At 59.9% G+C, this 44,523-nt stretch carries 45 protein-coding genes and 5 tRNA genes; 22 read left to right on the top strand and 28 right to left on the bottom strand.

Annotation, left to right across the window (positions count from 1 at the left end; translation table 11 throughout):
* Positions 1-31: 31 nt before the first annotated feature.
* The 14 genes from lpxB to CO670_RS27975 all read right to left on the bottom strand — a co-directional run bounded on the left by lpxB (position 32) and on the right by CO670_RS27975 (position 14,390).
* Entirely contained in the window at positions 32-1,201 is a 1,170-nt protein-coding gene (gene lpxB, locus CO670_RS28040) for a lipid-A-disaccharide synthase (RefSeq protein ID WP_097593234.1), read from the bottom strand.
* Positions 1,198-2,079 carry an LpxI family protein gene (locus CO670_RS28035; protein ID WP_097593233.1) on the bottom strand — a complete coding sequence of 294 codons (882 nt, stop codon included), beginning with the start codon at positions 2,077-2,079 and terminating at the stop codon, positions 1,198-1,200. Before CO670_RS28035 ends, lpxB begins: the two co-directional genes overlap by 4 nt.
* Positions 2,080-2,082: 3 nt before the next feature.
* On the bottom strand, positions 2,083-2,901 hold the full coding sequence (gene lpxA, locus CO670_RS28030; RefSeq protein WP_097593231.1) for an acyl-ACP--UDP-N-acetylglucosamine O-acyltransferase: 819 nt from the start codon (positions 2,899-2,901) through the stop codon (positions 2,083-2,085).
* Positions 2,898-3,365, bottom strand: coding sequence for a 3-hydroxyacyl-ACP dehydratase FabZ (gene fabZ / locus CO670_RS28025; protein ID WP_097593230.1), 468 nt, complete (start codon positions 3,363-3,365; stop codon positions 2,898-2,900). Before fabZ ends, lpxA begins: the two co-directional genes overlap by 4 nt.
* Positions 3,358-4,422, bottom strand: coding sequence for a UDP-3-O-(3-hydroxymyristoyl)glucosamine N-acyltransferase (gene lpxD / locus CO670_RS28020; RefSeq protein WP_097593229.1), 1,065 nt, complete (start codon positions 4,420-4,422; stop codon positions 3,358-3,360). The genes fabZ and lpxD overlap by 8 nt, the downstream gene beginning before the upstream one ends.
* 50 nt (positions 4,423-4,472) lie before the next feature.
* Positions 4,473-6,806, bottom strand: coding sequence for an outer membrane protein assembly factor BamA (bamA, locus tag CO670_RS28015; RefSeq protein ID WP_097593228.1), 2,334 nt, complete (start codon positions 6,804-6,806; stop codon positions 4,473-4,475).
* Between the two features lie 196 nt (positions 6,807-7,002).
* Complete coding sequence (gene rseP, locus CO670_RS28010; RefSeq protein ID WP_097593227.1) at positions 7,003-8,136, bottom strand: RIP metalloprotease RseP; 1,134 nt, start codon at positions 8,134-8,136, stop codon at positions 7,003-7,005.
* A gap of 28 nt (positions 8,137-8,164) precedes the next feature.
* Positions 8,165-8,995: a phosphatidate cytidylyltransferase gene (locus CO670_RS28005; protein ID WP_097593225.1), complete on the bottom strand. Its 831-nt coding sequence runs from the start codon at positions 8,993-8,995 to the stop codon at positions 8,165-8,167.
* Entirely contained in the window at positions 8,995-9,738 is a 744-nt protein-coding gene (locus CO670_RS28000; RefSeq protein ID WP_097593224.1) for an isoprenyl transferase, read from the bottom strand. The genes CO670_RS28005 and CO670_RS28000 overlap by 1 nt, the downstream gene beginning before the upstream one ends.
* Before the next feature lie 37 nt (positions 9,739-9,775).
* Complete coding sequence (frr, locus tag CO670_RS27995) at positions 9,776-10,336, bottom strand: ribosome recycling factor (RefSeq protein WP_039619546.1); 561 nt, start codon at positions 10,334-10,336, stop codon at positions 9,776-9,778.
* A 161-nt stretch (positions 10,337-10,497) separates the two neighbouring features.
* A complete protein-coding gene (pyrH, locus tag CO670_RS27990; protein WP_088674143.1) occupies positions 10,498-11,220 on the bottom strand; it encodes a UMP kinase in 723 nt (240 codons plus the stop codon).
* A 95-nt stretch (positions 11,221-11,315) separates the two neighbouring features.
* Positions 11,316-12,242, bottom strand: a complete 927-nt coding sequence (gene tsf, locus CO670_RS27985; protein ID WP_097593223.1) for a translation elongation factor Ts — start codon at positions 12,240-12,242, stop codon at positions 11,316-11,318.
* Between the two features lie 240 nt (positions 12,243-12,482).
* Positions 12,483-13,250, bottom strand: coding sequence for a 30S ribosomal protein S2 (rpsB, locus tag CO670_RS27980; protein ID WP_008526906.1), 768 nt, complete (start codon positions 13,248-13,250; stop codon positions 12,483-12,485).
* A gap of 303 nt (positions 13,251-13,553) precedes the next feature.
* Positions 13,554-14,390 carry a cell envelope integrity EipB family protein gene (locus CO670_RS27975; protein ID WP_088674146.1) on the bottom strand — a complete coding sequence of 279 codons (837 nt, stop codon included), beginning with the start codon at positions 14,388-14,390 and terminating at the stop codon, positions 13,554-13,556.
* A gap of 136 nt (positions 14,391-14,526) precedes the next feature.
* On the opposite strand from CO670_RS27975, the gene CO670_RS27970 reads away from it, so the two are divergent.
* The 5 genes from CO670_RS27970 to aac(6') all read left to right on the top strand — a co-directional run bounded on the left by CO670_RS27970 (position 14,527) and on the right by aac(6') (position 17,995).
* A complete protein-coding gene (locus tag CO670_RS27970) occupies positions 14,527-14,997 on the top strand; it encodes a RidA family protein (RefSeq protein ID WP_097593222.1) in 471 nt (156 codons plus the stop codon).
* Positions 14,994-15,713 (top strand): glycerophosphodiester phosphodiesterase, encoded by a 720-nt coding sequence (locus CO670_RS27965; RefSeq protein WP_097593221.1) that lies wholly within the window; start codon positions 14,994-14,996, stop codon positions 15,711-15,713. Before CO670_RS27970 ends, CO670_RS27965 begins: the two co-directional genes overlap by 4 nt.
* A gap of 77 nt (positions 15,714-15,790) precedes the next feature.
* The gene (locus CO670_RS27960) at positions 15,791-16,981 is read left to right on the top strand and encodes a GNAT family N-acetyltransferase (RefSeq protein ID WP_097593219.1); all 1,191 of its coding nucleotides are present in this window, start codon (positions 15,791-15,793) and stop codon (positions 16,979-16,981) included.
* Between the two features lie 54 nt (positions 16,982-17,035).
* On the top strand, positions 17,036-17,467 hold the full coding sequence (locus CO670_RS27955) for an HIT family protein (protein ID WP_097593218.1): 432 nt from the start codon (positions 17,036-17,038) through the stop codon (positions 17,465-17,467).
* 75 nt (positions 17,468-17,542) lie between these two features.
* A complete protein-coding gene (aac(6'), locus tag CO670_RS27950) occupies positions 17,543-17,995 on the top strand; it encodes an aminoglycoside 6'-N-acetyltransferase (protein WP_097593217.1) in 453 nt (150 codons plus the stop codon).
* A gap of 79 nt (positions 17,996-18,074) precedes the next feature.
* On the opposite strand, the gene clpA is transcribed toward aac(6'), so the two are convergent.
* From clpA to CO670_RS27920, 6 genes are all read right to left on the bottom strand, one after another.
* Positions 18,075-20,564, bottom strand: a complete 2,490-nt coding sequence (clpA, locus tag CO670_RS27945; protein WP_097593215.1) for an ATP-dependent Clp protease ATP-binding subunit ClpA — start codon at positions 20,562-20,564, stop codon at positions 18,075-18,077.
* 10 nt (positions 20,565-20,574) lie between these two features.
* A complete protein-coding gene (gene clpS, locus CO670_RS27940) occupies positions 20,575-20,928 on the bottom strand; it encodes an ATP-dependent Clp protease adapter ClpS (protein ID WP_008526939.1) in 354 nt (117 codons plus the stop codon).
* A 277-nt stretch (positions 20,929-21,205) separates the two neighbouring features.
* Positions 21,206-21,583, bottom strand: a complete 378-nt coding sequence (locus tag CO670_RS27935) for a phasin family protein (RefSeq protein ID WP_097593214.1) — start codon at positions 21,581-21,583, stop codon at positions 21,206-21,208.
* A gap of 274 nt (positions 21,584-21,857) precedes the next feature.
* A complete protein-coding gene (locus CO670_RS27930) occupies positions 21,858-22,061 on the bottom strand; it encodes a DUF3126 family protein (protein WP_008526943.1) in 204 nt (67 codons plus the stop codon).
* Between the two features lie 136 nt (positions 22,062-22,197).
* On the bottom strand, positions 22,198-23,031 hold the full coding sequence (gene cysE, locus CO670_RS27925) for a serine O-acetyltransferase (protein WP_097593213.1): 834 nt from the start codon (positions 23,029-23,031) through the stop codon (positions 22,198-22,200).
* 140 nt (positions 23,032-23,171) lie between these two features.
* Positions 23,172-23,957, bottom strand: coding sequence for an alpha/beta hydrolase (locus CO670_RS27920; RefSeq protein ID WP_097593212.1), 786 nt, complete (start codon positions 23,955-23,957; stop codon positions 23,172-23,174).
* A gap of 158 nt (positions 23,958-24,115) precedes the next feature.
* On the opposite strand from CO670_RS27920, the gene CO670_RS27915 reads away from it, so the two are divergent.
* Positions 24,116-24,361: a zinc-finger domain-containing protein gene (locus tag CO670_RS27915; protein WP_008526950.1), complete on the top strand. Its 246-nt coding sequence runs from the start codon at positions 24,116-24,118 to the stop codon at positions 24,359-24,361.
* A 28-nt stretch (positions 24,362-24,389) separates the two neighbouring features.
* Positions 24,390-25,544 carry an FAD-dependent monooxygenase gene (locus tag CO670_RS27910; protein ID WP_097593211.1) on the top strand — a complete coding sequence of 385 codons (1,155 nt, stop codon included), beginning with the start codon at positions 24,390-24,392 and terminating at the stop codon, positions 25,542-25,544.
* 10 nt (positions 25,545-25,554) lie between these two features.
* Here the strand turns inward: CO670_RS27910 and CO670_RS27905 are convergent, their stop codons facing one another.
* Positions 25,555-26,745 (bottom strand): cystathionine beta-lyase, encoded by a 1,191-nt coding sequence (locus CO670_RS27905; protein WP_097593209.1) that lies wholly within the window; start codon positions 26,743-26,745, stop codon positions 25,555-25,557.
* A 361-nt stretch (positions 26,746-27,106) separates the two neighbouring features.
* Between CO670_RS27905 and CO670_RS27900 the strand changes: the two genes are divergently transcribed.
* From CO670_RS27900 to CO670_RS27885, 4 genes are all read left to right on the top strand, one after another.
* The gene (locus CO670_RS27900; RefSeq protein WP_097593208.1) at positions 27,107-28,132 is read left to right on the top strand and encodes an amino acid ABC transporter substrate-binding protein; all 1,026 of its coding nucleotides are present in this window, start codon (positions 27,107-27,109) and stop codon (positions 28,130-28,132) included.
* A 100-nt stretch (positions 28,133-28,232) separates the two neighbouring features.
* Entirely contained in the window at positions 28,233-29,435 is a 1,203-nt protein-coding gene (locus CO670_RS27895) for an amino acid ABC transporter permease (protein ID WP_097593207.1), read from the top strand.
* A 1-nt stretch (position 29,436) separates the two neighbouring features.
* Entirely contained in the window at positions 29,437-30,582 is a 1,146-nt protein-coding gene (locus CO670_RS27890; protein WP_097593206.1) for an amino acid ABC transporter permease, read from the top strand.
* Between the two features lie 18 nt (positions 30,583-30,600).
* Positions 30,601-31,374: an amino acid ABC transporter ATP-binding protein gene (locus CO670_RS27885; protein ID WP_064691464.1), complete on the top strand. Its 774-nt coding sequence runs from the start codon at positions 30,601-30,603 to the stop codon at positions 31,372-31,374.
* A 61-nt stretch (positions 31,375-31,435) separates the two neighbouring features.
* Here the strand turns inward: CO670_RS27885 and CO670_RS27880 are convergent, their stop codons facing one another.
* Positions 31,436-32,083 (bottom strand): hypothetical protein, encoded by a 648-nt coding sequence (locus CO670_RS27880; protein ID WP_176539037.1) that lies wholly within the window; start codon positions 32,081-32,083, stop codon positions 31,436-31,438.
* A gap of 461 nt (positions 32,084-32,544) precedes the next feature.
* On the opposite strand from CO670_RS27880, the gene CO670_RS27875 reads away from it, so the two are divergent.
* From CO670_RS27875 to CO670_RS27860, 3 genes are all read left to right on the top strand, one after another.
* The gene (locus CO670_RS27875; RefSeq protein WP_097593205.1) at positions 32,545-32,985 is read left to right on the top strand and encodes a DUF3597 domain-containing protein; all 441 of its coding nucleotides are present in this window, start codon (positions 32,545-32,547) and stop codon (positions 32,983-32,985) included.
* Positions 32,986-33,188: 203 nt separating this feature from the next.
* Positions 33,189-33,503: a hypothetical protein gene (locus CO670_RS27870; protein ID WP_088674162.1), complete on the top strand. Its 315-nt coding sequence runs from the start codon at positions 33,189-33,191 to the stop codon at positions 33,501-33,503.
* Positions 33,504-34,116: 613 nt separating this feature from the next.
* Entirely contained in the window at positions 34,117-35,286 is a 1,170-nt protein-coding gene (locus CO670_RS27860) for a hypothetical protein (protein WP_245426034.1), read from the top strand.
* 94 nt (positions 35,287-35,380) lie between these two features.
* Here CO670_RS27860 and CO670_RS27855 read toward each other — a convergent pair.
* Together CO670_RS27855 and CO670_RS27850 are read right to left on the bottom strand one after the other, a co-directional pair.
* Positions 35,381-35,457, bottom strand: a tRNA-Arg gene (locus tag CO670_RS27855).
* 57 nt (positions 35,458-35,514) lie between these two features.
* Entirely contained in the window at positions 35,515-35,820 is a 306-nt protein-coding gene (locus CO670_RS27850; protein WP_088674164.1) for an ETC complex I subunit, read from the bottom strand.
* A 636-nt stretch (positions 35,821-36,456) separates the two neighbouring features.
* On the opposite strand from CO670_RS27850, the gene CO670_RS27845 reads away from it, so the two are divergent.
* Positions 36,457-36,533: transfer RNA gene (locus CO670_RS27845), tRNA-Pro, on the top strand.
* Between the two features lie 69 nt (positions 36,534-36,602).
* Here the strand turns inward: CO670_RS27845 and CO670_RS27840 are convergent.
* Positions 36,603-37,091, bottom strand: coding sequence for a DUF192 domain-containing protein (locus CO670_RS27840; protein ID WP_097593202.1), 489 nt, complete (start codon positions 37,089-37,091; stop codon positions 36,603-36,605).
* 1 nt (position 37,092) lies between these two features.
* The gene (locus tag CO670_RS27835; protein ID WP_097593201.1) at positions 37,093-37,671 is read right to left on the bottom strand and encodes a cold-shock protein; all 579 of its coding nucleotides are present in this window, start codon (positions 37,669-37,671) and stop codon (positions 37,093-37,095) included.
* Positions 37,672-37,866: 195 nt separating this feature from the next.
* Between CO670_RS27835 and gloA the strand changes: the two genes are divergently transcribed.
* The 6 genes from gloA (at position 37,867) to CO670_RS27805 (ending at position 41,213) form a co-directional block, all read left to right on the top strand.
* Positions 37,867-38,307 carry a lactoylglutathione lyase gene (gloA, locus tag CO670_RS27830; RefSeq protein ID WP_097593200.1) on the top strand — a complete coding sequence of 147 codons (441 nt, stop codon included), beginning with the start codon at positions 37,867-37,869 and terminating at the stop codon, positions 38,305-38,307.
* Positions 38,308-38,471: 164 nt separating this feature from the next.
* Positions 38,472-39,557 carry a D-Ala-D-Ala carboxypeptidase family metallohydrolase gene (locus CO670_RS27825; RefSeq protein WP_097593198.1) on the top strand — a complete coding sequence of 362 codons (1,086 nt, stop codon included), beginning with the start codon at positions 38,472-38,474 and terminating at the stop codon, positions 39,555-39,557.
* A gap of 198 nt (positions 39,558-39,755) precedes the next feature.
* Positions 39,756-39,830 (top strand) — tRNA-Glu (locus CO670_RS27820).
* Positions 39,831-39,905: 75 nt separating this feature from the next.
* A tRNA-Glu gene (locus CO670_RS27815) sits at positions 39,906-39,980 on the top strand.
* Between the two features lie 176 nt (positions 39,981-40,156).
* Positions 40,157-40,966 carry a hypothetical protein gene (locus CO670_RS27810; protein ID WP_141502420.1) on the top strand — a complete coding sequence of 270 codons (810 nt, stop codon included), beginning with the start codon at positions 40,157-40,159 and terminating at the stop codon, positions 40,964-40,966.
* Between the two features lie 172 nt (positions 40,967-41,138).
* Positions 41,139-41,213: transfer RNA gene (locus tag CO670_RS27805), tRNA-Glu, on the top strand.
* 45 nt (positions 41,214-41,258) lie between these two features.
* Here CO670_RS27805 and recJ read toward each other — a convergent pair.
* Together recJ and CO670_RS27795 are read right to left on the bottom strand one after the other, a co-directional pair.
* Positions 41,259-43,061: a single-stranded-DNA-specific exonuclease RecJ gene (gene recJ / locus CO670_RS27800; protein WP_097593235.1), complete on the bottom strand. Its 1,803-nt coding sequence runs from the start codon at positions 43,059-43,061 to the stop codon at positions 41,259-41,261.
* Between the two features lie 80 nt (positions 43,062-43,141).
* Positions 43,142-43,375 (bottom strand): hypothetical protein, encoded by a 234-nt coding sequence (locus tag CO670_RS27795; protein WP_097593196.1) that lies wholly within the window; start codon positions 43,373-43,375, stop codon positions 43,142-43,144.
* A 541-nt stretch (positions 43,376-43,916) separates the two neighbouring features.
* Here CO670_RS27795 and CO670_RS27790 point away from each other — a divergent pair.
* Positions 43,917-44,523, top strand: a 607-nt coding sequence (locus CO670_RS27790; RefSeq protein ID WP_141502418.1) for an NAD-dependent epimerase/dehydratase family protein, incomplete at its 3' end; no start/stop codon positions are given.

Here is a 44,523-nt window from a genome sequence, read left to right as displayed (position 1 = left end):
CCAATAAACCGTCCAACTTTACGGGGTCAGTTCAGAGATGGCCGGGTTTTTTATTGGCGAGAACATCGAGCAATATCTGCGCCGCGTGCTCTCCCGGCGGTCTTTCCGTCTGCATCCGCTGCCAGATGAACTCGTAGCCGTCCTTCATCGCCTTGAGCTGATAGGTGTCGGCCGAGAGCCTTTCCATCCAGCGTGCAAGGCTTGCGCCGCGAACGATATCGTTCAGATATTCCGGTACCACCGCATAATCGGCAATCAGATTCGGCAGCGCGCCGGTCCAGGTTTTGATACTCGATGTCAGCATGCGCATGATCCAATCGACCTTATAGGCGGAAACGACAGGAACATCGGCAAGCGCCAGTTCGAGTATGACAGTTCCGGACGCCGCCATGGCCGCATCGGCTTCAGCAAAGGCCTTCCATTTCGCTTCCGCGCCGACGACAATCTCCGGCTTTACAGCCCATCCGGCCGTCATTTCCCGGACAAGCGCTTGCTTGTGCGTCACCGTCGGCAGAATGAAGCGCATCGGCCCGTTGCGGGCAGCAAGCTCGTTTGCGGCAGCCTCGAAATAGGGCAGAAGCTTCTTTATTTCGGAGGAACGCGAGCCCGGTAGAAGCAGGATCGTGCCGTTGCCGGGCTGCCTGCCGGCGCGCAGGCGCCTGGTTTCCAGCAGCGCAGGATCGGCAGTCAGGCGGTGCCCGACATAGGTCGTTGCCGGTCCGCCGAGCGCGCGCATGACCGCCGGCTCAAAGGGCAATATGGCGAGCACGTGGTCGACATAGCCGAGCATGCGCGTCGCGCGATATTCCTTCCAGGCCCAGACGCTCGGACAGACATAATTGACGACAGGCAGATCCGGCAGCGCGGTGCGGACGCGCTTGGCGACGCGATGGCTGAAATCCGGGCTGTCGATGATGAGCAGAATATCCGGCTTCGCGGCGACGATTGCCGCTGTGGTTTGCCGGATCAGGGTAAACAGCCTTGGCAGCCGGCTCAGCACCTGGGTGATGCCCATGATCGACAGCTCGGAGAAATCGAACAGGGATTTCAAGCCCTCGGCCTGCAGCCCCTCGCCGCCGACGCCGACGAGTTCCACCGGTCCGCCATGAATACGCTTCAGGGCGGCGATGAGATCGGCGCCGAGCAGGTCCCCGGAGACTTCGCCGGCAATGACGGCGACCTTGAGCGGCGTCCCGGTCATCCAAGCCCCCCTGCCGGCAAGCCGCGGTCGATGCCGCAGACGAACAACCCGGCTTCATCGGCGGCCTTGATGACGGCAGCGCGATCGAGCACCAGAGAGCGGCCGGCCTCTACGGCGATGCCGCCAAGGCCGGCTTTTTTTGCGTTGAGAATCGTGGAGATCCCGATCGCCGGCAGGTCGGCGCGGATATCCTGCTGCGGCTTGCAGAGCTTGACGAGCGCACCGCGGCGGCGCGGCGAGATGCGGCCGGCGGCTCTAAGATCGGCGACCCGTTCCAGCATCCCGTCCGTGCCCTCGAGGCCCTCCAATGCGACGATGCGGCCGCCGATGCTTATAGCGCCCTGCCCGACATCGAGCCTTCCGAGCATCTCGGCGGCTTCGGCCGCGCGGGCGATATCGCGCCGGTCCTCCTCGGACGGTGTCACCGCACCAAGCGGGCCGACGGAGGCAAGCAGATCCGGGGCGATCTCATGGGCGCCGACGACGCGCCGGCCGTTTCCCTCGATCAGTCGGATTACCATCTGAAGAACGGTATCGTCACCGCCGGAGAGCAGCGTGCGGATGGTGGCCGGCACCTTCATCAGGATGCGCAGCGTGGGGCGCACCTCGCGCCATTCCGGCCGGCGGCGAACGCTGCCGGACATGACGACGCGGCCGACGCCGTAGCGATTGAAGAGACTGTCGAGGGCCGCGAAATCGCCGATGCCGATGACGGCGTGATCATAGCCTTCCCAGCGGCGGTCGCTTTCATCCTTCAGCGCCACGATGACGGGATTTTCGCCGGCCGCACGGGCGGCTTCGGCGACATAGGAAGGCAGAAGGCCGCCGCCGGCGATGATCGCCAGCCGGCCCGCCGCGGTGTCGCCGGATAAAGCCACGCGCTAGCCCTTCTGTCCCCGGGTCGGCGAGGACAGGGCGCGATCGCTATCGGCAGCGATGAAATCGAGGATCTGCATCACCTGCTCGCAATCGGCATATTCCTCGCGGATAGCGGCGGCATTTTCACGGACGGAGGCCGTTCCTTCGAAGATCGCCTTATAGGCGCGGCGCACCCTGTGGATGACGGCGCGGTCGATGCCAGCGCGCGTCATGCCGACGACGTTGAGACCGCTCAGCAGGCCGGGATTGCCGTTCAGCATACCATAGGGGATGACATCGTAGCTCACCGCCGACAGGCCGCCGACGAAGGCCTGCCGGCCGACGCGGGTGAACTGGTGAACCGCCGAGCCGCCGCCCAGGATGACGCGATCCTCGATGACGACATGGCCGGCGAGCATGACGTTGTTCGACATGATCACGTTGTTGCCGACATGGCAGTCATGCGCAACGTGGGAGTTGGCGAGGAAAAGATTGTTGTCGCCAACGGTCGTCTTGCCGCCAAAATCGGCCGTGCCGGTGTTCATCGTCACGCCTTCACGGATCGTGCAATTGGCGCCGACCGTCAGCGTCGTCTCCTCGCCGCCATGATGCACGCTCTGCGGATCGCCGCCGACGACGGCCATCGGGAAGATGCGCGTACCCTTGCCGATCACGGTGCGGCCGGTGACGACCGCATGCGCCAGAAGCTCGACATTCGCATGCAGGACGACATGCGGCCCGACATGGCAGAAAGGACCGATTTTGACGCCCTCACCGATGACAGCCCCGTCTTCGACGACGGCCATCGGATGAATACGGGCGCTTTCGGCGATATTGCTCATGCCTGATCCTTACGAACGATCATCGCGCCGATATCGGCTTCGGCGACAAGCGCGCCGTCGACCTTGGCGTCGCAATGGAATTTCCAGATATTGCCGCGCTGCTTGTGCTTCTTGACGTGGAACTCGACGCGGTCGCCGGGCACGACGGGCTTACGGAAGCGCGCATTTTCAATGGTCATGAAGTAGACGAGATTGCCGGTCTGACCTTCCTTCTTGGCGCAGATGGCGCCTGCCGTCTGAGCCATGCCCTCGATCAGCAGAACCCCAGGCATGATCGGCGCTTCCGGAAAATGGCCGGTGAAATGCGGTTCGTTCACCGTGACGTTCTTGATGCCGATCGCCGTGTTGTCGCCGTCGATCTCGATGATCTTGTCGACCATGAGAAACGGGTAACGATGCGGCAGCAGCTTCATGATCTCGGTGATATCAGCCGAAGAAAGCGTCGTCGTGGCTTCCTCAGTCATCTTGCTTGCCTCCAGGGTTCTTTCCACGCAACTTGGACTTCGACACCTGTTGCGCGGCCTCTCTCAGATAGTCTTTTAGCGGACGTGCCGGTACACCGCCATATTGCCCGCCGGCGGCAAGGTCAGTCATGATACCGCTTTTGGCAGCGATCTGCACGCCGTCCCCGATGGTCACATGCCCCTTGATGCCGGCCTGGCCGCCGATCTGCACGCCATTGCCGATCTTGGTGCTGCCGGCGATGCCGACCTGCGCGACGATGGCGCAATGGCGGCCCATCTGGACGTTGTGGCCGATCTGCACCTGATTGTCGATCTTGGTGCCCTCGCCGATCACCGTGTCGTCCATGGCGCCGCGGTCGATGGTGGTATTGGCGCCGATCTCGACATTATCCTGGATGATCACCCGGCCGATCTGGACGATCTTGATCATGCCGCGCGGGCCCGGCGCATAACCGAAACCATCCTGGCCGATGCGGACGCCGTTGTGGATGATGACGCCGTTGCCGATCAGCGCACAGAGAACGCTCGCACCGGCCGCGATCGAACAATCCCGGCCGATCTTGACGTTCGGGCCGATGACGCTGTTGGCGCCGATGCGCGTTCCTTCGCCGATTTCGGCATGTGCGCCGATCACGGCCAAAGGCTCGACGATCACGCCCTTTTCAAGCTTGGCGCTCGGATCGATCACCGCGCTCGGCGCGATCTCGCTTTCACCCGGAATGGCGACCGGACGCAATGCGGCGGGATAGAACAGACCGCCCGCCATCGCGAAGGCCGCATGCGGATTGGACGACAGGATAATCGGAAGGTGCGGGGGAACGAGATCGGCGAGCGCCTTGTCGCAGATCACCGCCGAGGCCTCGCATGTCGCAAATTCCTCGCGGCTGCGGCGCGACAGAATATAGCAAACATCGCCCGCCCGCGCCCTGCTGATCGGGGCCACGGACCTGACGATGACGTCTGCATGATCGGAATTGGCAAGTTCCGCCCCAAGAAACTCTGCAAGCTCAGCGAGCCTCAGACCTTCATGGGGCAGAAAAAAAACGTTTTGCTCCATCGGCAATGCTCCAGAACGGAATTGAGTCTTACAGTTCCGGACTGCCGATATCAGAATTGGTTGTTGATGCCAAACTTGAAGTTCTGCGTCTTGTCGAAGTCTTCCTTGAGGACCGGGATTGCGTAATCCAGACGCAATGCACCGAAGGGAGACTGCCAGACGACGCCGACACCGACGGAAGCGCGCAGCGACGCGCTGGTGCCTTCAGCCTGGTCGGCACCAAGAAGATCTACGTCATTGCCGAACAGCGTACCGGCATCGGCGAAGACTGCACCGCGCAGGTTGAAGTCACGCGGGAAGCCCGGCATCGGGAAAGTCGCTTCCGCAGACGCCGTGAAATAGGTCGTGCCGCCGAGCGGATCATCGTGCGTGCCGGTGATCCGCGGACCGATACCCTTGTTTTCAAAGCCGCGAATATCGGCATTGGTCAGGGTGAACTGGTCGAAGACGTTCAGGTTATCGCCGAAGCCGACGACATAGCCCGCCGAAGCGGAGAGCGAGCCGATGATATCGGCATCGTCTGCGAGCAGGTGGTAATAACGCGCCTTGCCGTAAATCTTGTAGAACTGGGAGTCGCCGCCGAGGCCGGCAATTTCCTGGGTCGCCGTCGCGTAAATGCCTTCACGCGGCAGGACGGTGTCGTCAAGCGTGTTGTAGGTCAGCGTCTGCGAGACGGAAGAACGCGTCCACGGGCTCTCGTCAACCAGATTGGCGTACGTGGCCGAAAGATCGGCGGTATCGCCATCGTACTTCATCTGCTTGTAGTTATAGCGGAAGGTCGTCGCCAGATCCTCGGTGATCGGCGCGGTTACGCGCAGGACGACACTGGTTTCCTCGTAGTCGTAGTCATCGTTGCTCGACGTTTCGCTGTGGTTGACGTCGAAGCCGGCCGCCAGACGGTAGCCGAGGAAATAGGGTTCGGTGAAGCTGACACCGTAGGCGCGCGAGCCTTCCTGGCCGCCACCGGCCGAGATGCGGATGTACTGGCCACGGCCGAGGAAGTTCTTTTCCTCGATCGATGCTTCGAGCAGGAGACCATCACCACCGGCGGCATAACCTGCACCGACGCCGAACGAACCGGTCGACTGATCCTGCACATCAACGACGACCACGACGCGATCCGGCGAGCTGCCAGGCTGCGTGGAGATGTTGACGGAGGAGAAGTAACCGAGCGCTTCGAGGCGACGCTTGGCCTTGGTGATCATCTGCTGATTGAAGGCATCGCCTTCGCTCATGTCGAATTCGCGGCGGATGACGTAATCGCGGGTGCGGCTGTTGCCGCGGATTTCGATGCGCTCGACATAGGCGCGCTCACCCTGGTCGACCAGGTACTCGACGCCGATCGTGTTGTTGTTCAGGTCGCGGTTGCCGCGCGGCGTGACGCGCGCAAAGGGATAACCGGCAGAGGCCACCTGATCGGAGATGGCTTCGATCGACTTCTGCACTTCCTTGGCGCTGTAGAGCTGGCCTTCCTTCGTGCGCACGAGCGGCTGCAGCTGATCGGAGCCGACGCCTTCGACGGTCGACTGGACGGTCACCGGTCCGAAATCGTAGCGCTGGCCTTCCTCGATGTTGAAGGTCAGGGTGTATTTGTTGGTCGCTTCGTCGAAGGTGGCATCGGAAGAGACGATGCGCATATCGGCGTAGCCGCGGTTGAAATAGAACTGACGCAGCGCTTCTTCGTCGGCGTGGAGCTTGTCTTCGTTGTAGACGTCCTTGCGGGTCAGGAACGAAAGGAAGTTCGAACGCTTGGTCTGGATGACGGCAGCCAGGCGGCCGGCGCTGTAGGCATTGTTGCCGACGAAATTGATCGCATCGATCTTGGTGCGGTCACCTTCGTTGATGACGAAGGCAAGATTGACGCGGCCCTCGCCGAGCGGCACCACCTGCGTCGTCACTTCGACTTCGCTGCGGCCGGTGGCCGCGTAGGCATCCTTGATCGACTGGATGTCGGACTGGATCTGGGTGTCGCTGTAGGGGCCGGCGGCATGCGTCTGGACGATCGTCGCGAGCTTGTCGTCCTTGATCTTGCGGTTGCCGTTGAAGACGACCTGATTGACGAGCTGGGCTTCCTGGACGTTGACGACGAGCGTGCTTCCGGAAACCGAGATCTTGACGTCGGAGAAGTAGCCGGTGCCATAGAGCTGCTTGACCGAGTCATCGATATCGGTGTTCGAGAAACTCTTGCCGGGAGCGATGGTGAGGTTCGAGCGGACGGCTTCCGCGCCGACGCGGCTTGCACCGCGCACATCGATGCGCTGGATAACCGCGGCCTCAGCGGCCGTAGCAGAAACGAACGTCACAGCACCTGCGCCCGAAGCAACAACACCAGCAGACAGCGCAACCGCCGATACTGCGTTCAAAAACTTTGAACCAGCCTTCATTTCACCTATTACCTTTTTTCCCTCGTCCCCGTCCACGGGAAACCCCGATTCCGGTCACGTGTGTCGTTTTACCCGCTTTTGACATACAAGCAAGGGAGGTCGTTAATTTCTGTTTACTTCATTTCCAAGCGTGACCCATTCGCCACTACAGCCTTGAAACATCGTAAATAAATAGTAATTCCCTCGCCTTGCGCGTTTATCCTATCAGCGCGCTAATGTCGTTCCAGGTCGCAAAAACCATCAATGTCAGTACCATCGCCAAACCGATGCGAAATGCAATTTCCTGAGCACCGGAGCCCAGGGGTTTCCCCCTCACCGCTTCCACCGCATAGAACATCAGGTGGCCGCCATCAAGTACCGGAACCGGCATCAGGTTAAGCAATCCTATCGAAACAGAAAGCACGGCAGCAAGCTGCAACACTGCGCCTATACCAAGCGTGGCCATCTGGCCCGAAGCTTGTGCGACGCGGATCGGCCCGCCCAGTTGGTCGGCCCGCATCGATCCGGTCAACAGATTGCCGATATATTTGAAGGTGCCGGTGACGATATCCCGGGTCTGGATCACGCCCTCGCGCAGCGCCTGAAGCGGCGTATAAGTCTGCAGGCGGAAATGGCCGACTTCCTGGTTGGTGACGATGCCGATCAGGCCCACTTCGATCTTGTTGCCGAACTGGTCGGTCATATCGGTCCGTTGCGGCACCATCGGCAGATCGAGTGTCTGGCCGCCGCGATCGATCGTCACGACGATCTTCTGGTTCGGGCGGATGCTGACGTAGCGGCGCACGTCGTCGAAGGTCTCGACCTTGCCGCCGTCAATGGCAACCAGCAGATCGCCGGGGAGGATGCCCGCTGATGCGGCGGCGCTGTCCGGCTTGACCTCGGCCACGACAGGATCAGCGACCGTTCGGCCATAGACCGCGAAAAGAACGGTAAAGATGGCAATCGCCAGCAGAAAATTGGCGATCGGGCCGGCCGCGACGGTTGCCGCACGTTTCCACAGCTTTGCGCCGGCGAAGGAACGTGCCCTATCCTCCTCGGACATGGCGGCGAGCTTGTCGGTATCGGGCTTGCTCGAGGCATCCTCATCGCCGAAGAATCGGACATAACCGCCGAGAGGAATCACCGAAATCTTCCAGCGTGTTCCGTGCCGATCGGTAAAGCCGAATATCTCGGGGCCGAAGCCGACCGAAAAGGCGAGGATGCGGATACCGCTCCAGCGCCCGACGAGATAGTGGCCCATCTCATGCACGAAGACGAGCAGCGAGAGCACGAGGATGAAAGGGACGATATAACCCGTCAAAAATCCGAATATGCCGGTCACCGCTTCCATGAGTTCCTTCCGTCAGGCTGCCGCTTCATCACAGGCCGAACAACGCCGCACCAAGCGACGTCATCCCATTCCCCTTTATCAGGGAAAATAGCCCAGCAAGCAAGAACGCCGAAAAACAGGCAAAAATCAGCCCGTCGACCCGGTCCATGACGCCGCCGTGGCCTGGAATGAGACGGCTGGAATCCTTGACGCCGAATTTTCGCTTGATGAAGGATTCGAAAAGGTCGCCCGACTGGCTGCAGACCGACAGAACCAGCGCCACGCCGGCAGCGATGATTTCAGCGCCGGGAACAAGAAAATGGACGAGAAGAACGCCGGCCGCGACCGCTGAAACGGCGCCGCCGATGGCGCCAGACCATGTCTTTCCAGGCGAGATCGAGGGGGCAAGCTTCGGTCCGCGAAGCGCCCTGCCGACGAAATAGGCAAGGATATCGGTGGCCCAGACGACGGCGAAGACGAAGAGCATGGCGTAGAGCCCCGGCTGATCGTCGCTCCTGATCGCGGCGAGCGCCACGCCGGTCGCCCCGGCATAAAACAGGCCTACCGGAAACCAGCGGCTCGTGCCGTGCAGGATGATGAGGGCGATACCGACGGCGGTGACGCCGACCAGCATGCCGGTGGCGAATTCGAAATTGCCGACGAGCACGAGAAAGGCGATTGCCGCCTCGCCGATCCAGCCGACGGCATTGGCGACCCAGTCACGCGCGATGCCGGTTATTTTCGTCCATTCATAATAGATCAGCAGGCCGATCACGGCCGCCAGGATGCGGAAGGCAAGACCACCGTACCAGGTGGCGGCAAGAACGACGGCCGCGAGAATCAGTCCTGAAACGATGCGGAGTTTCAGTTCCTGCTGCATCAGGTGCCGACCGCAGCTGCTTGCGACGACACGCCGCCGAAACGCCTGTCGCGGGAGGCGAATTTCTCGAGCGCCGAGCGGAAAATCTCAGGGCTGAAGTCCGGCCAATATTCCGGAAGGAAGACGAATTCCGAATAGGCGGCCTGCCAGAGCAGGAAATTGGACAGCCTCTCCTCGCCGCTCGTGCGGATGATGAGATCGGGATCAGGAATACCCGCCGTGTCCAGACGGGCATTGATCAGAGCGGGGGTAATGTCCTGCGCCCTCAGCCGGCCGGCCTCGACATCCTTGGCAAGACCAACCACGGCGCGGGAAATCTCATCCCGGGAGCCATAGTTGAAGGCGATGACCAGCGTCAGCGCCGTATTCTCCTTGGTCGTCTCCTCCGCCTCCAGCAGCAGGCCGAGAATGTCGCTGCGCAGGCTGTGACGGTCACCGATTACCTTGACCCGCACATTCTGGCGATGAAGTTCGGCGAGGTCGCGGCGGATGAAGGCTTTGAGCAGGCCGAGCAGATCCGAGACCTCAGCCTCGGGCCGGCGCCAGTTCTCCGAAGAGAAGGCGAAGAGAGTCAGATATTTTATGCCGGCGGCACCGGCGGCGCGCACCGTCTCGCGCACCGCTTCAACACCCTTTCGATGGCCCATCGTGCGCGGCAGGCCGCGCTGCTTGGCCCAACGACCATTGCCGTCCATGATGATGGCAACATGCTCTGGCACAGTCACAAATACAGATTCCGACATTTCCCGTCCGGTCTTTCCAGGCAAAGGCACAGATCCCTTAGACCTGCATGATTTCCTTTTCCTTCTCGCCAAGCAAGCGGTCGATCTCGGAAATCGTCTCGTCCGTCATCTTCTGTACGCGTTCGGACTGCGCCCTGCTCTCGTCCTGACCGATTGCGCCGTCCTTCTCGGCCTTTTTAAGGCCGTCCATGCCATCGCGGCGGACATGGCGAATCGCCACCTTGCTCTTTTCGGCGTAATCGTGAGCCACCTTGACGAGCGACTTGCGGCGCTCCTCGTTGAGTTCCGGCAGCGGGATGCGCAGGCTTTGACCGTCGACGATCGGGTTGAGGCCGAGATTGGACTCGCGGATTCCGCGCTCGACGGCGCTGACCATCGACTTGTCCCACACGGAAACCGTGAGCATGCGCGGTTCGGGCACGGTGATGTTTGCGACCTGGTTCAGCGGCACGCGCGAACCATAGGCCTCGATCGTCACCGGATCGAGGATGTTGGCCGAAGCGCGGCCGGTGCGCAACGATGCGATGTCGCTTTTGAATGCGGAAACCGCGCCATCCATGCGGCGCTTCAGTTCCTTGATGTCGATACCTTCACTCATGTCGATGCTCCCGTCCAGAGCATGATGCCGAAAGGTGTCCGCGGCTTTCGGACGGCATCATGCTCTAACTATCAAATGTAGAACATGAATCACATTTTAGACCAACCGGCCTGAAACCATCATGCTCTAGCGAGACTGCGCCGAACACGGCGCAACTTATATCAGTTGTCGGAGACGATGGTCTTGAGACCACCGCCCGTCAATATTTCAGCAAAACCGCCTTTCTCGTGGATCGAGAAGACGATGATCGGAATGGAATTCTCTCTGGCGAGCGCCACGGCGGCAACGTCCATCACCGCGAGCCCCTTGTCCAGCACTTCCTGATGCGTCAGGCGGTCGAAGCGGGTGGCGTCGGGATATTTCTTCGGATCGGCGGTGTAGATGCCGTCCACCTGCGTGCCCTTGAAGATCGCTTGCGCACCCATTTCGGCGGCGCGTAGCGCAGCGGCGGAATCGGTGGTGAAGAACGGGTTGCCGGTGCCGCCGGCAAAAATCACCACGCGTCCCATCGACAGATGATAGAGGGTCGCGCGCTGCGAAAAGCTCTCGCAGATCTCCGGCATGGAGATGGCCGAAAGCACCACCGTATCGATGTTCAGCTTGCGCAGCGACGTCGCGAGCGCCAGTGCATTGATGATGGTGCCGAGCATGCCCATATGGTCGCCGGTGACCCGGTCGCCGCCCTTGGACGCCACCGCAACACCGCGGAAGATATTGCCGCCACCGACGACGACGCCGACTTCCACGCCCATATGCCTTGCCTCGGCGATATCAGATGCGATGCGGTCCGCCACCGCGACATCGATCCCGAAACCCTGGCTACCCATGAGCGCTTCGCCGGAAGCCTTGAGCAGAACGCGTTTATAGACAGGCTCTAAAGACATCTTGGCTCCTCGTAAATTGCCGTGAATGCCCGATACACGAAGGGCACCGCGTTGTCACGCGATGCCCTGGCGTTTTCCCAATAATGGCTGGAAGATCAGCCCTTGACGGCAGCCGCGACTTCGGCTGCGAAATCGGTCTCTTCCTTCTCGACGCCTTCGCCGAGGAGAAGACGGGCCATGCCGGCGACTTCGATCGGTGCGCCGACGGCCTTTTCAGCTTCCTTGATGGCGGCTGCGACGGTCAGGTCGGGGTTGATGACGAAAGACTGCGAGAGAAGAGCAACTTCCTCGAAGAACTTGCGCATGCGGCCTTCGACCATCTTCTCGATGATGTTGTCCGGCTTGCCGGAAGCGCGCGACTGCTCGATGAAGACGTTGCGCTCGCGCTCGGCGACGGCGGCATCGACTTCCTCCGGACGGATCGCCAGCGGCGCGGTCGCGGCGATGTGCATGGCGACCTGGCGGCCAATAGCGTTCAGGGCTTCCTTGTCGCCGGTCGACTTCAGGGCGACGAGTACGCCGAGCTTGCCGAGGCCGTCGGAAACGGCATTGTGGATATAGGTGGCGACGACGCCGTCCTCGACGGAAAGCGCGGCCGAGCGGCGCAGATTCATGTTTTCGCCGATCGTTGCAACCGCATCCTTGATCGTGTCGGAAACGGACTTGCCGGATGCCGGATAGGTCGCGGCAGCGATGGCGTCGACGGTGCCGTCAGTCGCAACGGCGACCTTGGCGACGCCGCGGACGAGATCCTGGAAGGCGTCGTTGCGGGCGACGAAGTCGGTTTCGGAGTTGACTTCGACGACGACGGCCTTGGTGCCGGCGCTCGAAACGCCGATGAGGCCTTCTGCGGCGGTGCGGCCGGACTTCTTGTCGGCCTTGGCGATGCCCTTGGCGCGCAGCCAGTCGATCGCCGCTTCCATGTCGCCATTGGTTTCAGCAAGAGCTTTCTTGCAGTCCATCATGCCTGCGCCGGTCTTCTCGCGCAGTTCCTTCACCATTGCAGCCGTAATCTCGCTCATTAGCTTCCTCTTGTCGGTTCACACGGTGGGCCGCTAAGCGCGGCGCGGCACCGGATTGACGCACGAAATGTACCTGTATGTATGACAGCGTGATGAAGACGCGTCATAACGAAACTTATCGGGCAAAGCGCCTGGAGCCCTCGCCCTGAAACAGGCAAGGCCGCCGAACTTCGATGAGTCGCGAGCGGCCTTCCCCAATCCCTAAAAGCTTTGGCGGAACTTTCGCTCCGCCTACTTTGATCAGCCTTCGGCTGCTTCTTCGAGAGCCGGCTCGACCGGAACTTCGGAGGAGGCGCCGAGATCGCGGCCGGACGAGCTCTGCTGACGCGCGATGCCGTCGATGGCGGCGCGGGAGATCAGCTCGCAGTAAAGAGCGATCGCACGCGATGCGTCGTCGTTGCCCGGGATCGGATAGTCGATCAGGTCAGGATCGCAGTTCGAATCGATGATAGCGACAACCGGGATGCCGAGGCGCTTGGCTTCGTCGATTGCGATCTTTTCCTTGTTGGTGTCGATGATGAACATCAGGTCGGGGGTGCCGCCCATGTCGCGGATACCGCCGAGAGCCTTGTCGAGCTTTTCACGCTCGCGCTCGAGGTTCAGACGTTCCTTCTTGGTGAAGCCCTGGGCTTCGCCGCCGAGGATCTCATCGAGCTTGCGCAGGCGCTGGATCGAGTTGGAGATCGTCTTCCAGTTCGTCATCATGCCGCCGAGCCAGCGCGAGTTGACGTAGTACTGGGCCGAACGCTTGGCGCTGTCGGCGATGATCTCCGACGCCTGGCGCTTGGTGCCGACGAAGAGAACGCGGCCGCCGCGAGCAACGGTGTCGCTGACGACCTGAAGGGCGCGCGACAGCATCGGAACGGTCTGGGCCAGGTCGATGATGTGAATGTTGTTACGGTCGCCGAAGATGTACGGCTTCATCTTCGGGTTCCAGCGGTGCGTCTGGTGGCCGAAGTGAACGCCTGCTTCAAGAAGCTGGCGCATAGAAAAATCAGGCAATGCCATGCCTTTATACTCCTTTTCCGGTTGAACCTCCGCAAGGCGAACAGCATCCTCTTCGAGGACGCCACCGGCGGAACAGCCCGGATTTCTCCCGGACGATCCCATGCCTTACGTGTGGAATGCCGGTGCCCATACATTCCGTTCGGCATAAATGCAAGCAAAACATTCCGTTTGGAATATTATACTAGGAAAGCGCCCCGCATTCGCCCACGCGCCCGTCACGCAAAATGGGAATATGACGAATGCAGGAAAGATCCGGCGCCGCGAATGCCGCTGCGAGATGGATCTATGACAGCCGCAGACGGCTCAGTTGCAGGCTTCGGCCTTGCGGTCGAGCAGCTCGAGCTTGGCGAGCTTTCCCGTCAGGACGAAATCGCCGTAATCCATGGTCAGATCGCGGGTAATGCCGTTCTCATAAAGCTTGAAGGACATGCGGTAGACCGGCACCGCATCGGTTTTGGCATTTTCGTTGAAATAGGCGATCGTCACCGGCCAGAAGGCGGCCTTCGAGAAGGCGCCGGCATTGCCGGCATCGGCCTCGTCGGTCACCGGTGTTTCCTGCTTGCCGACGATCGTCGTCGTCACCAGCGACTTATCGCCGTCATCGGAGCCATCGAAGACGCGGGCTTCGAAGAAGCGTTTACCGTCCTTGGCATTCTGGATCACATCCAGCATATGTTCCGTGGGAAAGCGGCTTTCGGCCAGCTGCAGCTCGCGGCTCGCCGGCTGCTTCAGATCGACCTTGACTCCATCCGGCCGATCTTCGGCCGCGCCGTTGACCTCCTTGTCGAGCTGCTGGTCGGTGAAGGACTTGGTGTCGAAGGTGAATTTGCCGTCCTTCAGGTTCTCGAAGGTCTTCGTCTGCTGGTCGCTGACACGCACGCTGTCGCCCGTATCGATCTGCGTCACGAAGCGGAAATTGGTGGTAAAGCCCTGGCAATAGTTGCCGTCGAATTCATAGACCATCCGGCCGTACATGGCAGCGATGCCCGAGCGGTCCGAGGCGTCCTTCAGTTCCAGATCATAGACGGCGCGATGGGCGACGAGGCCGGTCGCAATCGCCGCGCTCGCCGCAGGCGCGCCCGCCCATGCATTGGCGGAAACGCTGGCGAGAAGCAGAGCGGCAAGCGACGATCGGAACATTCATTCACTCCTATTGGACTCGGCCGCAATGTTATATGTACTCTTTCGGCCAAATCGAGGCTCGAAGCTGCCATATTAAAGATTCTAGTCTTGATGCATAATTTTTGAAACATTGACAACAAAAGCGGAGACGAAAATGTCCGATGAAATTGCAGCGCGCCTGAGTGAGATGGGGATAACCCTGCCCGAAGCCGCAGCCCCTGCCGCAAACTACGTTCCCTATGTCATCAGCGGCAATCTTCTCTACATCTCCGGACAGCTGCCGCTCGAAGGCGGCAAGGTCGCCGTATCCGGCCATCTCGGCAAGACGGTCGACGTTGCGAGCGGCCAGCGCGCCGCCGAACTCTGCGCCATCAACATCCTTGCCCAGGCGAAGGCCGCGCTCGGCGGCGATCTCGGCCGCATCCGGCGCGTCATCAAGCTGAACGGCTTCGTCGCCTCGGCGCCTGATTTCGTCGAGCAGCATCTCGTCATCAACGGCGCTTCGAACCTGATTGCCGGCGTACTCGGCGAGGCCGGCAAACATGCGCGCGCCGCCGTCGGCATGGCGGCCCTGCCGCTGAACGCCGCCGTCGAGATCGATGCTATCATGGAAATCGTAGAATGACGAATGCAGACTGGATCAAGGACGTGCCGGTCGCCCATCGCGGCTATCACGACCTCAATAAGCTCGTCTGGGAAAATACGCTTTCGGCCTTCTCGCGTGCCGTCGACGCCGGCTTTGCGATCGAATGCGACCTGCACTACGCCTCAGACGGCGTGCCGATCATTTTCCACGACGAGGATCTGAAGCGCCTTTGCAATCTCAACGGCGACATTCGCGAGCGCACCTCCAGGGAACTCGGGCTGATCGCCATCGGCGGCACGGCAGACAAGGTGCCGACGCTCAGCCAGCTTCTCGATCTCGTCCAGGGGAAAGTGCCGCTGGTGCTGGAACTCAAGGGCCGCGAGGCCGATGACGAGGGATTTGCCGAATCCGTGCTCGAAGTGCTTCAGAACTACGAGGGCAAGGTCGCGCTGATGAGCTTCGATCACTGGCTGCTGCGCGATCTGAAGGCGCTCGAGGCACCCTACCCGCTCGGACTGACGGCCAACGGCAATACGCCGGAGGAGATCAAGACGCATGCCGCGGCAATGGAGATCGGTCTCGATTTCATCTCCTTCTACTATGGCGACCTGCCGAACGCCTTCATCACAGGCGAACGCGGGAAGGGCATTCCCGTGATCACCTGGACGGTGCGCGACGAAGAGGCACGCCGGCGCACCTTCGCAAGCGCCGATCAGATGACGTTCGAGGGCTTCGACCCGCGTGTGGCGGTTTGACGCTCGCTTTTTGGCCAAGATCATGCGCAGACTGAGGCAGAGCCGAACCATCTCCCCACAGGCTTCGCATTTGCCCCATGACCGATGAACTATCCATTCGTGTAGAACGCTCCTTCACCGCGATTTCCCCGGAGAGCTGGTCCAGGCTTTCCGGGGCGTCGAAGGCTCGCAGCACGCCTGGCTACAACCCCTTCGTTTCTCACGCCTTTTTGTCGTCGCTGGAAGAATCCGGTTCGGCCACTGCCGAAACCGGCTGGCTCGGCCACCATCTGCTGCTCGAGACCGATCGCGGCGAACTGATCGGCGCCCTGCCCGGCTACCTCAAGAGCCACAGCCAGGGCGAATATGTCTTCGACCATGGCTGGGCCGACGCCTTCGAGCGGGCCGGCGGGCGGTATTATCCCAAGCTTCAGTGCTCGATCCCGTTCACGCCGGCGACCGGGCCTCGCCTTCTCGTCGCCGAGGGGCTGCAGCGGCTGCCGATCCAGAGCGCGATCGCCGAAAGCCTGAAAGAGGTCGTGCGCCGGCTCGGCGTCTCCTCCGCCCATGTCACCTTCGTGCCTGATGACGAGATCGGCGTCTTCGAGATGGACGGCTATCTGCACCGCACCGATCAGCAGTTCCATTTCATCAATGACGGCTATGCCAATCACGAGGAATTTCTCGAAACGCTTGCCTCGCGCAAACGCAAGGCCTTGCGCAAGGAGCGCCGCGCCGCGCTCGAAAACGGCATCAGCATCGACTGGCTGACCGGGAAAGACCTGACGGAAGGCATCTGGGACCAGTTCTTCAAATTCTACATGGATACCGGCGGCCGCAAATGGGGCCGGCCCTACCTCACCCGCAAGTTCTATTCGCTGATCGGCGAGCGCATGGCCGACGACATCCTGCTCGTCATGGCCAAGCGCGACGGGCGTTACATCGCCGGCGCGATCAACTTCATCGGCGGCGAGACGCTCTACGGCCGCCACTGGGGCTGCATCGAGGATCATCCCTTCCTGCATTTCGAGGTCTGCTACCACCAGGCGATCGACTTCGCCCTTTCGAAAGGGCTGAAGCGGGTCGAGGCCGGCGCGCAGGGCGAACACAAGCTCGCCCGTGGTTACCTGCCGGTGACGACGCATTCCGCCCATTATGTCGCCCATGCCGGCCTTCGCCGGGCGATTGGCGACTATCTCGCGCGCGAGCGGGCCGATGTCGAACATATGGGCGATGTGCTGAGCGAGCACAGCCCCTTCCGCAAGGGCGAGCGCCTGCAGGAGGATTGACGCGGCCCCGCCGGCCGCGCTACCCGATCAACCAGAAAACGAGGAGATTTCGCGATGACCAGATCGGCCGCCTATGACGACAACAACATCTTCGCCAAGATCCTGCGCGGAGAGATCCCCTCGCACCGTATCTATGAAGATGAGCATACGGTCGCTTTCATGGATGTGATGCCGCAGGCGCCGGGCCATGTGCTCGTCGTTCCGAAGGCGCCTTCCCGCAATATCCTCGACGCCGATCCCGCCACCCTCGCCCATGCTATCACCGTCGTCCAAAAGGTCGCCAATGCGGTCCAGGAGGTCTTTGACGCCGACGGCGTGTTTATCGCCCAGTTCAACGAGCCGGCCGCCGGGCAGACGGTGTTCCACCTGCATTTCCACGTCATCCCTCGCCATGAGGGCGTGGCGCTCAAGCCGCATTCCGGCAAGATGGAGGACGGCGCCATGCTCGCCGCCAATGCCGAAAAGATCAGGGCGGCGCTGGCGTAAGGCCGATTGTCGCCTCACAAAAAGCATTCTGCGCATCCGCCTTTCACGATTTTTGCGGCAAGAAGGAACCGCAATATGGGATCGGTTATCGAGATTGGGACTATAAAAGATGTCGAGCCATGGGCGCAGCTTCGCGTTGCTCTATGGCCGCATCACTCGCTTGAAGATCATCGGGCCGAGTTGAGCCAGGCGTTTCTTTCAGAAAATGAAGAAGCCATCGCGTTCATCGCTCGCAATGCCGCGAATGAAGCTGTCGGGTTTGCCGAGGCCACTTTGCGACATGATTATGTGAATGGATGCAGCAGCTCGCCCGTTCTATTCCTCGAAGGGATTTATGTCCGGCCCATCGACAGGCGAAAGGGCATCGCACGATTGCTTTGCAATGCCGTTGCCGATTGGGGGAAGTCGCTTGGGTGTGTTGAGTTTGGCTCAGACGCGCTGCTTGAGAATTCCGCCAGCCGTGCGATGCATGCCGCTTTAGGATTTGAGGAGACACAGCGCGTCGTGTTCTTCCGAAAACGACTATAGGCCGGTGTTGCCCTTCCGCGAAACTCACGGGCAGTTAAGGGCCGGGGAAACCCGGCCCTTTCCAATTCGGTGACGTATCTCACTTCTTGCGCGGAACCTTCGGAACCGCGCTTCCTTTTTTCGGAGCGTCGCGAACCTCCGGCTCGGCCCGCGGGACGGTCTTGGCGCGCGTCTTGCGAGCCGTCTTCGTCTTCAGCTCGCCGTCGTCCTCATCGTCGGCTTCGGGATGCACGACTTCGGCCTCCGGCTTCGGCTTGATCGGGGCCGTATCCGGTATGGCCTCCAGCACGATGCCGGGCTTGCCGTCTTCCTTCGGACCGACGGTGACGTTGACGACGCCACCCTTCTTCAGCTTGCCGAAGAGGATTTCGTTGGCAAGCGGCTTCTTGATGGTGTCCTGGATGACGCGGGCAAGCGGGCGGGCGCCCATCTTCTCGTCGTAACCTTTGTCGGACAGCCAGGCGATCGCATCCTCGTGCAGGTCGAAGGTAACGTTCCTTTCGGAAAGCTGGGCCTCCAGCTGCATGATGAACTTCTGCACGACCTTGTGAATGACAGCCGTCGGCAGCGCCGCGAAGGGAATGATCGCGTCGAGACGGTTGCGGAACTCCGGCGTGAAGAGGCGGGTCAGCGCTTCCTCGTCCTCGCCGGTGCGCTTGGACGAACCGAAGCCGATCGCGGCCTTGGCCATTTCGGACGCGCCCGCGTTCGTCGTCATGATCAGGATGACGTTGCGGAAGTCGATCTTCTTGCCGTTATGGTCGGTCAGCGTGCCGTGGTCCATGACCTGCAGCAGGATGTTGTAGATGTCGGGATGCGCCTTCTCGATTTCGTCGAGCAGGACCACGCAATGCGGATGCTGATCGACGCCATCTGTGAGAAGACCCCCCTGGTCGAAGCCGACATAGCCGGGAGGTGCGCCGAGCAGACGGGAAACCGTGTGCCGCTCCATATATTCCGACATGTCGAAGCGCAGGAGCTCGACGCCGAGCGACGAAGCCAGCTGCTTTGCCACCTCAGTCTTGCCCACACCGGTCGGGCCGGAGAAGACATAGGCGCCGATCGGCTTGTTCGGCTCGCGCAGACCGGCACGCGCCAGCTTGATCGAGGTCGAAAGGGCTTCGATCGCGATATCCTGGCCGTAGACGACCGAGCGCAGTTCCTGCTCGAGATTGGCAAGCACCGCTTCGTCGTCCTTGGAGACGGTCTTCGGCGGGATGCGCGCCATCGTCGCGATCGTCGCCTCGATCTCCTTTTCGGTAATCAGCTTGCGGCGCTTGGAGGGCGGCAGCAGCATCTGGGCCGCACCCGTTTCGTCGATCACGTCGATCGCCTTGTCGGGCAGCTTGCGGTCGGAGATATAACGAGCCGACAACTCGACGGCCGACTTGATGGCATCGTTCGAGTAGCGCAGATGGTGATATTCTTCGAAATAGGGCTTCAGACCCTTCATGATCTCGATCGCATCATTGATCGACGGTTCGCTGACGTCGATCTTCTGGAAGCGACGGACCAGCGCCCGGTCCTTCTCGAAGAACTGACGGTATTCCTTGTAGGTGGTCGAACCGATGCAGCGGATCGCACCCGACGACAGGGCCGGCTTCAAGAGGTTCGATGCATCCATCGCACCGCCTGAGGTGGCGCCGGCGCCGATTACCGTATGGATTTCGTCGATGAAGAGCACGGCGCCCGGATATTCTTCCAGTTCCTTGACAACCTGCTTCAGGCGCTCTTCGAAATCGCCGCGGTAGCGCGTGCCGGCAAGCAGCGTGCCCATGTCTAGCGAGAAGATCGTCGCATCGGCGAGCGCTTCGGGAACCTTGCCTTCGACGATGCGCTTGGCGAGGCCTTCGGCGATCGCCGTCTTGCCGACGCCGGGATCACCGACGTAGAGCGGATTGTTCTTCGAACGGCGGCACAGGATCTGGATGGTGCGGCTCACCTCGGCGTGACGGCCGATCAGCGGGTCGATCTTGCCGCCCTTGGCCTTCTCGTTGAGATTGACGCAATAGGCCTTGAGCGCATCCTGCTGTTTCTTGGGGCCGCCCTCTTCCTCGCCGCCGCGTGCTGTCGGCTTGCTTTCCGATTCCTCCTCGGCGCCGCGCGGCGGACGCGATTCCGAAGCGCCTGGCCGCTTGCCGATGCCGTGGGAGATATAGTTGACCGCATCGTAGCGGGTCATCTCCTGCTCCTGCAGGAAATAGGCGGCATGGCTCTCGCGCTCGGCAAAGATCGCGACGAGCACGTTGGCGCCGGTCACTTCCTCGCGGCCGGAAGACTGCACATGGATGACGGCGCGCTGGATGACGCGCTGGAAACCGGAGGTCGGCTTCGAATCCTCGTCATATCCGGTGATCAGGTTGGAAAGTTCGTTATCGACATATTCGACGAGCGTCTTGCGCAGCGCGTCGAGATCGACATTGCAGGCACCCATGACCGCGGCCGCATCGGCATCGTCGATCAGGGCAAGCAGCAGATGCTCGAGCGTGGCATATTCATGATGCCGCTCGTTGGCAAAGGTCAGTGCCTGATGGAGCGCCTTCTCTAAGCTAGGCGAAAATGTTGGCACGTTCAGATCCTCACTTCTTTTCCATGACGCATTGCAGCGGATGCTGGTGCTGCCGGGCGAAGTCCATCACCTGGCTGACCTTCGTTTCCGCTACCTCGTATGTGAATATTCCGCATTCGCCGACGCCGTGGTTGTGGACATGGAGCATGATGCGGGTGGCACTTTCACGATCCTTCTGAAAAAAACGCTCCAGAATATGAATGACGAATTCCATGGGAGTGTAGTCGTCATTCAAAAGCAGTACGCGGTAGAGGTTGGGCTTCTTGGTCTTCGGCTTGGTGCGCGTGATGACCGAGGTTCCGCGATTTCCGTTGTCCCCGTTCCTTTCGCTGTCGTTCTGCATCCGGATCGGCTTTGCGATCATTGTCATTCATTCCTCGATCAATCCGGCAGAGCATGGGAGGGTGCTTTTCCCGCCGAATATCTGAAACACTAACTTAGTTCATAATGGGCCGATTTTAAGCCCCCTGTCAGACACTGCAATCAAGAAATGCCGGCATGCACGGGAAAGACTAAAAAAGTCCCCGGCCGATCTCAGGCGGACGCAGCAATGAAAGTGGAAACAAAAAAAGACCGGCTACAGATGCGTAGCCGGTCTTCGTTTTTCAATATGTAGCGGAGGTTGCGCTACCGAATTTACATCATGCTGCGGCGGGTGTCGCCGGCTGCGGCGATTTCGGCGACTTGACGGCGGTAGCCGCAGCAGCGATCGGCGCCTCGTAAGGCTTGTAAGCGGATTTCGCGAGATCGGCATACATTTCGCCGAGCTTCGTCGTTTCGGAGACGAAGTTCTCATAGGCGGACTTGACGTAGCTTGTCTGCAATTCGAAAGCGGCCTCGAAGCTCTTGGCGCCGGCCAGCGTTTCGAAATGCGTCACCGCGTCCTGAAAGGACTTCTTCGAATATTCGGCGGCTTCGGCGGCGATCGCCTGAAAGCCCCTCGCCGTGTCGGAATAGGTTCTCAGCGCCGTATCGACGGCTTCCTTGCTCTTCCTGTTGGCATCGTCAAAGTTGAACATGACCGTCCTCCGTGGGGCTGTTGGGGTGGCGGCAGGGTAGCTGCAATGCACAAATAGTCAAGTAGTCTTGTGCGATGCAAAACATCTAATGGTTGCATTACAATTATAAAACAAAGCCTGCGCGCCGGGGCACGTACGTCTTTAATTGATTTTGCTAATATATATCAGAATGCCACAACCGGAGGCTTTAAATAAATTTTGACTCAGCGGCGAAAAAACGAAAAAAGGCCGAGCGGATCGCGCCGCCCGGCCCTCTTGAAGCTTTCGAACGCGATTAAAGATCGACGTCGAGAATGGCCATCGAAAAGTTGTAGGAGCGGTCACCGTCCTCGTCATCGACGTAGACGACGCCCAGAAATTCTTCGCCGAGATAAACTTCCGCAGAATCATTCTTGCGCGGACGCGCCTTGACGACGATCTGCGGGTTGAGCGTACGTTTGAAATAGGCGTCGAGCTTCTTGATTTCTTCTGGCTTCACTCTGTCATCTCCGTAAGCGGTCTTGATTGGCCGCTTCTTGCACAGGAAAAGCAGCGGTGTAAAGGCAAGGTTGCCACTTGGCGTAGCCTGTCCCCGCCCGGTTCCCGCCGACTTCCTATTCCTTTCCCAATGGCGCTCAGATATCGGCGCCGATCACCTGGTCCATGTTGCGCGACGGCTCGGAACAACCGGCTTCGCCGACGACCTTGGCCGGAACGCCCGCGACCGTCTTCTTCGGCGGCACCGCCTTGAGCACCACGGAACCGGCGGCAACGCGCGAGCAATAGCCGATCTCGATATTGCCGAGGATCTTCGCGCCGGCGCCGATCATGACGCCGCTGCCGATCTTCGGGTGACGGTCGGCGCCTTCCTTGCCCGTGCCGCCGAGCGTGACGCCATGCAGGATCGAGACGTTGTCGCCGATGACGGCCGTCTCGCCGACGACGAGGCCGGTCGCATGATCGAGGAAGATGCCCTTGCCGATACGCGCCGCCGGATTGATGTCGGTCTGGAAGACGCTGGAGGAGCGGCTTTGCAGATAAAGCGCGAAATCACGCCGGCCGCGGTTCAGCAGCCAATGAGCCAAACGGTGCGTCTGCAGCGCATGGAAGCCCTTGAAATAGAGCACCGCCTCCATGAAACGCAGGCAGGCGGGATCGCGGTCGTAAACGGCCTGGATATCGACGCGCAGGATAGAGCTCCACTCCGGCCAGTCGAGGAGCATTTCCTCGAAGGTCTGGCGAAGCAGGTTTGCCTGCATATCGGGATGATCGAGACGTTCGCAGATGCGGTGGATGACGCATTCCTCGAGCGAACGGTAGTTGATGACAGTCGAATACAGGAAGGCGGCGAGAACGGGGTCCTTTTCGGCCGCGATCCGTGCTTCCTCGCGCAGGCTGTCCCAGATGGGATCCATCACCTTCAGGGGATGGCCAGCCTCAAAAGCACGAATGTCTGTCTTTGCGACCATCGCCGCTCTCCTTGCTGCCAACAGGAATGCCGTTTTCGGAATGCCAATATATAGAGGAAAACGGCAATAACATAAATGGGTACCGCCGCCATGGTTTTTTAGCATGGCTGTTCAGCATCACGATCATGTCACCGGCGATGTCACCCCTCGGCGACCTTTGCGTAGAAGGCCAGCACCGCCTGCTTGAAAACCTTGTCGCCGACGGCAAGCATATGATCGCGGCCGGGAATATCGAGCGCTTCGGCATTCGGCATCAGCGCCGCCAGCTCTTGCGGCGAGCCGGCGATATCATCCTTTGTGCCGACGCCGATCAGGGTGGGCATGTCGAGCTTGCCCATATCCGATCGGGCGACGAGATCGCGCGAGCCGCGAATGCAGACGGCAAGGGCGACACGGTCGCTCTTCGTCTGCTCGGCGAAGGCGCGGAACATCCTGCCGCGGGCATGCGTCACCTCGTCGAGCGAGGGAGCAAGCAGCGCATCGGCGATCGGGTCCCAGTCGCCGACGCCGTCGGTCATGCCGATGCCAAGGCCGCCGAGCACCAGGGACCGGACACGATGCGGATTGGCGAGCGCTGTAAAGACGGAAATGCGCGCGCCCATCGAATAGCCCATGATATTGGCCTCCGGGATGCCCAGATGATCGAGCAAGGCGATCGCGTCGCCAGCCATGACCCAGGGACGATAGGCTTCGGCATCGTGCGGCTTGTCGCTTGCGCCATGGCCGCGATTGTCGATGGCGATCACCCGGTAGCCGGCGTCCCCCAACGTCTTCAGCCAGCCCGGATGCACCCAGTTGACGTTCGCGGTCGAGGCAAAACCGTGGATCAACAAGACAGGCACGCCGGACGGATCGCCTTCGTCGAAAAAGGCAAGTTCCAATCCGTCATGGGTGAAGCTTGAAAAGGCGGGAGTATTCAGGTTCATCGGGTCTTCCTTTTTGGCGCGACCATAATCGAGCCGCCAGTCAGCGTGAAGCCGAAAACTGTGCCCAAAAACTGTGACCGGCGCGGCGCTTTGGCTCTACACATTTGCGGCGAAGGCTTATAAAGTCCGCCCACATTTCTAAGCATTCGGAGAGCAATATGGCCGGCCACAACATCCCCCACTTTCAGAATGACGGCGGTCACCGCGTTATCGAAGTCGGCGTCAAGGAATTCATGTGCACCGGCGCTTCGGCTCCCTTCGACCACCCGCACATCTTCATCGACATGGGCGACGACAACGAGAAGGTCTGTTCCTACTGCTCGACGCTCTATCGCTTCAATTCCTCGCTCAAGCCGAGCCAGACCAATCCGGCCGGTTGCGTCTTTCACGTGAAGGCGGCGTAATCCGTCCAGAATCTGGATCGGACAGACAATGCCTGCCGAACATGCCACCATCATCGGCGCCGGTATATCAGGACTGGCCGCGGCCCTTTCCCTTTCGCGTCGCGGCATCAGCTCGGAGATCTTCGAGCAGGCAGGCGAACTGACCGAGGTCGGCGCCGGGCTGCAGCTATCGCCGAACGCTTCCCGCATCCTTGACGAACTCGGCATTCTGGACGGGCTGTCGAAGGTCTGGCTCGAGCCGGACACGATCCGGTTGATATCGGGCAGTTCGCTGCGCCAGCTTGCGGCGGTGCCGGCGGGGAAATTCGCGCGGGAACGCTGGGGGGCGCCCTACGGCGTCCTGCATCGCACGACATTGCAGAAGGCCCTGCTGGCTGCGGTCGAGGCCGATCCGCTTTGCCGGCTTCATCTCGGCGTGCAGATCGAGGCTGGCCTGCCGCCGTTGGAGCGCGCTGCCGATCTCGTCATCGGCGCGGACGGCGTCTGGTCAAAGCTCAGGCAATCCGTTCCCGGCAGCCCCTCGCCGCGTTTTTCCGGCAATATCGCCTACCGCTTCACCATTGCCGAAGCAGAAGCGCCCGCCTTTCTCGATCGGACATCCGTCTCGGCCTTCCTCGGCGGTTCGGCGCATCTTGTGAGCTACCCCCTGAAGGAGACCGGCAGCTTCAACATGGTGGCGATCACCGCCGGCAACCTCGCGCCGCAGACCTGGCAAAGCGAGCCGACGGCCGAGCAGCGCGCGCAGTTGCGGAAGCGCCTTTCCGGGTGGAACGCTGCCATCCTGTCGCTGGTCGAAAGACAGAGGAACCTGACCTTCTGGCCGCTGTTCGAAACCACGGCGGGCGCATGGCACGACGGCCGAAGGACGGTGCTGATCGGTGACGCCGCGCATGCGATGATGCCCTTTGCCGCGCAGGGCGCGGCGATGGCGATCGAAGACGCTTACGAGCTTGCCGGCTTTCTTTCGAACCGGCCGGTAGCGGAAGCGCTGGCGCTTTTCGAAAAACATCGCACGCCGCGCATCGCGAGGCTTCGCCAGCGCGGCGCTTTCAACCAGTTCGCCTATCATGCCAAGGGGCCGATCCGGATCGGCCGCGATCTCGTGCTTGGCCTCAAACCGCCGCAAAGCCTGGCGGCGGATCTCGACTGGATCTACGGCTACAAGGCCGCGCGCCTGCCGTAAGGCGCCGCGGTCAGACGGCGCTTGCGGCGGCAAAACCCCGTTCGATATCGGCCTTGAGGTCGGCCACATCCTCGATGCCGATCTGCAGACGGATGACCGGGCCTTCCGCCGGGGCCTTGGCGATCTTGCGGTCGTTGAGGTTGGCGTGCAGGGCGAGACTTTCGAAGCCGCCCCAGGAATAGCCGAGACCGAAAATCTGAAGCGCGTCGAGGAAGGCGTGCGCCTTTGCCCTGAACTTCTCGGGACCGCCCGCGGCAAGCACGAAGGAGAAGATGCCGCTAGCACCCTTGAAGTCGCGCTTCCAGATATGGTGAGAGGGAAAACTCGGCAGGGCCGGATGCAGCACGCGGGCGACGTCATCCCTGCCCTCCAGCCATTCTGCGATCGCGAGCGCACTCTCATAATGCCGCTCGAGGCGCAGGCCCATGGTGCGCAGTCCGCGCAGGATCTGATAGGCATCGTCGGGCGCACCGCAGATGCCGAGCGCGCCATTCGCCTCCTTCAGCCGCTCCCAGTGCTCGGCATTGGCCGACACCGTTCCGAGCAGGATATCGGAATGACCGGACGGATATTTGGTCGCCGCATGGATGGAGATGTCGACGCCGTAATCGAGCGGCCTGAAATAGAGCGGCGTCGCCCAGGTATTGTCCATCATGACGACGGCGCCGTGGCGGTGCGCAACCGCCGAGATTGCCGGAATATCCTGCATCTCGAAGGTATTTGAGCCGGGAGCCTCGGTATGGACGATCTTGGTGTTCGGCCGGAACAGTGCTTCGATGCCGGCGCCGATCGCCGGATCGTAATACTCCACCTCGACGCCGAGACGCTTCAGCATCGTATCGCAGAAATGACGCGTCGGGCCGTAAACCGAATCGACGACGAGCGCATGATCGCCGGCCGCGACGAAACCCAGGAACGGAACGGTGACGGCCGCAAGACCCGAAGGCACGAGGATCGTGCCGGCCGAACCTTCGAGCGCGTCGATCGCTTCGCAGAGCGCATCGGTCGTCGGCGTGCCGCGCGTCCCGTAGGTATATTTCTGCGAACGCGTCTCCATCGTGCGGGCATTCGGAAACAGCACCGTCGAAGCATGCACGACCGGCGGATTGACGAAGCCGTGATAGTCGAAGGGATCGTTGCCGATATGGGTCAGGCGGGTGTTGATGCCAGCGTTCTGCAGCAAACTGTCTTTGTCTTTCATGTCGGAAATGGCCTTTGGCGAAGGAGCGCGGAAGCGAACATTTGGACGCCTCGCCGGTTACGGTCAACCCCTCGAAGACAGCGAACGGCCGACGCGCCGATCTCGCGAAATTTTGGATTTTCGCGTTATTTTTCCGCAAGAGACCGCCTATTTGGTAGCCAGCAGCCCAGGAATGCAGCGCAATATACCAAAATCCCGAAATTTGCCGCAATTATTGATGGCGACACTTGACCATGGTGACATTTGCGACTGTGATAGAGTCACTCGCGCCGGGAGGGTGTCGAGACAATGGGGGGCGGCAGAGTTTTTCGCCGGAACTCCCCACAAGAAAAGATAAGACAACGGAAAAGGTTGGGAAAAAATGAAGAACAAGCTTCTGTCGGCCGCGATCGGCGCAGCAGTTTTCGCTCTTGGCACCTCGGCTGCTTCAGCCACGACCCTTGGAGACGTAAAGGCAAAGGGTTTCATTCAGTGCGGCGTCAACACCGGTCTCGCCGGCTTTGCCGCGCCTGACGCTTCCGGCAATTGGGCCGGCTTCGACGTCGATTTCTGCAAGGCTGTCGCCGCGGCCGTCTTCGGCGACCCCACCAAGGTGAAGTTCACCCCCTTGAGCGCCGCCAATCGCTTCCCGGCTCTTCAGTCCGGCGAAATCGACGTGCTCGCCCGCAACACGACATGGTCGATCAACCGCGACACCGCTCTCGGCCTGAACTTCCGTTTCGTCAACTACTATGACGGCCAGGGCTTCATGGTCCGCAAGAGCCTGAACGTGAAGTCGGCGCTCGAACTCTCCGGCGCGTCCGTCTGCGTGCAGTCGGGCACGACCACGGAACTCAACCTTGCCGACTACTTCAAGGCGAACAACCTTCAGTACAACCCCGTCGTCTTCGAAAAGCTGGACGAGGTCAATGCCGCCTATGATGCCGGCCGCTGCGACGTCTACACGACCGACCAGTCCGGTCTCTATTCGCTACGCCTGACGCTGAAGAACCCGGACGAACATGCGATCCTGCCGGAAATCATCTCCAAGGAGCCGCTCGCTCCGGCCGTTCGCCAGGGTGACGACCAGTGGTTCGATATCGTCAGCTGGGTTGGCTATGCCATGATCAATGCCGAAGAATTCGGCATCACCCAGGCGAATGTCGACGACATGAAGAACTCGCCGAACCCCGACATCAAGCGCTTCCTCGGCGTCGAGGCCGACACCAAGATCGGCACCGATCTCGGCCTGACCAACGACTGGGCCTATAACATCGTGAAGAACGTCGGCAATTACGGCGAAGTCTTCGAGCGCAACATCGGCCAGGGCAGCCAGCTGAAGATCGCACGCGGTCTCAACGCTCTCTGGAACAAGGGCGGCATTCAGTACGCTCCGCCGGTTCGCTGATCGGCATCACGCATGAAAGCCGGAAGGGCGGGCGACCGCCTTTCCTCCTCCTATAAAAAAGCTCCGAAAAGGAGCGCATAACGTGGGGAATTGGCCAGGTATGACGCACCAGATTGCGGGTTCAACACCTATACCCAGGAGTGGCTGGAGTTTTCAGTCCGCCCTTTACGACCCGAGAGTTCGGGGTATCTTTTTCCAAGTTCTTACCATCGTGTTGCTGGTCACCTTCGTGTGGTGGGTCGCGCACAACACTGCCGTCAATCTGGCGCGCGCCAACATCGCATCGGGCTTCGGCTTCCTGAACGGCCGCGCCGGCTTCGAAGTCGGCCAGTCGCTGATCGCCTATTCGAGCGATTCGACCTACGGCCGGGCGCTGCTGGTCGGCCTGCTGAACACGCTGCTGATCGCCGTTACCGGCATTATCACCGCCACCATCATCGGCTTCATCATCGGCATCGGCCGTCTGTCGCGGAATTGGCTGATTGCCAAACTGTGCACGGTTTATGTGGAAGTGTTTCGCAATATTCCGCCGCTGCTCGTGATCTTCTTCTGGTATTCAGGCGTTCTGGCGGTTCTGCCGAATGCGCGCGAGTCGCTGCATCTGCCGTTCGGATCGTATCTGAACAATCGCGGCCTTTCCTTCCCCAAGCCGATTTTCGGTGAAACTTTCTGGCTCGTCGGCGTCGCCTTCGTCATCGCGATCATCGCCGTCATCGTGACGGCCAGATGGGCGCATCGCCGGCAGGCAGCGACAGGTCAACCGTTCCACACGATCTGGGTTTCGATCGGCCTGCTGATCGGCCTGCCGCTTGTTGCCTTCCTGCTCGCAGGCATGCCGCTTTCCTTCGACTATCCGATCGCGGGCAAATTCAACCTCACCGGCGGTTCCATCGTCGGGCCGGAATTCATGTCCCTCTTCCTGGCGCTTTCCTTCTATACCGCCGCCTTCATCGCCGAGATCGTGCGCGCGGGCATTCGCGGTGTGCCGAAGGGGCAGACGGAAGCTGCAGCCGCACTTGGGCTGCATCCCTCGTCGATCACCCGCCTGGTTGTGATCCCGCAGGCCTTCCGCATCATCATTCCGCCGCTGAGCAGCCAGTATCTCAATCTCACCAAGAACTCGTCGCTGGCGATCGCCATCGGTTTTGCCGATCTCGTCGCGGTCGGCAGCACGACGCTGAACCAGACCGGTCAGTCCGTCGAGGTGATCCTCATCTGGATGGTCATTTATCTCAGCCTCAGTGTCGTGACCTCGCTGTTCATGAACTGGTTCAATGCCAAGATGGCGCTGGTGGAGAGATAAGATGAGCAACAGTTTCGTCAGAACCGCCATGCTGGCGCCGGAACCGCCTCCTGCGGGAGAAAAGGGTGCCGGAGCCTGGATCCGCCGCAACCTGCTTGCGACACCAAAGGACATGGTCCTTACCATCGTGGCCCTGGTCTTTCTTTCCTGGGCTCTCTTCCATGCGATCGACTGGCTCTTCGTGCAGGCGGTCTGGACCGGCTCGGATCGCACCTTCTGCGCCACGACCGTTCAAGGGGGCATCCAGCCGGACGGTTGGAATGGTGCATGCTGGGCCTTCATCAACGCCAAGTTCGACCAGATCATCTACGGTGGCTACCCGATCGACGAGCGCTGGCGGCCGACGCTGGTCGGCATTCTATTCGTACTTCTGCTGGTGCCGATGCTCATCCCTTCGGCGCCGCGCAAGGGCCTGAACGCCATCCTGCTCTTCATCGTGCTGCCGATCGTTTCCTTCGTTCTGCTGTACGGTGGATTCGGCCTGGAAGTCATCGAGACTCCGCGCTGGGGCGGACTGATGGTGACGCTGGTGCTCTCCTTCGTCGGCATCGCTGTCTCCTTCCCGCTCGGCATCGTCCTGGCGCTCGGAAGACGCTCGCAGATGCCTGTCATCCGCACGGTCTGCATCATCTTCATCGAAGTCGTCCGCGGCGTGCCGCTGATTACCGTGCTCTTCATGGCGAGCGTCATGCTGCCGCTTTTCCTGCCGGCCGGCTGGACGGTGGACAAGCTCCTGCGCGCGATCATCGGCGTTTCGATCTTCGCCTCCGCCTATATGGCCGAGGTCATTCGCGGCGGCCTGCAGGCAATTCCGAAGGGCCAGTTCGAGGGTGCGGATTCGCTCGGCCTCGGCTACTGGCAGAAGATGCGGCTAATCATCCTGCCGCAGGCGATCAAGCTGGTGATCCCGGGCATCGTCAACACCTTCATCGGCATGTTCAAGGATACATCCCTGGTGTCGATCATCAGCATGTACGACCTGCTCGGCATCGTTCGCTTCTTCTTCACCGATCCGAACTGGGCAACCGCGGTAACGCCGCTGACGGGGCTGATCTTCGCCGGCTTCGCCTTCTGGCTTTTCTGCTTCGGCATGTCGCGCTATTCGGCGTTCATCGAACGTCACCTCGACACCGGCCACAAACGATAAAAATGAGGGAAAACAATCATGGCTGAAGCTCCAGCTAAAAAGCTCACCGTTTCCGCAACGGAAGTGGCGATCGAAATCATCAACATGAACAAGTGGTACGGTGATTTCCATGTGCTGCGCGACATCAATCTGAAGGTCATGCGCGGCGAGCGCATCGTCATTGCCGGCCCGTCGGGTTCCGGCAAGTCGACGATGATCCGCTGCATCAACCGCCTGGAAGAGCACCAGAAGGGCAAGATCATCGTCGACGGAACCGAACTCACCAACGATCTGAAGAAGATCGACGAGGTTCGGCGCGAAGTCGGCATGGTGTTCCAGCACTTCAACCTCTTCCCACATCTGACGATCCTGGAAAACTGCACGCTGGCGCCGATCTGGGTGCGCAAGATGCCGAAGAAGCAGGCGGAAGAAATCGCCATGCACTTCCTCAAGCGCGTCAAGATTCCGGAGCAGGCGAACAAGTACCCGGGCCAGCTCTCCGGCGGCCAGCAGCAACGCGTGGCGATCGCCCGTTCCCTCTGCATGAACCCGAAGATCATGCTGTTCGACGAGCCGACCTCGGCGCTCGACCCCGAAATGATCAAGGAAGTGCTCGACACGATGGTGGGCCTCGCCGAAGAAGGCATGACCATGCTCTGCGTCACCCATGAAATGGGCTTTGCCCGCCAGGTCGCCAACCGCGTCATCTTCATGGATCAGGGCCAGATCGTCGAACAGAATTCGCCGGCCGAATTCTTCGACAATCCGCAGCACGAGCGCACCAAGCTGTTCCTCAGCCAGATCCTGCATTAAGTCTCGCGCTGAAGCTTTCCGAAGACCCGCCGCGCCTTACGGTTCGGCGGGTCTTTGACGTTCAGCGGGAGGCCGACGCCTGCAACAGGCTGCAAAGACCGGCAAGACCTGAATCAACGCCGCCAGAGGAGATATCGACGCAACGGATGAGCATCTTGCGCCGCTGGTCGGCCGGCATGGCGCGAAAGGCATCCAGCGTGCGAGCCTGCGATGCGCTGACGGTGCGATCAGGCGCGGCGGTTGTCATACGCTCCGCCCCGTTCGCGTCGCCAATGGCAAGATCGGCGTTAACGCCGCTTCCGCCACCAATCGACGCTGTGGCTTTGGCATCTATATCGTTGGAGCCGCCGGTCCGTGCATTGATATCGGCATTGACGCCGCGATCGCCGCCGAGCCTGGCTTTGCCGTTCGTCTCGAGACCCTCGCCGCCGCCGATGACAGCATTGACGTCGGCATCGATACCTCGACCGCTGCCCGCACTGGCGCTCGCATCCGCGTTGATGCCGCTCGAGCCGCCGATGGATGCATCGGCGGTTGCATCAACGCCGCTTCCGCCGCCGAGCGAAGCCCCGGCATTGGCGCTGGCGGTATTCCCGGCGTTCACAGACACGCCGATGTCGAGCGCATGTGCCTGACCTGTCGGCATGGCAAGGGCCAAGCAGACGGACGCAAGCAGGGCAGCCGGCAGTCTTAGGTGCATATGGGTCATGATCTTCCTCCGTTTCCATGTGCCGAACAGTGAAGTCCGGCAGCTGAAAATCGAGGAACGCGCGTGCCTTCGATCGATCGGACGCCTGCTCTCTAGGACGTCCATGCCAAGCCAACGTGAAGGGGTAGCCAATGTTTCCCCTTAGCGCCGCCTGAACCGGCGCGAGAGCCGACAATAACCAATTGTGGTTATCGCCAGGCAAGCGGCGCGGAAACGATTGTGCCAAAAGCAGACATCCGAGGCAAATCCCGGCCGATATCGCGGCCCTGTCGAAAGTCTGAAGGATTGGCACAAGGATCGCTTCCAATAGGACGACGGCCGGGTCGATCAAGCTGGCTGCTGATATCTCGATCGTTTCTCCCTCCATTGAGGCGGCAAAAATAAACTTCCACTCTTCTGGATATGCCTTGCCGGAACTCCATGTTCAGCATGTCCTAATTTACGAAGCCGGAGGTTCAGGAATGGGCATTTTCGACAAAATCAAACATGCAATCTTTGGAGAAGCCAAAGCTGCCGAACCCGCTGCCGCCAGTGCACCAAAGGCAGCGCCGGCCCAGGCTCCCGTTTCACCCTCGCCTGCGCCCAGCCAGGCGCCGACGGCTTCTCCAGCGCAGAGCAAGGCGGCCCCAGCCCCGGCAGCGGCAACAGTCGATATCGTTCCCATCCTCGACGCGGCGGTGAAGAAGAGCGGCCAGAAACTCGACTGGCGCCACTCGATCGTGGACCTGATGAAGGCTGTCGGAATGGATGCGAGCCTCGCCGAACGCAAGGAACTCGCCGCCGAACTCGGCTACACCGGCGACACCAACGATTCCGCGAAAATGAATATATGGCTGCACAAGGCACTGATGAAGCGGCTTTCAGAAAACGGCGGCAAGGTTCCGGCCGATCTCCTGGATTGAGCGATGACGGGTGGCTGCCGCCATTTTTCGGCCGCAGCCATCCGGCCGAGGAGGCTCGGGAATGCAAATCCTCATTTCCAGGCCGGACGATCAAAAGTCACGCGCCCATGCAGATGCTATTCACAAGTCTCCTTGCTCATAAATGCAGGAACCAATAATATCGTACTCGATTACTTCGTATGAGCGACACGGGAGACTGTCCAATGAGATTGATGGCAGCAGTTGGTCTTACGCTTAGCCTGGGCTGTATTTCGGCCGCAGAATCCCCTTCGAACTATCAATCCTATCACGGCGGCATTCGGGTCGATACCGACCCCGTGCTCCTTGCACGATACGACAAGGCGCTTCAACGCTGCGTGCCGGAAGCAAGCTCATTGCGCAGGGGCTCACCGGATCCACAGAGCCTGGAATACAATGCGGCGCTGAGAAGCTGCCTCTACAGGTACAGCTTCGTCGACAGAGGCGTCTACGCCTATCCCATACCCAAGGTCTATTTCGATCATTTTCTGGATCGCTGAGAAGAAGCTCTCGGCTACGACATCAGCAATTTTTCCACCTTTCAGCGAAATCAGTAGGATTTCGCGCTTGTCCTTTCGCGCGCCGCACGAATCGAAATAAACATCAGGCGCCATCGATTGTAATTAGGGGACAATATTAAATGCGCGCTCGTACCGTAACAATAATAATTGCCATTGGACTTCTGACCGCATGCGTCCCAACGCGTCAGGACTACGAAGCTTACGTCACATTGCTGCAAGGCAGTTCAAGGGCAAGAAGTGAAGTCGTGAAAGACTGCGCGAAGGGATTTGATGCGAATGGCCGCCGCGGTGCAGGACTTGTGACAAGCGTTTCGGACAAGGACGCGCCGAGGGTTGCGTGCGAGCGATTTGTTGCAGCCCTGGTTTCCGGCCGCCTTACCTATGATGATGTTGTCGACGTCAGACAGCATCGATTCACGCCAAAGGTAATCAAGATCTTTCAGGGCCGCTAAGCATGCGGCGGCTTGCAGCGCCCGGCTTGCAAGCCGCCGAGAGACCGTCCGGCGGATCAGCTGTCAGCATAGGATTGAAATTTCAGCCATGAGTTGCACTTTGTCGTATAGTGGTCATAGGACGGCCGCGACAAAGAGGGATGACTGACGTTTTGATGCGAAAACGAGAATTGATGAAGGGCGCGGCCGCGGTCGCGCTTGGAGCTATTCATGGAGGGCGGGCGATGGCGGCGTTAAATGAAAGCGTGGATGTTGCGGCGCTCGCGGTCCTAAGACCCGGGATGCCGATGGCGAAAGTCCAGGCAGCGATGGGGTCGGCGTGGAAGCCACTTGCTGCGCATAAAGGCGGCAAGATCGATCTGCTTGAGAACAGCCATGGATTCGTTGCATGGATTGATGAGAACGGCTTCATCGGAATGCTCAATTACGATCATCGCTTTCTGCGTCCCGTCGAAGGGATCGCAATGGGAATGAAGATCGAACAGCTACGCGCAGCCATGCCATCTCTCGAGATCGGAGACGATATTCCGATGATGCGAGGCGTGCGTATGGGCGTGCGGCACTATCCGGAGGGTTACACTTTGCGGATCCGCCTCACGCTGGAGACCGTCAACGAAATCGGCTTTTCCAACCCGGCGGCGGAATATCCGGAGCCGACGGAACCACCTTATCCGGCGGCAGCAGGCATCCCCGGCGCGCCCTTTGCCGACCCAAATCTCAAGCTCGTCGTGCTATCATCGCTTCTCGACGCCAAGCAGATTGATCTTGGAACCCCGGCACAGCTTGCGACCCACGTCCTCGGCCGGGCCGTCGATCTTGAGAGCGAAGGCTATGAAATCATGCCCGAGGCGCAGGATTATCTGGCGCGATATCCTTTGACTAACGAGTTGCTTACCACGGTAGAGGAAATCGCGTTCGACGGCGGAGGAAGCGTCTATAGGTACGTCTGGCATTTCTGGGACGGCGAGGACGATGTCTTCAACGTCACCGACCTCTCAGGGATCGAGCTTTGCAGGAATCTCAAAAGCTTTTCCGCAATCTCGATGATCGGAAAGATCGACATTCGAACGCTTCTTTCATTTGGGAGACTGGAGTATCTGAGTCTCAGCACCGGGGCAGACCATATCGAAACGCTGCTCGGGCTGCCGACGCTGAAAGAAGTGAGGGTTCTCGACGACGAGATTTATGACGAGGTCACAAAGGTGGGGACACCAGCTAGGCGTGTCTTCGATACGCTGAAGGACCGCGGAGTGCGCGTGTGGGTACACTGGGTCTCTGCCACGGAGCCCACGCCCCCTGCCTTCGAATGATCCGATCGGCAACACAGCAACGTCGGTCCGCATCCGCGTGGGAGCCCGGTTTAAATCAGCGTGACCTACGTCTTCAGTATGAACAACGAAAAGATGGCGACCCCTGCAGGAATCGAACCTGCGACAACCTGCTTAGAAGGCAGGTGCTCTATCCAGCTGAGCTAAGGGGCCGTCTGCTGGCCGCGCTCGGGAAACGCGACCGGATGCGGCATATGTGGACGAGAAATCTCAGTGCGTCCAGGGCTGCGTACGGGTATAGCGGAAATTGTCCGGATAAGCGACGACCTGGCGGGCCGGATCTTTCGGGGCGATGACACGATATTCGATGCCGTTGCGCTGGGCGTAGGCTTCCGCAAGCGCCTGCGTTTCAAAGGTGAGCTTCACCTGCTGGCGCGTGTCGCGGGAGGAAGTGTAGCCCATCATCGGATCGATCTTGCGCGGCGACTCCTGATCGAATTCGAGCACCCAGAGATGGGTCTTGGCCTTGCCGGACTGCATGGCGGTCTTGGCTGGACGATAGATCTTGGCAGACATGACTGCGGCGTCTCCGAATATAGGGTCTCGATCCCGTTGCCGGGCCTTTGCTTCACCCCGAAGGGATAATGCAAAGAGATGAATTTTGCTTATCCGCGAATCCCCGGTTTTTCAAGAAAAAAGGCGGCTGGTAATACCGGCGCCCGTTTCGCCTTGTGGCGGGCGGCACAGTGAAAAATCAGTCTTGGCCGCCAAAGCCACTGTGGATATGTTTCCCTAGCCCGGCCCCGCAGCACCTTGAAATGCGGGAGATTTGCGGGTCGAATTCCCGAATGTTACCGGCTGTCTCATGTTGTGATTGCAACGAGATTGCCGCATACAACGCTCGGCACTAGTTTACGCCCCAGTCGGGTTTAGCGGATTTAGAATTATGACGAGACGTTCGGCAGAGTTTAATGCCATTGTGATCGGCGCTGTCATTACGGCCTTCTTCTACGTTGCCATCAGCTACGCGCAATATATCGGCCTGCTCGGTCAGGGCTGAACGTCCCATCGTGCCTTGAGGGTACCAAACCGGCGGCATCACCAAGATTTTCTGTGTGGCACCCACATCCCGGCGAGGAATCTCCTGGCCGGGCAGGTTTTATGGGTTGCGACGGCAAAGCGAACCGTGTATTCCCCCTGCCATTCACGGCACGGAGTGTAGCGCAGTCTGGTAGCGCATCTGGTTTGGGACCAGAGGGTCGGGAGTTCGAATCTCTCCACTCCGACCATTCAATACCCTGATATTATTGAATTCCTTGAGAGCCGCACGATCATTCGCGCGCGCTCACGCGCCGCCGTCACTTCGCCTTCGTCGTCGTGGCGCTTACGATCCTGTCGCCGGTTTTGATTCCGAGCTTGGCGACGATGCCGGCGTTGAGTTCGACGACATATTTCACCTCGCCCATCGAATCGATCACGTCGCGCGAATAGGGTTTGGCGTTTTCCTTGATGTGGCGGATCGTGCCGGTATCGTCGGCAAAGAGCATGTCGAGCGGCAGGATGGTGTTTTCCATCCACATGCCGACGCGCCGCGACTGGCCGAAATCGAAGATCATGCCGGCATCATCGGCCATCGTCTTGCGGAACATCAGGCCACGCGCACGCTGATCGGCTGACGAGGCGACCTCGACGGTGAAACGCAGCGTCTTGCCCGCGGCGGTCTGGATGAGCAGCGGCTCCTTGTCGAACCGAATCTCCTCCTGGGCCAAAGCCGGCAAGGCGGCGGCCATGAAAAAAAGCGCCAGAATGGCGCTTCTTATCGCATGAAATAGAATGGAGCCGCGCATGTCAGTGCGACCGGCTTGCCGGGCTCGGAACGTCGGGATGGATTTCCGCAGCCATCAAGCCCTTTTCGCCGTCGCCGAAGCGGACGAGGACGACCTGGCCGGGGCGCAGTTCCGTCAGGCCGAAGCGGCGGAGCGTCTCCATGTGCACGAAAATGTCTTCCGTGCCCTCGCCGCGCGTCAGGAATCCGAAGCCCTTGGTGCGGTTGAACCATTTGACGAGCGCGCGTTCAAGCCCGCTCGTCGCGGTGACCTGCACATGTGTGCGCACCGGCGGCAGCTGCGAGGGATGAACCGCCGTCGACTGATCCATCGAGAGGATCTTGAAAGCCTGGTAGCCGCGCTCGCGGCGCTGGACAAGAGCGACGATGCGCGTTCCCTCGAGGATCGTCTGGTAACCGTCGCGGCGAAGGCAGGTCACGTGCAGGAGAACGTCCTGCATGCCGTTATCGGGTACGATGAAGCCGAAACCCTTGGCGACGTCGAACCACTTGACGACCCCGGTGATTTCAACAAGATCGACCGCCTCGCCCGATAGCTCGTCGAGATCGGAGTATTGGTTCGGTGAAATCCTGTCAGCCATTGTCGCCAGCCCCTCGAATACGCGTCACACTGTTACGGTTAACTGATTCTTGAAATCAAGATTAACATCTTGGTAACGGATAAGCGCAAGTCCTAGTTTTCGGTTATTCCCAGGTGCACATTTTATGATGATGTCTTGCCCGAAGCTGACCACGGCTGGCCGAAAAGGGCTAGCCCCAATAAAGGAGTAAATAGAATGCGTTATCTTCATACTATGGTTCGCGTCAAAGATCTGGACGCCTCACTCGCCTTTTATACCACCCTGTTCGGCCTGGAAGAGATTCGCCGCCACGAAAACGAGAAGGGCCGCTACACCCTGGTTTTCCTGGCCGCCCGCGACGATGTCGACCGTGCGCGCAGCGAAAAGGCCCCCTGCCTCGAGCTGACCTACAACTGGGATACGGAGGATTATAGCGGAGGACGCAATTTCGGCCACCTCGCCTATGAAGTCGACGATATCTATGCAACCTGCCAGAAGCTGATGGACAACGGCATCACCATCAACCGGCCGCCGCGCGACGGGAACATGGCTTTCGTACGCTCGCCGGACGGCATTTCAATCGAAATCCTGCAGAAGGGCAGCCCTCTTCCGGCCGCCGAACCCTGGACTTCGATGGGCAATACCGGCGCCTGGTAAGGTTTTTTGCCGCAAGGCTTTTGCGAAGCTTGCGGCTTTTGCGATTTCGGGTCCGGCCGGCGCCTTGGCGCTTGCCGCGATCCGGCCCCACAGGCAATCTCCGACCGACTCGAAGCGGTGAAGGGCGTTTTGGCCCTTTTTCGCATCAACTGGAGACCGGTCGCTTGCGTAATACTGAGATGCGGATGCCCCTGGCGGGCGCTTTGCTGATCGCCACCTCGGTGCTGGCGCTGGCGGGTTGCGTGTCGAACAAGAAGGCGCTCGATTCCGCCGCAGCCATTCCAGCGGCGCCGGCAGCGCAGGCGGCAGCACCTCAGCCTGCCACCGCAGCGCCTGCAACGACCGCCAAACGCTCAATCTACACCGATCCCCAACTCGTGAATGTTTCCGGCGCCCAGCCCGCGCCCCAGGTCGCAGCGCAGGATCCGAATGCCGCCGTGCCACCCGCAGATCCCGCCGCGGCGGCGCCGGCCAATATCGGCGGCCTCGTCCTGCAGTCGACCCGGATCAATGCGCAGGCGATGAGCATCTTCTCCGACCGTCAACCGGCGCCGCAGAACAACAGCACCTCCACCATCATTCAGCCGCAGGGCGCAAACGCCTATGCGCCGGTGGACGGTGTTTCGCCCGCGCGAAGCAGCGTCTATAGCCAGCCGCCCGCACAGGGGCAGCCGGCGGAGCCGGTGCTGCCGCAGCAGTCCTCGCAGAATACCAGCACGCAGCTTGCGCCCGTTCAAACCGCCTCGCTGGCAACCGGCAGCATTCAATCCTCGACGATGAACGCGCTCTACAGCGCCCCGAAGCAGAACCTGCTCGGCAGCCTCTCCGGCCTCCTGCACAAGGCGGCCCTGCCCGGCATGACGCGCATCGCGCCGAACGGGCTGCATCTTCAGAATGACAAGGTCGAGGTCGGCTGCTTCAAACCCGATCTGCTCAATATCATCAAGGCGGCCGAAACCCATTTCGGCCGGCCTGTCGTCGTCACATCCGGCCATCGCGACGAAGAACATAACCGCCTGGTCGGCGGCGCCGACGAATCGATGCACAAAAGCTGCGAAGCCGCCGACATCCAGATCGAGGGCGTCTCGAAATGGGATATTGCCGCCTATATCCGCTCGCTGCCGAACCGCGGCGGCGTCGGCACCTATTGCCACACGGATTCCATCCACGTCGATACCGGCAAAACCCGTGACTGGAACTGGGGCTGCGGCGGTAAACGCGCGCCGATAGCGACCGCAAGAGCGATCTGATCACCCCAAGGCGACAGGGCATAACGCAACGTCAGCTCTATCCCAGATTCTCACGGCAACGCGCACAAGCTGTTGATTCGGCTGCCCTAATCCTCCGCTTTATACCAGCCGGAATAACTGTCATTTTTTTGAAAAAAATCGAATTTGCCGCTTGCGGGATCGTAAGTGCCTGACTATAAGGGCGCCACCACGAAGGAAGCGCCCTTCGTCTATCGGTTAGGACACCAGATTTTCATTCTGGGAAGAGGGGTTCGACTCCCCTAGGGCGTGCCACTCCTCTCAATTGTCGAAGCATCGTGATCTGCTTGCAGATATCGCTTCCCTTTCCTATTTTAACGAAATCGGCACGCGCCCTTCGTCTATCGGTTAGGACGACAGATTCTCATTCTGTAAAGAGGGGTTCGATTCCCCTAGGGCGTACCAGTTTCTTCGAATTGGTTGAATTTTAGTATTTAATCAAACTACAAGCCCCAAAAAACGGCGGCTATGCGAACTAAAATCAAATCATATTTCTTATGAACGCTCCCCTGCATACGGGATGCCTTCCCTAATAGGAGAGTCCTCTCTAACATACGAGGATGGTGACAAAGTTCTTTTTCATGGACGAACAATACGTCGAACCCCAAACCGATCGCAGCAAAGGGACAAAGCAGCGTAAACGTTGCCTATCACTGACTGGCGTATTGATTCCCACTAATGTGCATAGCACGTTCAGACAACGATTCTATCAAGAGATAGCAACAGCGCTCAATATAGACGGCAACAATATTCCTGAAATTCCAGAAATACACGCGTCCAATCTATTCCGGGAACAACCCGACGCGGTAAAATATCACTTCCTCAAAGGAATCGTCTCAATTTGTCTTGACTTGAATTTTCTTATCTACCGTGTCGGATATTATCGAACTCTGCGGATGGATGAGTCCTTTAAGGATCCAAAGAGTATCTTAGGTCTTTGCTTTTTAGGTCTGCTTTCATGTCTAAAAGATCAACTGATACAAAATGAGATATGGCCAGTAATGGAAACAGATAACACGAAAGATCAAGATCGTCACTTCGCAGGTCAAGTTCAGCAAATCGATTATCTATCATCTCTCATTGGCAGAGAATGTATGTCTATTGATAATTGCAACCTCGGGGAGCTTCACTACACCACCAAACGATCCTCCTATGGATCAGTCGCTGATTGTATTTCCTATATGCTGGATGCCAGATTTCTGCTCTCCTCGGGTCACGAGATATCGCCGTTCAAAAGAAAGTTGGCTGAAATCGCGGTGGAACTCGACCCGCTCATCATGTTCGACGAGATTATCGAGATGAAGTTCGAAAAGCCTCCCTCCGGCTATATTGGTGAAGGCCCCTTTCGCTACACCTTTCCAATCAGCCCAACGGCCCGCTCTGCAAAGTGAGAAAATCAAGTCGGCCTACGATTTGCCAGACTGTGGGCTAAGCATGACTTGACCGAGATTGTAAATGCGGTTTTCCACAGCGGAAAAAAATCGGCGAAAACGATGATTTTTTCGCGTCTTGGCGCTTGCGGCTTTCGAAGGTGCTGACTATAAGGGCGCCACCACGAAGGAAGCGCCCTTCGTCTATCGGTTAGGACACCAGATTTTCATTCTGGGAAGAGGGGTTCGACTCCCCTAGGGCGTGCCACTTCTCTCTCCAAATTTCATGTCGTTCAGAGCTTTGCGCGGCGATCTATTTCGCCGGCGCTGCGTCGCAGACGCGCAGCTGGATGCGGCGCGCGCCCTGATAATGCTCGGCGCCCAGCGAGCCTGCAACGTGCAGGCTGGCGCCGCGGGAGTTAAGCAGCAGGCTGCCGAGCGCCGTGTCGGCGGCGCGGAAGGCGATGCCGTCGAGTCTCGATCCGTCCATCGCCTCCAGCGTCACCTTCACATGTTTCTCGCCGACCAGGCGCGCGTCGCGCACGCGATGGGCAGGCACAGCAAAGAGCGGTTGCGCATGGCCGGAGCCATAGGGACCGGCGGCCTCCAGGCGGTCGATGAGTTCCAATGTGGCGCCGCTCGCGCCGATCGCGCCATCGATCTTCAGCGTCTCGTTGGCGACGAGGCTCGCCACCGTCCTTGCCGCCTTCTCCGCGAAGAAGGTTCTCAGCCTGCCGAGATCGGCACGTTCGACCGTGAGCCCCGCGGCCATGGCATGACCGCCGCCCTTGACCAGAATCCCTTCTTCGACGGCCGCGCGCACCATCCTGCCCATGTCGAAGCCGTTGATGGAGCGGCCGGAGCCGGTGCCGCGGCCGGAAGGATCGAAAGCGATCGCGAAGGCCGGCCGTTTGAACTTTTCCTTGAGCCGCGCCGCAATCAGCCCGACGATGCCGGGATGCCATTTCTCATGGGCCGTGACGATGACGGAGGCGCCCTCGCCGTCGCCATATTCGGCCAGCGCCTCGGCTTCCGCCTCCTGCAGCATGATGGCTTCCATCGCTTGACGCTCCCGATTGAGTTCGTCGAGACGTTGGGCGATCATCTCCGCCTCACCGGCATCGTCGAGCGTCAACAGGCGGCTTCCGAGTGCGGCATCGCCGATCCGCCCGCCGGCATTGATGCGCGGGCCGATCAGGAAGCCGAAATGATAGGGTGTGACCGGTCCGGCGAGCCCGGCCTTGCGGAAGAGTGCGGCAAGGCCGGCATTGCTCTGGTGGCGGGCGGCGACCAGCCCCTTCACGACATAAGCGCGGTTGAGGCCCTTCAGCGGCACGACATCGCAGACCGTCGCCAGCGCCACGATATCCAGCCATTGCAGCAGATCGATCGCCAGGATTCGTTTGTTGCCGGCAGCGCGCAGCAGCCTGAGCGTGGCGACTAGCACCATGAAGACCACGCCGGCCGCGCAGAGATGCCCCTGCCCCGACAGATCGTCCTCGCGGTTCGGATTGACCAGCGCATGACAGGGCGGCAGCTCATGTGTCACCTGGTGGTGATCGATGACGACGACATCGATATTGCGCGCGGCAGCGGCGGCAAGCGCCTCGTGGCTGGTTGAGCCGCAATCGACGGTAACGATCAGCCGGGCGCCGTTATCGATCAGCTGATTGATCGCAGCCGGATTGGGTCCGTAACCTTCGAAGACGCGATCGGGAATATAGATATTGGCCTTGACGCCGAAGTGGCTGAGAAAACGGAACATCAGCGCCGAGGAAGCCGCACCGTCGACGTCATAATCACCGAAGATCGCGACGCTCTCGCCGCGCTCGATCGCGCTTACGAGGCGGGTCGCGGCCTTTTCGCAATCGGTCAGCTTATGGGGATCGGGCATCAGGCTGCGGATGGTCGGATCGAGGAATTCGATCGCCTCGTCCACCGTCACTCCGCGCCCGGCCAGCACACGGGCGATCAGATCCGGCAGCCCGTGGATCTGCGACATGGCCAAAGCACGATTCTGCCCGGCCTGGTCGAGACGCGCGACCCAGCGATTGTCGAGCGCGGATTTCTCCACGCCGAGAAACGCGCGCTGTACCGGATCCACGAGATCTGCCATGCCAAACTCCGCTGACTTCATCTGCTCTTTCTACAGGAGCAGCGGAGATAACATAGCGACATGTTTGCAGACACGGGTTTTTACCAGAATATCGCCCAGATGATCAGGGCGATGCCGGCCAGTTGCACCAGCAGGAACGAAAACAACGTCAGCAGAATGGCCCAGTTTCGGCCTTCGCCTTCAGTCTCATTCCGAGCCCCCCGGCGAATTTCATGGCGGGCCGGCTTGAGGATTTCCTCCATCGCACCGGAATCGTCCCGCGGCACCTCATCCGTGTAGCCATGCCCCTTCCCGGCATGGCTGTCCTTGCTCATGAAAAATCTCCAGCCGGCGACTCACCATCTTCTGGTTTATTTATATCAATATTTCGGTATCTGTTAATATAGGCTTCCGTTAGGGAAGGTTAGACAAATCACAGCAAGTTTACGGCTAAAGGTTGCGCGAATTGGCCGGATGTGAACAGCCCGAGCCGCGTTAAGAGATTGCGCGACGGCCCACACCGTTCCCAGGCAGCGACTGGATGACAATCGCCAGAAAACACGAAGGAAGCTGCGACCGGTCTTTTCAGCAAGCCTGCGTCTCAATACTGCCGAAAAGTAATAATCAATACAATCTCAGCGATCGGACCGTCCGATCGCTGAGCGAACGGCGTCCTGAACATCGACCTCAGAAACGTCTGCCGCTGCGTTGTCATGATGCTTCTCGACGAAGGGCTTCCATCCTCCTTGCAATTGACCGCCGTCACAGCGCTGTCACGCGCATTAATGTTAATAATATCAATAACGCAGGGTAGATTGACTTCGTTATATCACGAGAGGCTAATTAAGACATAACCGCTATGTGGGAGTTGGCGTAATGAAGAAAGTTCTGGTGGCAGGCGGAGCCGGGTTCATTGGTTCGCATATGTGCGACAAGTTGTTGCTGCGCAGCAATATCAGCAAGCTTGTGGTCGTCGACAATCTCTGGACCGGCCGGGCGGAGAATCTGGCCCACATCAAGGATCCGCGTCTGCATTTCGTGCGGTCCGACGTCGAAACACTTCAAACCTCCGACAAGTTCGACGAGATATACCATTTCGCTTCTCCGGCTTCACCGCCGTGGTACATGAAAGAACCGAAGCGGACGATCTCGGCCAACCTGCTCGGCGCCTTCCGGCTGCTCGACCTCCTGAAGAAGGGAGGCCGCTTCTGCTTCACCTCGTCGTCCGAGGTCTATGGCGATCCGCTGGTGTCGCCGCAGCCGGAGAGCTACAAGGGCCAGGTCGACTGCACCGGGCCGCGCTCCTCCTATGACGAAAGCAAGCGCTGCACCGAATCGCTGCTGTTCGAATTGCAGCGCACCGAAGGGCTGGATGTCCGGGTCGTGCGGCCGTTCAACTGTTACGGGCCGCGGACGCGGCCGGATGACGGCCGGGCCGTCTCCAACTTCATCACCCAGGCGCTGACCGGCCGCTCGATCACCG

Origin of the sequence: Rhizobium sp. J15, assembly GCF_002531825.1 — a bacterium.
Classification (GTDB): domain Bacteria; phylum Pseudomonadota; class Alphaproteobacteria; order Rhizobiales; family Rhizobiaceae; genus Rhizobium.
This window is presented reverse-complemented; position numbering and strand designations above follow the sequence as displayed.

Bases quoted from the DNA above. Each gene is read 5' to 3' on its own strand.
- CO670_RS27890 (WP_097593206.1), top strand. From the start codon at position 29,437: ATGAGCAACAGTTTCGTCAGAACCGCCATGCTGGCGCCGGAACCGCCT.
- CO670_RS27895 (WP_097593207.1), top strand. From the start codon at position 28,233: ATGACGCACCAGATTGCGGGTTCAACACCTATACCCAGGAGTGGCTGG.
- tsf (WP_097593223.1), bottom strand. From the start codon at position 12,242: ATGAGCGAGATTACGGCTGCAATGGTGAAGGAACTGCGCGAGAAGACC.
- CO670_RS27955 (WP_097593218.1), top strand. From the start codon at position 17,036: ATGACCAGATCGGCCGCCTATGACGACAACAACATCTTCGCCAAGATC.
- rseP (WP_097593227.1), bottom strand. From the start codon at position 8,136: ATGGAAGCGGTGACCGGCATATTCGGATTTTTGACGGGTTATATCGTC.
- CO670_RS27850 (WP_088674164.1), bottom strand. From the start codon at position 35,820: ATGTCTGCCAAGATCTATCGTCCAGCCAAGACCGCCATGCAGTCCGGC.
- fabZ (WP_097593230.1), bottom strand. From the start codon at position 3,365: ATGACTGAGGAAGCCACGACGACGCTTTCTTCGGCTGATATCACCGAG.
- CO670_RS27910 (WP_097593211.1), top strand. From the start codon at position 24,390: ATGCCTGCCGAACATGCCACCATCATCGGCGCCGGTATATCAGGACTG.
- gloA (WP_097593200.1), top strand. From the start codon at position 37,867: ATGCGTTATCTTCATACTATGGTTCGCGTCAAAGATCTGGACGCCTCA.
- CO670_RS27960 (WP_097593219.1), top strand. From the start codon at position 15,791: ATGACCGATGAACTATCCATTCGTGTAGAACGCTCCTTCACCGCGATT.
- recJ (WP_097593235.1), bottom strand. From the start codon at position 43,061: ATGGCAGATCTCGTGGATCCGGTACAGCGCGCGTTTCTCGGCGTGGAG.
- CO670_RS28005 (WP_097593225.1), bottom strand. From the start codon at position 8,995: ATGCAGCAGGAACTGAAACTCCGCATCGTTTCAGGACTGATTCTCGCG.
- CO670_RS27965 (WP_097593221.1), top strand. From the start codon at position 14,994: ATGACGAATGCAGACTGGATCAAGGACGTGCCGGTCGCCCATCGCGGC.
- CO670_RS27975 (WP_088674146.1), bottom strand. From the start codon at position 14,390: ATGTTCCGATCGTCGCTTGCCGCTCTGCTTCTCGCCAGCGTTTCCGCC.
- CO670_RS27840 (WP_097593202.1), bottom strand. From the start codon at position 37,091: ATGCGCGGCTCCATTCTATTTCATGCGATAAGAAGCGCCATTCTGGCG.
- lpxB (WP_097593234.1), bottom strand. From the start codon at position 1,201: ATGACCGGGACGCCGCTCAAGGTCGCCGTCATTGCCGGCGAAGTCTCC.
- CO670_RS27885 (WP_064691464.1), top strand. From the start codon at position 30,601: ATGGCTGAAGCTCCAGCTAAAAAGCTCACCGTTTCCGCAACGGAAGTG.
- lpxD (WP_097593229.1), bottom strand. From the start codon at position 4,422: ATGGAGCAAAACGTTTTTTTTCTGCCCCATGAAGGTCTGAGGCTCGCT.
- clpS (WP_008526939.1), bottom strand. From the start codon at position 20,928: ATGATCGCAAAGCCGATCCGGATGCAGAACGACAGCGAAAGGAACGGG.
- rpsB (WP_008526906.1), bottom strand. From the start codon at position 13,250: ATGGCATTGCCTGATTTTTCTATGCGCCAGCTTCTTGAAGCAGGCGTT.
- CO670_RS27970 (WP_097593222.1), top strand. From the start codon at position 14,527: ATGTCCGATGAAATTGCAGCGCGCCTGAGTGAGATGGGGATAACCCTG.
- CO670_RS27915 (WP_008526950.1), top strand. From the start codon at position 24,116: ATGGCCGGCCACAACATCCCCCACTTTCAGAATGACGGCGGTCACCGC.
- CO670_RS27835 (WP_097593201.1), bottom strand. From the start codon at position 37,671: ATGGCTGACAGGATTTCACCGAACCAATACTCCGATCTCGACGAGCTA.
- lpxA (WP_097593231.1), bottom strand. From the start codon at position 2,901: ATGAGCAATATCGCCGAAAGCGCCCGTATTCATCCGATGGCCGTCGTC.
- CO670_RS27795 (WP_097593196.1), bottom strand. From the start codon at position 43,375: ATGAGCAAGGACAGCCATGCCGGGAAGGGGCATGGCTACACGGATGAG.
- CO670_RS27870 (WP_088674162.1), top strand. From the start codon at position 33,189: ATGAGATTGATGGCAGCAGTTGGTCTTACGCTTAGCCTGGGCTGTATT.
- CO670_RS27875 (WP_097593205.1), top strand. From the start codon at position 32,545: ATGGGCATTTTCGACAAAATCAAACATGCAATCTTTGGAGAAGCCAAA.
- CO670_RS27900 (WP_097593208.1), top strand. From the start codon at position 27,107: ATGAAGAACAAGCTTCTGTCGGCCGCGATCGGCGCAGCAGTTTTCGCT.
- CO670_RS27880 (WP_176539037.1), bottom strand. From the start codon at position 32,083: ATGACCCATATGCACCTAAGACTGCCGGCTGCCCTGCTTGCGTCCGTC.
- CO670_RS27935 (WP_097593214.1), bottom strand. From the start codon at position 21,583: ATGTTCAACTTTGACGATGCCAACAGGAAGAGCAAGGAAGCCGTCGAT.
- CO670_RS27920 (WP_097593212.1), bottom strand. From the start codon at position 23,957: ATGAACCTGAATACTCCCGCCTTTTCAAGCTTCACCCATGACGGATTG.
- CO670_RS27905 (WP_097593209.1), bottom strand. From the start codon at position 26,745: ATGAAAGACAAAGACAGTTTGCTGCAGAACGCTGGCATCAACACCCGC.
- pyrH (WP_088674143.1), bottom strand. From the start codon at position 11,220: ATGTCTTTAGAGCCTGTCTATAAACGCGTTCTGCTCAAGGCTTCCGGC.
- bamA (WP_097593228.1), bottom strand. From the start codon at position 6,806: ATGAAGGCTGGTTCAAAGTTTTTGAACGCAGTATCGGCGGTTGCGCTG.
- CO670_RS27810 (WP_141502420.1), top strand. From the start codon at position 40,157: ATGGACGAACAATACGTCGAACCCCAAACCGATCGCAGCAAAGGGACA.
- cysE (WP_097593213.1), bottom strand. From the start codon at position 23,031: ATGGTCGCAAAGACAGACATTCGTGCTTTTGAGGCTGGCCATCCCCTG.
- frr (WP_039619546.1), bottom strand. From the start codon at position 10,336: ATGAGTGAAGGTATCGACATCAAGGAACTGAAGCGCCGCATGGATGGC.
- CO670_RS27860 (WP_245426034.1), top strand. From the start codon at position 34,117: ATGACTGACGTTTTGATGCGAAAACGAGAATTGATGAAGGGCGCGGCC.
- CO670_RS28000 (WP_097593224.1), bottom strand. From the start codon at position 9,738: ATGTCGGAATCTGTATTTGTGACTGTGCCAGAGCATGTTGCCATCATC.